Here is a 57,671-nt window from a genome sequence, read left to right as displayed (position 1 = left end):
AAAAGGCTCATGCCATGCAGTCTTCACCACAAAAACTTTCTCCCGAAGGAGGAGCACAGCAATGAGCCATAAGCATCTTAGCATTAGAGATCGAGAAATACTAGAGCGTCTACTTCGCCAGGGATACTCACAACGTAAAATATCCGCAATATTAGGCATTACACAATCTGCTGTAAGTCAGGAAATCAGTCGTAATAAGGATTGCTGTAACAGATATCGAGCTAAAGCATCCCACTCTCGAGCCTTACGTAGGCGCAAAAAGACTAAGGGCGGATTTCGTAAGGATAAGGGATTTTTGTTAAACTATGTCCGAGAGAAACTAGAACAACACTGGTCACCGGAGCAGATATCCGGTCGTTTAAAGAGAGATTATCCGTGTGAGTCAGATAAACATATATCATTTAAGAGCATATATTTATGGGTACGCAAGGGTATTGACCATGAGTACAGGGATGTTCCCTTACGTGGCTACCACAAGTATTTCAGGACACACCGAGGTCGTAAACGCACTATAGGTATAAAGGCAGGAAGTCGTTCAGCCAAGACAGACCTTCCTCGCATTGAGGACCGTCCAGAAGAGGGTTTTGGAGTATGGGAGAGCGATCTTATAAGTGGTTACAACAAAAGCGGTTATATAGCAACTTTTGTAGAGAGAAGTACTGGTTTTATATGGGCTGAGAAACTTGAGAACAAGTCTATAAAAGAATATAACCGCTCAGCAATAGAGTGTATAAGGCGCTTTGGCAGCTCTAAGTTTAAATCCATAACAGTAGATAGAGGTAAAGAGTTTTACGGTTATAAGTCAGTAGGAGTACAGTTCTATTTCTGCAATCCGATGAGTCCTAATGAAAGAGCACTTAACGAAAACATGAACGGGCTTCTTCGGCAGTATTTTCCGAAGAGAACAAGCTTTAAAGATGTAAAGAGTGAAGATGTATACAGGGCAGTAGAAGAGATCAACAATAGGCCTAAGAAAAGATTTGGGTATATGACAACTATGGAAGTACTTGATAGCATGGGCATAGAGATGTGATAAGATTCAATTTACAATTCGCATAGAAAAGTATGCAAAACTATTCCCTCAGGGTTTTTAATCCGTCGTTGTTATAAGTGTTTTAATAAAACACTTATAACTGATGTCGGTTCCCTCGCTTCGCACTCCCTTTTCCTGAATATTCCCTGATTCTGAAGAGTTCTCTAGCACATCACATTTAATTCTGTTCGAGATTCTTGGTTCTAGCAGTGATTATCGTGCGGGAAATATTCCGGGCGGAAAAGTGAGCACTCGCTCGGCTTAAAAACATTCGGGGAGGATTAAGAGCGTATGTGACAAAACTGGTTGTGGGCTACTAGTAGCCATCTAACTGGAACATCTCTTCACGTCTCACGTTGTTATCTCTTGAACGTAAACACTAGAGCCAACTTGATTCAATTCTGACAATGAAGGTTTATGAGTAAAGAGGCTTCCACGGATGGAAGCCCTGAAGGCGAGAGGAAGAACAGCTTTGCTGGTCTGACGTAGCCGGAAGTAAGCGGAGCGAAGGCTTTGCCGAGCATAGCGGCAGGGAAATTCTCTGGATGATGAATTTCCCAGATTATATGGATAGAAAATTCCATAAATATAATTTAGTAAAGCTAAGATCGCAGGGAACTTTTTAGGGAACAAAGTTCCCCGCACCTCTCAAAAACCCATTTGAAAGATAATTATAGTGGTTAATATATAACATGATCCCATCCATGAAAGCTTATTCTAATCCTACGTTTAAGGTTGAAATTAATAATGCCAACATGGATGTTGGCTCTGAAGGCGAAAGGAAGAACAGCTTTGCTGTTCTGACGTAGCCGGAAGAACGAGAGAGCGGGGTTCCCCCGCTCGAATAGCAATGGAATTTCCATGGATGGTAAATTCCATAAATATAATAAAGAATACAAAGTGTTGCCTAGCGAGCAGCTTCCTCAACTGAATCATAAATCTCAAATACCTGATCCAGCTTCATAAGCTTAAGAACCTTGTCGATCCGCTCGGGGATATTGACAAGACGAAGTACACCACCGTATTCTTTCATACTTTTTAGACCTTCAAGAAACGTGGCGAGACCGGATGAATCCATGTAAACAACCTTGGCAAGATCTACGATGAGAACTTCAACCTTCGCCTTGGCTGATTCGGAGAGCTTGGCACGGATCTCTGAAGAGGTGAGGATATCAACCTTACCAGCAACATGCATAACCTTAAATCCGTTGAACTCTTCCATAGATATTTTCATCAACAATCCTCCGCTTCCGTCCACATTCTTGAATGTAGGATTAAAGAAAACAACCTCGTAAGCATTTTCCATCAAACTACCTCATGATAGCCTAATCGGAAAACTTCGTCAAAGCATTAATGCCTAGGTGAAATAATCTTGGGTATTTTTAACATTAAGCATAGCGGTTTGCATAGATGCAGTTAACTTACTTCCTTATCACCATCCATACATAAAGCTCATCTGTCTTATCGTTATACCACTCATCCCTTAGTTCATAATCCTTCAAAACCTCTTCCGCTTTATGCCTGGAGAGGGATTCAACCTTTTTCCTGTAGTACTTAACAGTCTCTGTGTCTACATTCAGCTTCGTAATATTCAGTTCACTCTCCACAAGAACATTAACAGTTTTCGCAAGCTCGCTCATGGCGAGAGCTTTTGCCAGCCGCTTCTGAAGAACATAACCCCCTCTGGGCTGTTTCTTTGATATGCCGACAGCACCGATATAGCCATCATAGTTGGGATTATAGAACCATACAGGATAGCCGTTTTTCATGGGATATTTTGTCTCGGGGCGGAGGCTGTCCATTTTATCAACCCTGGGAGAGGGAACCACACTGTCCATCTTCTTCTCAGGCTTATTGTCCCTTGGGATCTCTGCCTCAAGTTCTTTTTCCACTTCAGTCTGCCCGCCCGTTTCACGATCCAGCTCTGCATAAGCTTTATCCGCCTCGGATTGTTGTGTCTCAATACTCCGCTTAGGTTCCGGCTGCTGTTCCTGAACGCTTTTTGCACCGCAACCATGGATAAATGCGATGGCTAAGAAGGTAATAATGATGTTTTTCATCTTTCTATCCTCAATCGAAGTAGCTGTATTTTGGCAGAAGTGAGGTAACCTTGGCTATATAGCTCCTCGCCTCTGCGTATGTGAGATTATTTCTGAGATATGAGTAAACCTGCTCTGGTGTCATACGGTTTACCTTTTTCGCTGCTTTTGCTGCGCTGTATCGGTATCTCCCCGCATCCCTGCCGTTAAAAGCAAGGGCAACATTGCCGGAGCCTGTATTATATGCGGCTATGGCGCAATATAGCCGGCTGAGGGAGTTGTCTATATACCTTAGATACCTTGTTGAGAGTATATGAAGATAGGTTGCACCTGCTTCGATGTTCTTCTCCCTGTCATAAAGATACGACGGTGCTAGAATGGTCTGTTTACCTGTCAGATATTTGGCAACATCAACACCGGCCGATTTAGGAACGATTTGCATAAGGCCGTAGGCGGGTATATGTGAGCGTGCCATGGGGTTGAATGCACTCTCGGTGTGTATCACAGCGAATATGAGCGATGGCTTCTGGCTGTACTTAGAGGCATACCTTCTAACAATGGGAGCAATCTCCCTGGCCTTGGCCGCATAGATCCCCTTGGGGAGTTTCCCTTTTAGGACATAGACCTTCTTTCCTGGAATTTTTGAAGGCTTTTCATTAACCTCTGCCCCTTTCAGAAGTTTTCCAGTTGCTTCCTCGATATCCCTGCTGTTTGGGTTATCTTTTCCTGTTATTGCAGAGCCGATCACAAGGGATTCATCAGGCGAGCCCTTTAGCAATCCTCCTATCTCCTCCTCTGCCCTTTTCTCAATCCTTTTGGCGGGCTTATCCCTTTCGTATGCTTCGGCATAGTTTTCGCTCAGCATGTCCTTAAGCATTCCCTCAAACTCTGCTTCAATGCCGTCTATGCTCTCTGCGATAATCTCTATGGTAAACTCACCCGCATCGAAGTCTACACTCCTGCGGGCTGTCATATCATCTTTATATTCGACCCATTTTTTGGGTCCTGTCATCTCCGGTGAACTCCATTTGAGGGCGATTTCCTTCTTATATGCCTCAAACTCCTCATCGACGATCCTTTTATATCTTTCGAATTCTTTCTTAATATCTTCATTGTAAGTCTCGAAATCATCCTGTTGGGACGTGTATCCCTTGTCCATTTCTTTCATAAAGTCGCCGAAATCATCGGCAAAAGAAAACTGTGAACAGAAAATGAGTAAAAGTACTAAAACACGTTTCATTCTACTACCATCCAGACATAAAGCTCTTTACTATAAGGGTCTTCCCAAAATTCTTTTATAACAGCCTTAACGTTCTTTCCCGTAACGGTCTGTAGTGTGTAACTCTGCATATTGGATGAGGCTGTTCCGTTCTCAAGGGTTGTTTCTGTTTTCACAAAACCGCTTACCTCAACACCCATCTGAGAGGCGATGGATTCCACAGCTCTGGATATTGCCAGCTTCCTCTGGGCATCAAGGCCGCGAACATGCCTTCCGGCAATGCCAACACCACCGTACTCATAACCATTACCCGGCTTATAGAACCATGCCGGTCTTTCAGAAGTATTTGTTACCCCCTGTTTCTGGGAGCAGGAAATGGCGGCAAAGACCGATAGAATAATAAATGAGAGAACAACAAACTTTCTCAAACGTTCCTCCATGAACAAAAAAGGGGCGGATTGCTCCGCCCCGTCTATATATTATCTGCCAAATTCCTTCTCGATTTCTGCATCAAGCTCATCCTGAGCCTTTTTTGCCTGGAACTGCTGCCAGAGAGCCTGCTCATTCTTGAAGCTTGTTCTTACGGATTCCTTTACGGCCTGCTGAACACTGCCAGGGTCGAGGGCTACAAGAACGTAGAGCTCGTTGCAGGGTGAGACCCATATATCCTTTTGTCTGGAGCCTGTAAGTGTCTGGTTTGCAACCTGCTTAGAGACCTGTGCGGAAACCTTGTCCACAACCTGATCGTCGCCTACACCGGTCTGCTGAGTGAAGTTCTTAACCATGTTCTTGACCTTAACGCTCATAATACGTGCTATTTCATCCCTTCCCGATGCCATTGCTTCGGTTTTTGCAAACTGTACGCCTGCGGCACCGATCTTTGCAGAGCCGGAAGCAGCTATGCTCCCTTCGAGCTCAGGGGTAAGCACCCATGAGGGCGCACCCTCAAAGCAGGGGTTTGCAAGCTTCTTTTCAGGCTTTTTACCTCCACAAGCGGCTGTAAGGAATGCAACAGCGAGCACTAATACAAGTAATTTTTTCATTGTAGGTTCCTCCTTGATATATTAATGACTTTTACATTCAGAGTATGTTCCACATCACATCTATTATATCAGACAACACTAAGTATATCCTTAAAGATGGAAAGCTTAAGGTAAGATTCACAATATCAACAATATGACAGCACTTTAAGGAACTTGTACTACAATGTATTAATGTCCGCAACTGGTAATTCTTACTACATAAAGGGGGATGATACTGTATAATTATAAGAAATACTCACTTGGAGCACCGATGATGATAAGAAAACTGATATTTATTATTGTCCTTGTATCATTTGCTTTTACTACCGCATATTCCGGTGATTCTCAGAGTGCAGATATTGAAGCTGCAACGGTGGATAAATGTGAGGGTAAGGTGCGTTTGCATGCCGGAGGCTCTGTCAGGGGTGAGGATTCTTATATAGGACACACGATTTTTATAGGCGACACTCTCCGGACAGGCAGGAAATCCACCGCCGCTGCCATAACAATAGACAACTCCAAAGTAGTTCTCATGGAACGCTCCTCAGTAGAGTTTCTGGAACTTAAGGAGGTGGCCCCTGGCGAAGGGAAGGTCATATTTGATATAGAGAAACAGGAAAGCGCAAAGGGGATGCAGGTCAAACTTATGACGACAGTTATAGGTGTTAAGGGGACTCAGTTTATGGTTGATTTGGGAAACGCTTCAGATACTGATACTGGGGAGATGCCACCTTGCAGGATCTATCTCCGTGAGGGTGAGCTTGAGTTCACAAGCCTTGAGGGTGAGTTCCGAAGGTATGTACAGGAAGAGATGGCCGCATTCAAGAAGTTTGTTGATGAAGAGATGAGCGAATTCGAAGCATTCAAAAAGGAGTTTCAGGGTGAGAAGGTGGAGCATGTAAAAAGCTTTGATTTAAAAGCTGGTGAGGCTGTATCCATCGACGGAAAGGATGTGCGTAATATTAAATTCAGCGAAGATGCCGAGGAGGCGTTCCGCATGCTGGATGAACTCTGAGTTTGACGAGGGTATACTTTACTACCAAAGAGCCCCAGGGGTTTAATGATCCTACAGGTCCCATTGCAATCCGAAAGCCACGAAACGGTATCATAAATTAGGACAGGTCACTAAAAGGTAGTATCAGACTAGAAGATTTATACCTATTTCAGTATATCCAGAATCGAGTGAAGTTCTTGAAGAATATAATCCTTCTCGGAGGTTTTTTTCTCTTCATCGGGGAGGCTGTAACCGCCTCCCAGTCGTCTGCGCACACCTTCAATGGTGTACTTTTCCTCATATAGAAGCACTTTTAGTGTTTCCAGAAGCTCGATATGCTTCCTTGTATAGAAACGCTGGCCCCCACCGGATTTAACCGGACGAAGCTGCTTGAACTCCTTCTCCCAGAAACGGAGAACGGAGGGCTTCAAGCCTGTAAGTTCGCAGACCTCACCGATTTTGTAGTAAAGCTTATCAGCCATTTACCTCATCTTTGAATATCTGGCTGGGGCGGAAAACTACTACGGTTCTAGGCTCGATAACAGTTTCTACGCCTGTCTTAGGGTTACGGCCAATCCTGCGGCCTCTCTTCTTAACCTCGAAGTTACCGAAACCGGAGATTTTTACGTTGTCCTTCTCAAGGATCTCTGTGCGGATAGAAGTAAATACTTCGTCCACTACCTTTGCGATATCCTTCTTAGTAAGACCGAGCGATTCGTGAACCTGTTCTACAATATCTGCCTTAGTCATAGTGAGACCTCCATTAAACTAAGCAATTATAATACATAGATCTTTGTAGCGTCAATTTTTTTTGCCCTGTGAGCGGATTATTTTGATCTTTTCCGTATTGATTCCGCTGTTCAACCCAAACTTTTTAGCTCGTTCAACGGTGGTACAGCATACATCTACAGTTCTGAAATTTGCTTTACTCTCAGATGTTTTTATCAATGCCGGGATGCTGTTGCTTTTAGCATAAAGTATCGCATCCTCCTTTGATGTAAAACTTTTTACAAATTCAACACCACGTCCCGCAATCACCGTTTTCGAACCTGGAGAAAGCCTGTAAAGACTCCATACCGTATCAGTTTTTGTGTAGCTGCTCACAACGTTATAACGCATTCCAGCGGAAGATATCTTTCCCTTCAGACCCTCGAAGTCACTCCCGCCTATATTCTCAAAGCGAATGCGATAGTTTCCGGAAACAGGAGCCGATTTGGCCTTCTCCGAACTGTTCTGAGCTGTTCTGCTCTGATCCGGCCTGCTTCGGGCTGGTTTTTCTTTTACTGCAGGTCTTTCTCTACCCGCCTTAACATAGTTGCCGCCGGGTATGCTCTTTTTCCTTGGGGGTTCTTTATCAACCTCTAGAGGTTTCAGCTTAACAAAGGGCTTCTCCGGTCTCTTTACTGCGTTTTCATCCTGAAAGCCGGACTCAAGGGCGGCACCTTCCGTACTCTTGTTATCCCCCACAAAGATAATGCTGCCTATCTTTGTGTAGCCTTCCCTTTCGAGCCGTGTCTGTTTAGCTGGTGTTTCTGCAGTTGTACGGTTGCCGGAAGCGTTCCCAGGATCTATGACACCTGCATCTGTGCTGTAGTATAGATAAGCCCCTGCGGCGGCGGCGAGAGCAAGGAGAATAGAGGCGGCATAGACAAGATATGAAAGGAGGCTCCCTTTCTTTTTCTTCTCGGACTTGGAGTTGAGGACGAGCAGTGAAAACAGCTCGTCCTCCATCTCTCCATGGAGCAACCTGTGGATTTCCGAGAAGCTCCTGTCATGATATTTTAATAGGTTAAGATCTGTCATCCTCTATTCTTCAGCCGCAAGTCCGGGAAGTATTACTCCCCAGCACTCTGCTCGACAATTTTATCCGCAAGGTGACCAGGAAGCTCTTCGTAATGGCTGAACTCCATGGTAAACATGCCGTGTCCGCCTGTCATGCTTCGAATATCGGGTGCATAACTTAGTACCTCGGACATGGGGACCTGTGCACGGATGTGCTGACCGTTTGCCTCGGGCTCAACATTTCCGATACGACCTCTCCTGGAGTTGAGATCGCCGATAACTGTACCTGTAGTGTCGTCGGGAACGAAGATATCCACGTTCATTATTGGCTCCAGCATTACAGGTCTGCAATCCATGGCTACCTTCTTGTATGCCATAGAGCCGGCGATGGTGAATGCCATCTCCGATGAGTCAACGGAGTGATAGGAACCGTCATAGAGGGTCACTTTGAAGTCAACCATGGGGTATCCAGCCATTGCGCCTTCCTTTGCGGCTTCGTATATACCCTTTTCAACTGCGGGTATGAACTGCTTTGGAACGGCTCCGCCGACGATCTTGTTTACAAACTCAAAACCACCACCCCTTGGGAGCGGCTCCATCTCGATCCAGACATCACCATACTGACCTCTTCCGCCGGACTGCTTCTTATATTTACCCTGCCCCTTGGCGGTTCCTTTGATCGTCTCCATGTAGGGTACTTTGGGTGTTTTAAGCTCCACCTGAACGCCGAACTTCTCACGAAGCCTTTCGACAACGATCTCGATGTGCATCTGTCCCATACCCTTGATGAGCTGTTCGCCTGTGCGTTCGTCACGATCAAGGCGAATCCCTGCATCCTCCTCCATCAGCTTATGAAGACCGGAGGAGACCTTGTCCTCATCCTCTTTGGATTTGGGAACGATGCTGTATGAAAGAACCGGCTCGTTGAGTTCTACGGAGTCAAACTTAACCTTCTGCTTGCCTGTGCAGAGTGTATCGAAGGTATCGGTGTTCTTGAGCTTGGCAACCATACCTATCTGGCCGGCCACAAGCCTGTCCACCTTAACGTGGTTCTTGCCCTGGAGAAGGAAAAGCTGTCCGAGACGCTCTTTCTTACCCTTGTTGGTGTTAAGAACCTCTGTATCACCTGTTATCTCACCGGAATAAACCCTGAAAACGGTAAGCTTTCCGGCGAAGGGGTCTATAAATGTCTTGAATACAAATGCGCTAAATTCGGCCTCATCAGGAACAGCGATAAAGTCTTCATCAGTATCGATATTCTTAGCAACTTTATACTCTCTTTCGAGGGGTGATGGTAGGTAGTCGATAATAGCTTCAAGGAGAAGCTTGCTTCCGATATTGTTAACCGCCGAACCGCAAATCACTGGGATAAACTGCTTGGAGATAGTTCCCTCGCGTAGCCCTTTCTTTATTTCATCGAAGGTAAGCTCTTCACCTTCAAGGTATTTCTCGATAAGCTCATCATCCGTCTCGCTTACAAACTCAACGAGCCTGGTGCGCCACTTCTCCACCTCTTCCATCATATCTGCGGGGATCTCTTCTTCTTTATATTCCGCAGTGGGCTCGGAGGGGTAAACATAGGCCTTCATCTTAACAAGGTCAACTATCCCCTTAAAGTTATCCTCTTTACCTATGGGAAGAAAGAGAGGAAGGGGCACAACGCCGAAGGACTGTTCAATATCACCTAGGGCACGGTAGAAGTCCGCCCTATCCTTGTCCATTTTGTTAACGAAGATTATTTTAGCGAGTTCATTCTCATCGGCAAACTGCCATACACGCTGTGTTTCTGCCTTAATACCGGTAATAGCCGAGGCGATAACAACAGCACCGCCAACAGCGGAAACAGCGGCCTTTGTTTCGTGCAGGAAGTTTGAGTACCCGGGGGTGTCGATGATGTTTATCTGGAACCTGTTCCAGTCAACAGAGGAAACCTTGGAGTGGATAGACAACTTTCTTGCGATCTCTACCGGATCATAATCCATCACGCTCGTACCGTTCTCCACACTGCCTATTCTGTTTGTTGAGCCTGCATTAAAAAGTATCGTTTCCACAAGGCTCGTTTTTCCCGCACCACCGTGGGAAATGAAGGCTACGTTCCTGATCTTGCCTATCTCCATAGTCTACCTCCGATTTGCATATTTTCTGCCAGAGAGAACGTTTTCACTATCAATAAATAAAAAATACCGAAAGTCCCTGCGGGCAGAGGCATTTTCCTGACATATAATGATATTATCAAATTTTGCCAGAATTTCAAACATTTAAAAAACGTTTTATTAAATCTTACCTTCTGTTATAGTCTGCAAACAAGAAGAAAAAAATGAGGGGTGCAATTAATGAGTGATAACGGCGGACCAGGAAACAACAGCCCTTGGGGTGATGAAAAGCTTGATCTGGGCAAGTTCAAGAAGGATATGAAGCTCCCGGACAAGGTTCCAGGCGGCTCTTTTATAGCGATTATTCTGGTGCTGATATATCTCGGAAGCGGCTTTTTCATTGTTAAGCCTAACGAAGAGGCTGTTGTTAAGCGCTTCGGTAAAATAAGCAGGGTTGTGGGCTCTGGACCTCACTACCATCTACCCTGGCCAGTGGAGACCATCGATAAAGCTGTAGTAACAAAGGTTCACAGGCTTGAGATAGGCTTCCGAACCAGCAGTAGAGGCAGCTACCAGGGAATCCCCAAAGAGGCACAGATGCTAACGGGGGACGAAAACATCGTTAACATCGATATGAGCCTTCAGTACAGGATTACCCAGATTGAGAACTTCCTGTACAATGTAACAAGGGTGGAAACAACCATTAAAGACGTTGCAGAATCAACGATCAGAGAGGTTGCCGGACGTGAAATGATCGATGATATCCTCACAACTGGCAAGAACAGAATCCAAAACGAAACCCTTATCCGCATGCAGGAAATCCTGGACTATTACAAGGCGGGTGTGGATATTGTGGCGGTTCAGCTTCAGGACGTTTCACCTCCCGACGAAGTTGTGGCATCCTTCAAAGATGTTGCAAGCGCCAGAGAAGATAAGAACCGTTTCATAAACGAAGCAGAAGCCTATCAGAACGAGGTCATCCCCCAGGCCAGGGGTAAGGCTGAAGCTATGATTCAGGAGGCCGAAGGCTATAGAAGGGAAAAGGTTGAAAAAGCAATTGGTGATACCTCTAGATTCAACAACAGGCTCGAAGCTTATGTAAAATCACCGGAGGTTACAAGAAAAAGAATGTACCTAGATACTATGGAACAGGTTCTCTCCAAAACAGATAAATTCATATTTGACGATCAGATCGACAACCTTAGCCCATTCCTTGGACTTGAAAAGCTGGGGGGTGCGAAATGAAAAAACTAATGATATTGCCGGCAATAATATTTGCTGCCATAGTTATATTCAAGGTTTTCTTCATTGTTATCGACATCAGCGAGCAGGTGGTTATAACACAGCTTGGAAGCCCGAAGAAGAGCCATACCAATCCCGGATTCTACTTCCGCATCCCTGTAATTCAAGAAGCGGTTTATATGTCTAAAAAGCTCCTTGAGTACGATGCAGATCCTTCTGAAATCCTCACCAAGGATAAGAAGACACTTGTTATCGACAATTTCTGCAAGTGGCAGATTGAAGAACCGCTTAAATTCTACCTTACAGTTCGTGACAGAAGAAGTGCCCTGAACAGGCTTGACGACATTATCTATTCAGAGATGAGAAACGAGCTTGGTCAGCATAACCTTATTGAGGTTATCAAAGACAACAGGGACGAGATCATGGAGAACGTGACCAAGCTATCACGGGAGAAGGCAAAGGAATACGGTATCTACGTCCACGACATACGCATCAAGCGTGCGGATCTCCCCACCCAGAACGAACGGGCTGTTTTCGAGAGGATGAAGGCTGAAAGAAACCGTATCGCCAAGCAGTACCGCTCCGAAGGGCGGGAAGAGGCTCAGAAGATTATGGCAAGAACCGACAAGGAAAAGGCCATTATCCTCGCAGAAGCTTATAGAGAGGTTCAGGAGATTAAGGGTGAAACCGATGCTGAGGTAATCAAAATCTATGCCGATGCCTATAACAAGGACCCTGAGTTCTTCGATTTCACTCGCTCACTTGAGGTCTACACAAATTCTCTAAACAAGGACAATACGAAGTTCTTTATGACAACAGAGAATGAGCTACTGAAAACCTTCCAGGAAGGAAAATAAACTAACCGATACGGCCCGGGGCTTTGTCCCGGGTCTGATTATATCTATGGAATTTTCCATCCATGGAAATTCCATTGTTGTTCGAGCGGGGGAACCCCGCTCTCTCGCACTTCCGGCTACGTCAGACCAGCAAAGCTGTTCTTCCTTTCGCCTTCAGAGCCAACATCCATGTTGGCTTTATTCACTTCAACCTTAAACGTATGATTAGAATAAGCTTTCATGAATGGGATCATGTTATATATTAACCACTATAATTATCTTTCAAATGGGTTTTTGAGGGGTTCCTATTTTATCTATGGAATTTACCATCCATGGAAATTCCATTGCTGTTCGAGCGGGGGAGCCCCGCTCTCTAGCACTTCCGGCTACGTCAGACCAGCAAAGCTGTTCTTCCTTTCGCCTTCAGAGCCAACATCCATGTTGGCTTTATTCACTTCAACCTTAAACGTATGATTAGCAGAAGCTTTCATGGATGGGATCATGTTATATATTAACCACTATAATTATCTTTCAAATGGGTTTTTAAGGGGATTCTATTTTATTTATGGAATTTACCATCCATGGAAATTCCATTGTTGTTCGAGCGGGGGAACCCCGCTCTCTCGCACTTCCGGCTACGTCAGACCAGCAAAGCTGTTCTTCCTTTCGCCTTCAGAGCCAACATCCATGTTGGCTTTATTCACTTCAACCTTAAACGTATGATTAGCAGAAGCTTTCATGGATGGGATCATGTTATATATTAACCACTATAATTATCTTTCAAATGGGTTTTTAAGGGGATTCTATTTTATTTATGGAATTTACCATCCATGGAAATTCCATTGTTGTTCGAGCGGGGGAACCCCGCTCTCTCGCACTTCCGGCTACGTCAGACCAGCAAAGCTGTTCTTCCTTTCGCCTTCAGAGCCAACATTCATGTTGGCTTTATTCACTTCAACCTTAAACGTATGATTAGAATAAGCTTTCATGGATGGGATCATGTTATATATTAACCACTATAATTATCTTTCAAATGGGTTTTTGAGGGGATTCTATTTTATCTATGGAATTTACCATCCATGTTGGCTGTTTACTCATAAAACTTCATTGTCAGAATTGAATCAAGTTGGCTCTAGTGTTTACGTTCAAGAGATAACAACGTGAGACGTGAAGAAGTGTTCCAGTTAGATGGCTACTAGTAGCCCACAACCAGTTTTGTCACATACGCTCTTAATCCTCCCCGAATGTTTTTAAGCCGAGCGAGTGCTCACTTTTCCGCCTGGAATATTTCCCGCACGATAATCACTGCTAGAACCAAGAATCTCGAACAGAATTAAATGTGATGTGCTAGAGAACTCTTCAGAATCAGGGAATATTCAGGAAAAGGGAGTGCGAGGCGAGGGAACCGACATCAGTTATAAGTGTTTTATTAAAACACTTATAACAATGACGGATTAAAAACCCTGAGGGAATAGTTTTGCATACTTTTCTAAAAAGTATGTGGCGCATATGCGCAAGACAAAGGGTTTAATGACTAATTTCGAATGTGATTATGTAAATAATAAGACTAAGGGGAAATTTTTAGGGAAAACTTTCCCCTTAGAATCCCCTTAAAAACCCATTTTAGGATTTTAAGAAAGTATTATACTAAAAGGATTCCATGAATGGAGGCCTATTGCATATCAACTATGATAGTATGATTAGAATAAGCTTTCATGGATGAAAGCTCGCTTGCGTAAGTGAGAAGGAAGCTTCTTTCTTCGAACGGCAGAATAATTTCCATGGAAGGAAAATTATTCAGATAGATAAAGAAGGGCTCCGTAATGGAGCCCTTAATAGTATGAGGAGGTTTTAATAACAAATAATACCGATTCTAACTTAGTGCTGATCTTAGGTGTCTGCCTTCCATCCGGAGAATATCGAGCTTACATCCCCTGAATGTGTTCTGAAGTCCACAAGTACAGCAGCGTAAAGATGGATTATGAGGAATGTAGCGATTATATACACAACGAAGTAGTGGAGCATGCGTATATACTGTACATTACCTATGGAGTTGAACCATGTTAGGCTTGCATAGAGGGTGCTGTGGGGATCATTAAGTGACCAGAGATAGAATCCGCTGAATATCTGGAAAATGAACACAAGGAATATTCCAATATAGGCGTATTGTGCCATAGGGTTGTGTGTGAGAGTGTGGGGCGGGTTCTTCTCAAGGAAGAAGTAGTATTTAAGATAGGAAATAATCAGTTTCCTGTCCTTTTTCTTGAAAGGGTTGTATACGGTTCTTATATGCGCATACTGGTTTCCCACAATTGCCCACCATAGCCTTAGAAGGACGCTGGTAGTGAATATAAAACCTGTGAGGTAGTGTATGTAGCGAACCTGACCCATAACGTATGGTGTACTGTTTACTGTGTCATATGTGAAGAAGGGGTAGTGTATGTAAAGACCTGTTACAGCGAGGATCATAATACAGACAACAGATACCCAATGGCTAATCCTAACAGGGGCTTCCCATACATAAACAAACCCCTTTGCGGGACAGAGCTTTCTAAGCTCGGGACTTAACGCTGCCATATCAACCTCCAGATAATGTTATATACCAAAGTATTGTTAGATAGTGCTAATTCAGTAATGCATCCTGCGATGCCAAAACCAAGTACCGTTCTGAATCAGCCCCTCTAAAGTAATGATACATCTTATTATAAAAGCTGTCCATAAAAATGAGTGAGAGGAAAAGAGAAATTGTTCATAAACTCAGGTGTAATACACTGTTAATAATGATTACACAAGATTTACTCTGTCCCTTTTTCCAGATCTGGCAGGATATTCTTTACAAAATACGCAACACTATGCAGTTCTGAGTTTTTTAGCTTTTCCAGGATTTCATGGTATTTATCTTCAAAGGGTATTTTATTTCCGAGTCTGCTTTCATTGAGGCACTCTAGAAGGGCATCTATATTGTCGGCATACCTCAGAATCTGCCCTTCGAGGGTTTTATCCTTCCCGTCGAACATGAAATCCTTGAGTCGGCTTCTATAGGGCTCCTCCATGCTGGAGAAGAGCATATCCTCTGCAATGAGTAGTTCTATATTGTTCACCATGCTTTTCATTGTTTCTGTCCGGTGTTTTACATGGCTGAGAATATCCCCAGTGAACGCCTCCACAACATCATGGTTGAGTGCCTTTCTGTATAGACTGGACCAGTCCACACGGTTGCCGTGATTCTCCTCAATGACGCCAAGCATCTGGGAGATGTGGGCAACGGAGAAGGAGTGCTCGGCAACGGAGGCTCTGCGGTGCATGAAATCGCTGGCCCAGCGGCCAATATTGTTCAGTTTGCGTACCGATACGAGGTATTCAGAAAAACTCATACTTTCTCCATCTGTCCATACTTATGAATATTATCGTCCTAAGCCGGATAAACTGTTGTAATAATCGCAGACTTTTCAAAACTGCGTAATGAATTGCACTATTGCTATAATTCCCTTTACACCCCATATCTGTTGAAATATTGTAATAACAGCACTTGAAAAAAATGGAGCGTTTCTTTTATTATGAACGGAAGTGATAAACTCTCAGCTTGTGCGAAATGTGCCCACGCAAGAAAGATCCACAGGGAGGAGCTTAAGGGTTCCTATAAGCTTCGCTGCGGCTATACCGGAAGGTTTATGAAGGATCCGAAGGGGAGCTGTAAGGATATGGAGCCGGATACGTGGGAACGGTTTACCGATGACAAATAAACCAGGGGAAATGATAGATGCGTTTTGAATACTCGAATAAGGTCATTAAAAAGGTAAGGCTTAAGATACTGGATAAACCGGGCTATCTCGGTTCGTTAACTACGAGAGTAGGCGATCTCGGAGGCATGTTCGGTGAGATCAAAACCATACACCTCGGCAAAGGATACAAAATACGGGAGATGGACATATACTCCGACACTCTGGATATCTTCGATGAGATCCTGGATGTTATCCGCACCGTTGAGGGCGTGGACCTTATTGGAGTTAAGGACGTAGTCGAGGAGTACCACAAGGGTGGAAAGATAAACGTTGTCTCCTCGGTGGATGTTGAGACTATCGATGACCTTAAGATTGTCTATACCCCCGGTGTTGCCTCTATATGTAAGCAGATAGCGGAGAAGCCCGAGCTGGCCGCAGAATATACGACCATCCCCAACAACGTTGCCATAGTTACCAACGGAACGGCTATCCTAGGTCTTGGGGATATTGGTCCCGTTGCAGGTATGCCCGTTATGGAGGGGAAGGCTCTTCTGTTCAACCAGCTGGCCGGCATAAACGGTTACCCCGTATTGATAGACAGCCATGATCCCGAAGTTATAATCGAGACAGTGAAGAATATTGCTCCCACTTTCGGTGCGATTAAGCTGGAGGATATCAAGGCGCCCGAATGCTTTGAGATTGAGAATAAACTAAGGAAGGAGCTGGATATACCTGTGCTCCACGATGACCAGCACGGTACAGCTGTTGTGGTGCTTTCAGCTCTTATAAATATCGCCAAATATACCTTTCTTAACCTGAACGAGGTAACTGTCGGCTATATAGGCCTTGGTGCGGCCGGAACCGGTATATACAAACTTCTCAAAGCCTTTGGTGTTTCCACCCAGTACGGTGCGGATCTTGATGATAATGCTAGGAACCATTTTCAGAGCCTCGGCGGCATACCGGAGGATCTTGAGGGTGTTATGCAGAAATCGAGGATCGTGATAGCAACCACAGGGTGTGCGGGGCTTATTAAGCCTGAGATGGTACAGCAGGGGCAGGTTATACTGGCACTTTCTAACCCTAACCCGGAGATCGATCCGGAGGATGCAGTTAAAGCTGGTGCTGTATTTGCAGCTGACGGAAAATCAGTTAACAATGCCCTTGCCTTTCCCGGTCTTTTCAAAGGTGCGCTCAGGGCCCATGCCAGTATGATAAACGAGGCTATGATGATCGCTGCCGCTAAAACGATTTCCGGCTTCTCCCTTGAGGGGGACCTTGTGCCGAATATCCTTGATAGGGAAGTCCATGATGCTGTCGCTGTAGCCGTTGAGCAGGAGGCCTATAAGAGCGGTGCGGCAACGGTTAAAAACAGTTACTGATCTTCACGCTTAACGGGGGCGGTTTCCTCTATCTTTGATATAACCGCCTCCACATTCCGGTAGTTTTTGCCGAAGTCCACCATGGTGGTTTTAACATTTGGACCGCTCAGTATATTAACTCTGGTTTCGTTTTCGTTATCTGTCTTCTTTGCAAGAACCACCATTTCCTCACCCCATGAGCGCCATGTGGTTCCGGTTTTGAGCTTTATCCCTCCCTGTTCCTCATCGCTGTGTTCTATTTTGTATTTGCCGAGTGCGTCGAGGGAGTCCATAACCAGCCTATAAGCCTCGTTGAAGGGGAGAGGGATGGTTATGAAAACGTTTTGGCGAACCTTTGAGGCTGCTTTAGGGTTCCCCGCCTTCCTTGTGGTGAAGTGAGAAATTGCCGTTAATGATGCGGCCATAATGAAACCGAACATTATTCCAGCCGATGCTCCGGCGGCAAGCCCACGCTCCTTGCCGTAATCCTCTATATAGAAATACGACATAACAGCCGCAAATACCGAGGCTGAGATAAGGAATATTTTAATAAATCTGCTCATAACTACCTGCACACTCCGATTATTATGTTATTTATCACTCGCAAAAAAACATACTGGTGCTAAAATCTGTGTCTGAGAACAATAGACTACTAACACAGGCGGATGAATATGAAAACTAAAATGATTGCTGTTATGCTGACAGTTTTGATCCTTTCTGCGGCTGGGTGTGCAACCCTTAAGGAAGAGTACGGAAAATCAAAGGCGGATGCGAAGCAGAAGGCGGCGGCCACTAAGGTTGAGGTTAAGGAAGACTTCAAAAATCTGAAGAAGGGTATAAAGCAGGAGTATAAGGCGTCAAAGGATAACGTTACCGAATCCATTGATGATATTAAAAAAAGATAGGTTCTACTCCCCTGCAATACCGATGCGCAGGCGGCGTGTCTCCATAAGTTGGAGCATATCCGCACTGCGTCCGCTCTTCTTATCCATAATGAGGAAGTATCTGCCTGTTTCAGGTTTCACGGTGCTGTACTCATCAAGGAAATAAGCCACTCCTGACTTATCCTCATGATCCTTGAATTTATCAACCTCCGCAACAATGGGGATTCCAGCCATGCTGCTCATCTGTGCAAGTTCTTCCAGCTCGCTGTATGTACGCCAGTTCATATCCACGGGGCTGATTATAAGCACAGAAGCGTATAAAACCGAGAAGAACACCAGAAACTTACGGTAGTTTATCCGCAGAACAGCCCCTAGCCCCCCTGCTGTGAAGACCGCGGCGATGACATAGAATTGATACATATATCTGCTTTGCCGGGTGCTTATGAAGTGAATCGCCACAAAGGTAACGATGAGAGCCGTCAGCAGGAATATAGCCTGCCTGGATTTATCCGCTGTTCTCATTTTTACTGTTCTATACATGCCGTAGATGAGAAATGGGAGGTATATGATGTGGTGCTCAAGAAGGTAGAGAATGTAGTTGTATATCGGTCTCTGGGCGTAGTTTATGCCTGTATCCCCATTCTGGAAGAGGCCGTTCATCATCCTGTCGAGTATCTGGTTCTTGAAGAAATGGGTGAAGAAATCCGTCTTCAGGCTCACATAGGTGTACCACCAAATGAATGTGAGTAGGAACAGGAGAAGGGCGGGAAGGATCTTCTTCATTTCCTCCTTTGAGAATATTTTCCTGTCGAAGATGAGTGCATAGATGAATACCGCCGCCATGGGGAGAACGCCCACGAAGCCTTTGACCATAAAGCCCAAACCACATGCTATACCAGCGGTGTATAGCCATCCTTTCGCTCTATCCTCCTGGTAATGCATGAAAGACCAGAGGGCAACGACCATAAACAGTGTAACCATGCTCTCAAGGCGAAGACTGTAAGTATTTTTATAGACAACATAGGTCGAGTTCATAATAAATACGGCCAGATGGGCTATGTTTGCATCTTCGTAAAGTTTTCTGGTTATATGGTAAACGAAGCCGCTGAGGAGAACGGCTGTTATTAGGGGTATAAGCTTTGCGCTGAAGACGGAGTATCCGAAAAGCTTCATGGGCAGAGCGTTCAGCCAGAAGAGGAGAGGGGGTTTATTCATGTAAACGGAGCCGTTGTAGTGCATTATAAGAGGAGAATCCAGGGTGAGGATATTCTTTGATATCATGGCGTACATGATGCTGTCCCCTCGGAGATCCGCACTGGCAATGTTTGCAGCATAAACCACGAAGGCGAACCATAGCGCCCACCTTGCCTCGTAAACAAATTCTCTGAACTCAGCGGCTTTGAGCCTTGATTCAGATGAGAATAAACCCATAGATTCTTCCTGCCTGCTCTGTTGTGACGTATGGTTTTTAGACTATATATCAGCGGATATGTCAAGAAGTTAAAGGTGTAGAATGGATAGTGTCGTGCAATGTACCCACATGGTGGGTATGTCTGACAAATATGTAATAATTTACTGACAAGTATTGAGTAAATTAATGTTTATTGTTTATGTTTTGTTTATATCTTATGAGTATTTTCTGACGAGGTAAACTATTAAAACCACACTGATTTTATCTGTTATTCTTATGCTGGTCTTCACCATTATGCTTGCCGCTTTTCCGGTGGATGAGGCTGTTCTAGGAACCGATAGCCTGGCATCCGTTGCAAAGAATACCACAGGAGTACTTCCTTTGGCCGGAGGAGAGTTTAATCAGGAGTGTGTCATCAAAGCTGGAGCAGCACTCTCCCTTGCGCTGTTTATGGCGTCTGTAATAGCCTTTATGGCTGTTTATATAAGACGGCTCAAAAGAACAAGCGAGGAGCTGGATACCAGCAGGGGCCGCCTTCAGGTTATCTCAGAGGCCCTTAACGATGGTATATGGGAGTGGAATATCTCCACCGGCGAGGTGAGCTTCTCCGAGCGTTATCTGGATATTCTGGGCTACCGTAAGGGGGATATTGAGGAGAGTCAGCAAAGCTTTGAGGAGAGGGTACACCCCTATGATCTGAGCAGGGTTCTTGCGCATATAGATGATTACCTCAACGGAAGGATAAGCAAGTATTCTGTGGAGTTTCGCATGCGCCACAGGGACGGCGGATACCGGTGGATCCTTGCAAAGGGAGCCTCGATGAACTCCGGCCAGGGCAAACCGGGAACTATGGTCGGTTCTCATACTGATATAACGGATCTCAAGGAATACGAGAAAGAACTTTCACATAGAGCACTCCATGACCCGCTCACAGAGCTTCCCAACAGAGTTATGTTCCTTGAGCGGCTGAGCCTCGGCATACGCAGGATGAAGCGGAGGGATGACTACGGCTTTGCAGTCCTTCTTCTCGGTGTTGACGGGTTCAAGAAACTAAACGACAGCTATGGCCACGAAGAGGGGGATAAGCTCCTTCGCAGGATCGCAGGGTATCTGCAGTCCTTCGTTCGTTCTGAGGATATCGTTGCTAGAACTGGCGGTGATGAGTTTGCAATGATGATAGAGGGGATGGCATCATCCCAGGATATTGCCGGTATGTGGAAGCGGATTCGGGAGGCCTTTGATGAGCCTTATTCCGTTGGTGAGAACACGCTGAGGATGAACGCCTGTGTGGGCGTGGTTGTGGATACGGGCGGCTATGGCAAGCCCGATGAGATCATGCGTGATGTTGCCATAGCACTGAGCAATGCAAAGAAGCGCGGAAGCGGCTCTTTTATGGTTTTCGACAAGGGGATGCACTATCAGGTTATCGATGCTGTAAAGCTTGAATCGAAGCTTACAGCCGCCCTTGCAAACAAAGAGTTTGAGCTTTATTACCAGCCGGTCTATTCAGCCAGTGATGAAAGAATCTGCGGTTTTGAGGCGTTGATAAGATGGAACAGCTCCGAAGGCCTTATAAACCCGGGAAGGTTCATCCCCATTGCGGAGAAGAGCGGCTTTATAATACCCCTGGGCAAATGGATCATCGATGATGCGTGCAGGAGGATTTCAGAGTGGGAAAAAATATTTGATCTTCCAGATTATTTCAGTGTTAACATAAATATAAGCGGAAAGCAGTTTGCCGAGGACGATCTTGTGGGCTACATAAATGGAGCCCTCGCATTCAATAATATCACTCCCTCAAGGCTTAAGCTGGAGATAACAGAAAGCGAGCTTATGCTTGATGTACACAGTGCCGAGGAGAAGCTTAGAAGGCTAAACGACTGCGGGCTGAGGATATGTATTGATGACTTCGGAACGGGTTATTCATCCCTCAGCTACCTGCGCCGCTTTCCGGTAAGCTGTCTTAAGATAGACCGCTCATTCATAAGCGGAGACTCCGATGCAGAGGAGGGTAGGGAGCTTGTGGGAACGATAGTCTCCCTGGCGAAATCCCTTAATATGAAGGTGGTTGCAGAGGGTGTGGAAAAGCAGGAACAGGTAGACTTCCTGAAGAATGAGAAATGCGATTATCTCCAAGGGTTCTTTTTTAGCCGCCCTGTTCCGGCATCAGAGGCTGTTAAGCTTCTTAAAAAGTATTAATCCCTTTTGGCAGCTTCGGGATCAAACCCCACTATTACAGCACCCCAGTGTTTTCCATCGATGTATATCGGAATTGAAAGATCGTTCAGTACCTCACCCGTATCCCTAAGGTATGTCTGCAGAAGAAGGGGATCGGTGTTTCTGGAACGTCTTCTCTCTGTTTCATTGTTCGTATAGATGCGCATGTGGCGGCTGTACTTAAGATCCTGCTCGGGATCCCCTGTCATCTCTCTGGACACCTCGGAGTGGTGAATGGGGAGATAGCCTGTTCTGGCCACGGGGAGGGTGTAGATCGCTCCCGGGATCTCTTTTTTCATCCTGTCCACGTATTCCTGAAGCTCTCGTCTTATGGTATCAGTGTATGAAGCGTCGTATTTCTGGGGGTCTGTACCGGGGACCTCTCTGTAGTTTTCATCAAAGATATTAATACCTTTCCCTTTTATCTCTCCAAGGGATTTCTGGATCGAATCCCTCATAGCTTCGGCACTGGTTACTATCTTCTCAAAGGCTCCGTGTCCGGTTCTAAACATCGCCACAAGCCTCTGCATCGTTTCGGCAGTGCCCACCATGCTCTTAGAAGAATCGGCGGTGGTGTGTATGTTTTCTGTAACAGTGGAGCTGAGATCTCTAATGTTTACAATATTCTCGTGTACCTCGCTGTTGGTGACAGAGAGCTCCTCAATGGCGGAGGCGATGGAGGTAAGCTGGGAGTTGGTTTTCTCGAAATCCTCCACCATGTTCTCAAAGAGGGATGCGGATTCTGTTACAACTCCGCGTGTGTTATCGGTATACTCAACGATTGTTTCTGTTTCCTTCTCTGTTTCGTTAACAAGGCCTATCATATCCTTAACGTTTATGGATATTTCATCGGTGGCCTGACGAACACGCTCGGCGAGCTTGCGCACCTCATCGGCAACAACGGCGAATCCTCTGCCGTGTTCGCCGGCTCTGGCCGCTTCTATGGCTGCATTAAGAGCAAGGAGGTTTGTTTGTTCTGATATATCATTGATAAGTGAGATAATCTGCTGGATGTTCTCCGATTTGTCGCTGAGGTTTGTTACGGTGCTTCCGAAGTTGCCGAGCATCTCACCAACCCTGCTGATCTCTTCACTGGCGCCGGAAAGCTTTGTGAAGAGCTGTTTCGCCTCTTCAAGGTTTTCCGCAGTGGAGGAGGATATCTCCTGTGTATTCTGGGAGATTTCGTTTATCGCCGTTGTGGACTGCTGGCTGGCGGAGTAGATCATATCCGCCATCTGATCCTGTTCGGTTATGTTGCTCTCGGCCTTTTCCACCGCTTTGCCCACCTTCGCAGAGGAGAGGGCTATATCGATACCAATCTCCCGGAGCTTTTCCACGTTACCCCGAAGCTGTTCGATAAAAATATTGTAGCTGTCGGACATGGTTTTGAACTCATCATGGCTTATTACGGGGAGATCCTTGGTAAGGTCGCTGTGGTCCTTGTCTGTACCCTGGAAAACATCGGTTACGGCATTAACCGGTTTTATGAAAAGGTGGCGCATAAAGAAAATTATGAAGCTGACAGCAAGGATATTAAGAACAAATAGCACACCAAGGGTTACCATAGAGCCGCTTAGAAATTCGGCCAGTTTTTCCTCTGATGCACCGTTGTTAAGAACGCTTACACACATCGTTTTCTCTCTGTAGAACAGAAAGAAAGCCGTTGACATATTCAGTAGAAGAAGAAAACCTATGTTGCCAACTATCTTTTTTGTGATTGTATTGAAGAAACGTACCTCAAGAAACTCGTAAAAAGCCCAGAACATAACCTACCTCTTATTGGGAGTTAACACGCACAGACGATGAATATACATAAAAACAATGAAATTAACGCAAAATCCATAAAAAACTCGTTATCATGCCAATTTTATAATGGTCATACCATCTTAATACCTATCTGACATTACTTCAAGCCCTTTGCTGTTTTATATAGGTTAATAAAATGTACTTCAATCTGAATATCAGGAGTGTTCACGCTCTTTCAAGTTCAATAACGAACTCTGCCCCTGTTCCATGATTACAAGCGTATATCTTTCCGTTCATTCGGTTTTCGATTATATTTCTAGACATGTAGAGGCCTATCCCCGTTCCTTTCTCCCCTTTTGTTGTGAAATAGGGCTCGAAAATGTTTGGCATAACCTCATCATCAATACCACCGGCATTGTCACGAACGATAAGCCTTAGGATGTTCTTGTCTCCGGTGATTTCAACGGTTATAACCCTCAGTTCAGGCGCAATATCATTTTCCGTTATAGAATCTTTGGCGTTTGATATAAGATTAAGCATAACCTGCTTGAACTCGTTGGGATACCCCATAACCATCAGTTCTTTGTTATCCCCATCGGTTCTGGTGTCCACCGTTATCATTTTCTTGTCCAGCTGTGGCTTTAGCAGGTTATAAACCTCGGAAACGGTGGGGGGAATGCTGAATCTTTCCAGTCTGGATGATGGCTTGAAGAACTGTCGGAAATCATCAACTGTTTGGCTCATGTAGCTTATCTGGTTCATTATTATGCCGACGTAGTTGGATATATCGCCATCCTCACCGCCGAACTCCTCTTTGATTATTTGGGAGTAGAGGCTTATGGTGTTGAGGGGTTGAACCCATTGGTGGGCAATGGCTGCAATCATTTCCCCCATGGCAGCCATCTTGGACTGCTGTATGAGGAGCTGTTCTTTGTGGATTCTTAGCGAGGTCTCCTTCTGCACCTTTTCCTCAAGGGCCTCATTCATCTGCATCAGCTCCTCTTCGAGGTTCTTCTTCTCTGTTACGTCGGTGGCGATGGTTAGTGAGACAGGTTTTCCGTCATACCAGTTTATCTCCCTTGTGTAGAAACTGAACCATTTGTCTCCCACCTGAAGTTCTGTGCGTGTCCCGGACTCCTTGCTGTCAATCCTCAGGGAGTTGTAGTCTATCCCCATCTTTTCATAGGTGACATTTATCTTATCGGAGATTATGTTGCCGAAGACCTCCCTTGCGAGCTTGTTTATATAAACAACTATATCGTTGTTAAGGTTAACAACGTAAACAATGGCGTCCAGACTGTCCAAAACCTTCAGCATACGACGGTTGGATTGATATATCATATCCCTGGAGTGCTTAAGGCTTGTTATATCCCTTGTGACCACCAGAACAGATTCAGCGACACCTTTGTCATTCTTTTCCGGAACGGCGAAGGACTGCATGTGAACCTCTCCGGAAGGCGCATAATAGGTGAACTCGGTGGTCTGCTGTTCACCCGACTGGAAAGCATCCAAAAGGAAGCGGTCCCATTTCTGCACAAGCGCATCGGGCATGCCCAGCTCTTTGTTGGTCCGGTTGAGCATCTGATTCCGGCTCTTACCTGTGTATCTTTCTATGACAGGGCTTACGTATGTGTGTCTCAGTTTCCTATCGAACCGGGCGACCACATCGGGCATATTCTCTGTGAGGCTTTGAAACTTGGCGTTGCTCCGGCGGAGCTCATCCTCAGCGTTTTTACGCTCTTCGATCTCATTGCGCAGGTTTTCGTTGGCAAGTTTAAGCTCTCTTGTCCGCTCAACAACCTTCTCTTCCAGGGATATATTCGCCTGTTCAAGCTGCTTCTTTGTTTTAATCTCTTCGGTACTGTCCTTCATATATTCAACGACACCGGTAACGTTTCCATCACTGTTGAATACGGGGTATGCGAAGACCTCCATCCACCCCTTTCTGTTTGGGGCTGTTAATGGTTTCACCTCGGAGAATGGCCGCTTTTCCGATATTGCTTTCAGGCTTGGACAGCTCATACAGTCCGATTCCGGCATGTGGAAGCATTCGAAGCACTTTTGCCCAATAAAATCAATATCCTTGCCGTACCAGTCCCTTATTACATCATTAACCCTAACCACACGAAGGTTAGTATCCAGAACAACTATTCCGTTCTGGATCGCATCAAACACAGATGAGAGGAAGTTTTTGTTCTCTTCAATCTCTCTCTTATAATTCACTGTTTCTGTGATGTCGTTGCCGATAGAAACGATCTCTGTGAGTGTACCGTTTTCATCGAAAATCCCTTTATTTGACCATGAAAACCAGACACGGGTACCGTCTTTCTTAATATTCTCGTTTTCAATAATGTGATATTTTGAGGGCTCACTTAGAATCATCTTGACAAGCTCATGTAGATTCCTTCCGGTGGATTCCATCTCCGGAACGATAAGATCCGTTATGTAGTTTCCGACAAACTCTTCTTCGGTATAGCCAAAATATTCATAACAGTACGGGTTTACGTATAAAACTGTACCATCCGTGGCAAGACGGAATATGCAGCTGGATGAGTTATCAACGATGAGCCTGTACGGATCTATGGAGCTTGTTTTTCCCATATAGAGCTTCCAGGTGTGTATTTTTACTATAATCTATTACCATTAGGATAATAACACAATACAAAGTAGTGGATGGAATAATTATTATTTGATAGATTCTATGGGTTAAAAAGCATATCTGTGTTTCAAATTATATCTATCGAGTGTTATAATTGATCATTCTCAAAGGGATGGAATTATGAAGAAAGTAGCTGCCTTAATTTTATTTATACTCTATACATCAATGTGTTATGCAGACGTGTATACTGTGAACACTACCTACTCAAGCCCCTATAGCACTGAGGGCTACAGTGGAATACTGGATCTTACCCTTAAGGAGATGTTCAAGAGAGCCGGCCACACTGCTGTTATACAGAAGGTTCCTGCGGAAAGAAGTCTCAATGATGTTAACAGCGGGTTTGCAGATGCTGATGTAGGGAGGGTTCGAGGACTAGAAAAGATATATAAGAACTTTATCATTGTTGATGAGCCTATTATTGAATCGAGGGATTTTGTAGCCTTCACGCTGGAGGGCAGCGTTGATATTGACGGATACGGCGATCTCAAGGGAATGAACGTGGGTAGCGTTCGGGGATGGAAGATCTTTGAGATGCAGAAGGATAAATATAAAAGCTTTACCAGGACTATAGACACAGCTGATCTTTTTAACCTGCTCAAAAAGAAGAGGATAGATGTTGCCCTCAACGCCCGTCTGGACGGTCTTGTTGCGGCCTACGGTATGGGAATTGAAAAGATAGTTGTGCATGAGCCACCTCTGGCGAGCATGGAGATGTTTGTTTATCTGAATAATAAGCACTCTGAGCTGGCCCCCGTTCTGGCGGAAAAGCTTCGGGAGATGAAGAAGGACGGAACACTTCTTATGCTTTATCAGAAAGTTTTAAGAAGGGAGGCTCCCGCATTCGCTCCACGCATTGAGGGTGGAGTAATTAAAGGTGAGGACTATCAGGACTGAGAGTCTTAATTATCAACTTTTTTGGCGTTATATTTTTTTCAGTATCGTCGCTGTTCTTATTATTTCTGCTGTTAAGGTCTTCCTGCTTTACGGCACCGAACTGAATGAGGTTGAAAAGCGTTTTGCCATTGTTGAAGACTCCCTTGTGCCACCCTTGGAGCGAGCTCTCTGGGTACGCAATGACGAGATGCTTAGTGCCCAGCTCCTTGGGATAACAAGCATGCCGGATCTGGAGTATGCCGAGATCTCCGAGATGGGCTATGTGATAAGTTCGGGCTCGGTACAGTCGGACGAGGTTATTATTCGTGACTATGAGCTTAGGTACAACTACGAGGGGAGCGAGCGCATAGTCGGCAGGCTCAGCGTAACAGCTGGTTTAAGTGGTGTTTATTCAAGGCTTTGGGACAGTTTTTATAAGAGCCTTATCTTTGATAGTGCAGTAATCCTGTCCGTTGGGCTTTTTATGCTCCTCATGTTTTCACGTATGGTAACAAGCAGGCTCCATGCGGTTAGCTCATCCCTTTCTCAACTCGACTTCACCAGTGAAATTGAAGGGCGTCTACGGGTATGCGAAGAGTATGAGAAGTTGGATAACGAGCTTGGTGAGCTTGTGGGAAGTATAAACGATCTGGGTCGAAGGCTCGAGCGTGAGCTTGGATTAAGGCACTCCACTGAGAAACAGCTGAAGCTTGCCAACGAGCAGATGGAGGAGAAGGTTCTTGAGCGCACAGACGAGATATTCAAGGCTCAGCAGAAGCTGGTTCAGCTAAACGAGGAGCTGAATACACTGAACTCCGAACTTGAGGACAGGGTAGCCGATGAGGTTAAGACAAGGCGGGAGAAGGAACAGCTCCTTATCCAGCAGTCCCGAATGGCTTCCATGGGAGAGATGATAGGGGTTATTGGTCACCAGTGGAAGCAGCCGCTGAACTCCATAAGCCTCCTTGCGGAGATGATCGAAGAAGAGATAAGCGATTGCGGTGCAGAGATCTCCGAAGAGGTTACCCGCTCGGCGGAGATCATTACCAACCAGGTTCAGTTTATGGCAAAAACCCTGGACCATTTCAGAAATTTCTTCAAACCCTCGTCTCAAAAGACCGTATTCTCACTCATCAAGGCTACGGAGGATGTTCTGTATATAATGGCACCCATCATTGAAAAGGAGGATGTTGAACTTGTAAGGGAATTTCCTGAGGATGATATCTTCGTTTACGGATATTCCAACGAGCTCAAGCAGGTGATACTGAACTTACTTTCCAATGCCCGGGACGCTGTTGTTTCCAGCAGAAAATTCAAATCCTCCAGTGAGCGGGGGCGATTGGTTCTTGTTATCAAACCGGAAAACGGAAGTGTCGAGCTCTTCGTTCAGGATAACGGAGGGGGGATACCGGATGATATTATGCCTAGAATCTTCGAACCTTACTTTACCACAAAGGGTGAAGCGGGTAGTGGTATCGGCCTTTTTATGTCCCAGGTTATCATAACAGAGAATATGAACGGCGAGATAAAGGCCGAGAATATGGATAAAGGTTCCAGATTCAGTATACGCCTTAGAATGGAAAAACGGGACACCACCGCTTAAGGCGTGCCCCGTTTTTCTTGTCAAGAGGGGTTATGCTGCTCTTTTATTATCCTATCAGTACCTTTGCCAGCAAGTATCCCACAACACATGCCGTTGGAACTCCTATAAGTCCCGGAATCATGAAGCTGTGGTTGAAGTAGAACTTCCCTATCTTTGTTGTGCCGGTGTTGTCGAAGTTGCATGTGGCAATATCAGAGGGATAGTTGGGGATGAAGAAGTATCCGTAGCATGAGGGCATGATACCGATGAGCAGGGCAGGGCTGAGGCCGAGGCCGAGACCCACGGGTAGCATCATACGGCAGGTTGCCGCCTGGGAGTTGATAACAACGGATACTATGAACATAGCAAGTGCGAAGGTCCATGGGTAGTTCTGTACCATTCCGGTGATACCTTCCTTGAAGCTGGGCATTGCGTGCTGGAAGTAGGTGTCGCTCATCCATGCGATACCGAAGATAGCGATTGCCGCCACCATACCGGACTTGAATACAACCCCTTCGGGAACCTTTGCGGACTTGGTCTTGGTTACTATCATGATTATACCGCCGAAGGCGAGCATCATCATCTGGATTATTATGGACATCTTAACGGGCTTCTCTGCGCCGCCGATGGTCCTTATTTCAGGGAACATGGCTATCACAACGATGGTTAAGAGTGCGAGAATGAAGAGCATTACTGCATGCTTGGAAGAGGCGGGGAGCTCTTCGTCAAGTGTGGTTGCTGTGGTGTTTTCGATCTTCTCCTTCCAGAGGGGATCCTGAAGCCTTCTCTGGTATTCGGGATCGTCCTTAAGCTCCTTACCCCGGCGGAGGCTGTATAGTGACATGGCTATGGTTCCTATGATAGTTGCGGGAACTGTGACACCGAGTATGGAGAGTAGAGTTATATTGCTGCTTATTCCGCTCAGCTGGCTGAGGTAGTATACAACAGCTGCGGAGATGGGGCTTCCTGTGATGGCGAGCTGTGATGCGACGGAAGCCGCCGCCATGGGACGTTCGGGTCTTATACCGTTCTTAAGGGCAACGTCGCCGATAATGGGCATGATGGAGTACACCGCATGCCCTGTTCCGAGCATGAAGGTAATGGTGTATGTAACAAGGGGGCCGAAGATTGTGATACGCTTCGGATTCGATCTCAACAGCCGTTCGGCAACCTGTAGCATATACTTTAAACCGCCCGCCGCTTCGAGGATAGATGCACAGGTTACAACCGCAAGGATGATGAGCATAACGGTTATGGGGGGTGATGTGGGGGTCATCTGGAATATGAAGACCTCAACAGCCAGACCTATACCGGAGACGACTCCGAGGCCTATACCGCCGTAACGGCTTCCGATGTAGAGCATTACAAGAAGGAATAAAAACTGAACGTATAACATGGTGGAACCTCCTATGTTTCAAAACGGTCTTGGATAACACCGTTTCATTGTTTCCATAGCAGGTAATATAACACTGGTAAGACCATTGTAAATCATTAGGAAATAAGGGTATTAAAGGAAATAAAAGAGGTTTTGCTCATTATGCTCACAGATGAGCGATGGGTCTATTAAGGTAGATTTCTAGTTATAAATAACTAATTATGACGGTAGAACTTTTTCTCCGGTCTCCCCACCGCCCCGTAGTCAATATCTGCATAGAGGAAGCCCGTTTCGGAGAGGTATTCGAGGTATCGCCTTGCGGTATTTCTGCTTGCGCCGATGAGTTCCCCCGCCTCCTCTGCGGAGAGACCGTCCTTTCCGTTGTCGAAAACCGCCGTGATTTTTTTCAGGGTAATGGGGTATATCCCCTTCGGCAGGTCCTGGATACTGTTTTCGCTGTGCCTGTCCAGTATATGGTCGATATCCCCCTGCTCGAGTGTTGCGCTCTTCTCGAGCTCTGCTGTGTAGTCCCTGTAGCGGTTGAGAGACTGCTTGAACCGTTCGAATATCACAGGCTTGACTATATAATCAAACGCTCCGCCGCGCATGGCGCTTTGCAGGCTTTTAACATCCTTTGCCGCTGTAATCAGTATTACATCCGCCTCGATCCCTTTGCTTCTAATCCCACGCAGAAACTCCATACCGCTACCGTCGGGGAGGAAGAGATCCAGCAGAACAAGATCGGGTTCAAGTATCTCCGCCATCTCCTCTGCCTCCTCCAGACTGTTTGCTATCCCCGCCGGAGTGAACCCTTCCACTTTTTCAGTGAACTTGCTGTGGAGGCTGGCGATATTTCTGTCGTCTTCGATTATCATGACCCGTATCATGCCTCTTGCTCCTCTATGATTTCTTCAGCAGCCGGAAGGAAGATACGGAAGTATGCACCACCCTCATCACGGTTCCCAGCTTCTATCCTTCCCTCTGCGTTCTCAAGGGCCATCACAACGTTGTACAGCCCTATGCCGTGGCCGTCACCCTTCGTTGTGTAGCCCTTAGCGAAGATGTTGTTCTCGGGGTTGAGCCCTGGCCCGTTATCCTCTACCAGTGCGGCGAGCATGTCATCATCGGTGTAGAGGCTGAGTTTAATCCACGGCTTTTCGCTGTTGCGTGCAGCCTCCATGGCGTTGTCCAGAAGGTTTCCGAGGATAGTTACAGCATCATCCGGTGAGGCGGGGGGAGCGGGCCATCCTCCATCTCTGTACAGCTCGAACTCGCACTTGAGCTCGCAGGCACGGTTATACTTTCCTATCACCGTTCCGCTTATGAGAGTGCAGTTCACACTGTTGTCGAGGTATTCCACAAGGGAGTGATACCCTTCGGACTCCTTCAGGATAATATCCTTCGCCTCTTCGTATTCCTCTATCTGCAGAAGACCGCTTATGGTGTGGAGTTTGTTTGAATACTCATGGCTCTGAACCCTCAGCATCTCCGAGCACTCCTTGACAGTGTTAAGCTCCCTTTTTATATAGTCTATCTCATCTCTGCGGCGGAAGCTTGCCACAACACCCTCAACCCTGCTTCTGCTGTATACGGGGGTGATATTGAATATTAGCGTGTCTTCACCGGTGCGGATCTCTTCGTCGTGCCCCTCTTCACAGTTCAAGAGACGCTTGGTTATGATGCTATCCGGCATTATTTCGTTTATATCTTTACGGTTAATGTCATTTTCAAGATGAAGTATGCGGCCTGCCTCATTGTTTGCAAAGCGAATTCTACCTGTGCAGTCAACGGCAATGATCCCCTCCCGTACAGAGTTCAGGATGATCTCCCGCTCCTTATGCATAGAGGCTATCTCGGAGGGTTCAAGATCGAGGGTTATCCTTTTAACATAGCCAGCAATGATAACGGCGCTCACAAGCCCTATGAATACCATCATGAAGACGTAAGTGGCGGGTTTTCTCTGGGCAAGAAATATCTCCCTGTCCACATCTGTTTTAAGGTATCCCACGGAGACAAAACCGATTATTCTACCATCGGCGTTTTTAACGGGAGAAAAGCCTCTCAGCGAGGGACCAAGGGTGCCCACAGACTCTGAAACGTAGCTTATCCCGTCCTCGATAGCTCTGCGGAAATCACCGCCTACGAAGGTCTTGCCAATGTTTTCGGGGTTAGGGTGGGAGAGCCTCGTGCCGTCCGGCCTCCCCACAACCACAAACTCCGCCCCGGTATCCTCGCGCACCGATTCCGCCAGTTTCTGCACATCCCTGACAGGGATATCCTCCGCCAGAGCCTCCCTTACGGTGTGCATCCTTGCCACGGTTTTGGCGATTCCCATGACACGGCTTCCTATATAATCCTCGTAGTAGTCTGCTATATGGCTCTGGAATATGGCTACGGTTACTAGTATCTGCAGGACGACAACGATGGAGATCATTATTACCATCTGGGACTTTATGGTCCTGGGAATGAAAAGATTCAGGAATTTGCGCATTACTCCTTCCTCAAAGGTTTGACCTTTTGTGTTCGATTATAATAAATCCGCTTCACAAATACTTCAAGAGATGGATTAAAAAAGCCCCCTCACATGGAGGGGGCAAAATATAGGAAAGTAACGCACTTTTATTGGTTGGTACTACTCAGTAGCTTCTGTGTAGGAAACCTCATATATGGTTGTCGTACCACTTACCTCGTTGCCGACAACAAGAAGGTTCTTGCCACTCTTGCTCTTTGAGGCGGGTATGAAATAGAGGCCTTCAGGTCCCAGGTCGCCTGCTTCTGCAAGCTCGGTTTCGGGATCCTTGGTGAAGTCTCTGTTGTTGATATACTGAACAAACTTGGGCTCAGCGGGGTTGGAAACGTTGTAAACCATTATTCCACCCATACGCTCAAGGCCTATGAAGGCAAAGGTTGCGTCGTTAATAACGCCGACAGTAACACCCTCGGGCTCGGGGCCTTTGTTGTCGCTTCTGTCATCTATATCGTTGCTGTCGTTTGAAGCGTTGAAATAGTTGGGGTACATCTCAGCGGTTATCCTCTCGAAATCATTGCCGCTGTCGTAAACAAGCTCACCAGCGGTGCTCCATATGGAGAAGGAGCGTGTTCCGAAGCTGTAGAGCTCTTCGTAGGCGCCGTCTTTGTCGGTATCACCTTCGGTGGTTATTATTCTAAGGTTGCTGTCACCGTCTGCGGCGAGTGTTATGAATTCAGCGGAGAAGCTTTCGTTATCAAGGGGCATGTCCTCAAGCTTCTCTTCGTCGATATAGTGGATTATGTCGTCTCCATTCTCGTCCTCTGTGGCGTATTCCCTGCCGTCACCCTCGTTTGCTGTTATGATGTAGTTTGAATCGTCGGCTGTGAAAGCTGCGATGGCATCGGGCATGTAAAGGCCTCTGATTGGGTGTGTTTCAAGCTTTGCCACCTCATCCTTGTTGAACATATCGAAGCTGTTCTTTTCAAGGCTGTGGTCTTTGTACCCATAGGGGAGTATGGCGGCTATGGTCTTTGCTTCGAGGTCTGCAACTGCCATAGCATTGTTTTCCTGGAGGGATACGTAGGCTTTCTTGGAGTCTGCTGATACAGCTATGTATTCAGGCTCAACATCCTGGGCAACTGTAGTGCCTTCGGGACCTGTGATCCTTACACCGGAAGCCTTGAGGGAATCCTTGTGGTCGTTGAAGGATGTGAAGTCCATCTCTGTTACAGATGCGCTTTCAACTCCACCGCTTATGTCGATATATGAAACGGAACCTTCGGGGTCGATGGAGTAGTCGTCGTTGGGCTCACCTTCGTTCGCTACCACAACTCCGTTTCCGTCGGGTGTAAATGTTACCATATCAGGAAGGGCGCCCACACTTACCGTGTTTACGATTGTGAAGTTGTCCGCTGTGAAGAAAACTACCTTACCGTCCAGCTGTGTTCCAAGATCATCCTCAGCCTCAACCTCAACAGCTGCGGCAACATAGCCGTTATGGTACGCAACGCTGTTTATGCCGTCACCGTATGCGGAAAGATCGATGGAATCAAGCTTGACGGGAGCAGACAGGTTATCTATGCCTATAACATCGATGGCCTTCGTGTCGCCGTTTACTACGAAAAGCTGGTTGTTTACATCATCGTAAACTACTATTTCAGCAGCACTCTCATCGAATATGCCAGTACTGTATGTTCCAAGTACGGAAAGAGTTACAGTATCATTAACAGGATTCACTTCGGTTATATTGTCCTCTGTGCCGTTATCCTCTGTTTTGTTGTCTTCGTCATCACTGCTGGAGCCGTCGCAGGCTGCTATGCTGAATGCAAGAAGCCCGGCAAGAAAAAGATAAGTCAGTTTTTTCACAGTTGTCCTCCATAATAGAATTGTTCGGATATTAAAGAACTCTTGTTAGAAACATCTCTGATATTTGTAATCCATGTGTCAGATTATTAATTGAAAAAGCTCTTGAATAAGGCTCTAAATCATGATTATGCGATGATACGAATATTCGAAATATATAATAGCGTTGCAAAATCTGAACTTATGGGTATATTCCCAGTCAATGACTATGAATCAAGCGAAACCCCTGTTTAAGAGCGGGGTTTTTATTAAACTCTGTAATACTAGCCAACGACTAGGATAAAACACAGTCCGGAGGATAAGATGACAAGGTTCTTTAAATTCATTCTGCTAGGTTCGCTTTTTGTAATGCTCACTGCATGGGGTTGGGGGAGCAAATACGAGACTATGAAGCCGGAAAACGGCGTTGTTAAGATTCCTGTTAAAGAGGTTAATGATGGGAAGGCTCACTATTATGAAACCAAGCTCGGCGGCAAGGAGATACGCTACTTTCTGCTTAGAAGCACCGATGGTGTGGTTAGAGCCGCCTTTGATGCATGCGATGTCTGCTACCGTGAGAAGAAGGGTTACTCCCAGCAGGGTGTGTATATGGTATGCAACAACTGCGGAATGCGCTTCCACTCCCTTAAGATCAACGTTGTGAAGGGTGGATGCAACCCGTCACCGCTTAAAAGGGAAGAGAAGAACGGCTACGTATACCTTGATATCAAAGATATAGCCATGGGCTCCAGATACTTCTGAGGCTGATTAGATGAATATAATCACTATACCTTTCAGGAACCTGCGCCGTAAGGCGCTTCGCACGTTCCTGCTTACTGCGGTTTTCACAGCGGGGATACTCTCCGTTGTGGGGCTTTACTACGTTTCTGCCAGTATAGGCGAGAGCCTTGAATCAAAACTCACAGCCTACGGCGCAAATATCCTTATCCGCCCCGGCTCGGACTCCCTTGATGTAAGCTACGGCGGGTTCTCCATGGGAAACCTTTCATATAACGTCCAGAAGCTTCAACAGCAGACCGTGGAAGATGGTGTTTTGGGTATTGAGCTCAAAGAGCGAATAAGCGCAGTCGCACCAAAGCTTCTCGAAACATTCTCCCTTAACGGTCGTGAATTTGCTGCCGCAGGGGTGAATTGGACAGAGGAGCTTAAGATCAAGAGCTACTGGTTTATCCACGGCGAACAGCAGCCCGGTAAGGATGATATCATAGCCGGAAGTCAGGCTGCCTCTGTGCTCGGACTTAAACAGGGGGAGACCGTTGAACTGGACGGCAGAAGCTTCAATGTTGCAGGTGTTCTGGCGGAATCCGGAACCGATGACGACAGGCTTGTTTTTATGGATATCGGCGCACTCCAGAGCGTTAAAAACAGACCCGGCGAGGTCACCTTTGTTGAGGTATCCGCCCTTTGTGCAGGCTGCCCCATAGGGGATATTGTTGTCCAGATTGAAAAGAACCTCCCTGGTGCAGATATTACTGCGATGCAGAATGTGGTTAAACAGAGGATGTTCACCATTGGCTTCGTACAGAAGCTTGTCCTTGCCGTAAGCGGCGTAATCCTTGTTACCGCATGCTTTATGTTGGCAGTTTTTATGATGGCAAGTGTTGCGGAGAGACGGAGTGAGATAGGAATACTTCGCTCCATGGGCTACTCCCGCTTTAAGGTATTCTTCATTTTCACCTTTGAGGCTGTGTTCATCGGCATAATATCCGCACTGGCCGGCTTCTACTCCGGTCTTTTCACAGCCGATGAGCTGTTGAAGCGTATGGATCTGGTGGAAGCCGCCGGTTCCAGTTTCGTTCCCTCGCATCTGCTCATCAGCATAGGTGTGGTTACCTTAATATCCGTTGCGGCTTCCATAGTCCCTGCTGTTAAGGCGGCAAGGACAGAGCCTGCAAGCGCAATTGTGAGGTTATAAATGCTTGAAGTTATAAATGTATATAAAAGCTACACTGGTAAAGGCATTGTGACCCCTGTGCTCAAGGGGGTATCTCTCCATGTGGGCAAGGGTGAGTTTGTAAGCCTTACCGGACGTTCCGGATCAGGTAAGAGTACGCTTCTTAATGTTGTTTCCTCACTCCTCGAGCCGGATAAGGGTAAGGTTATCTTCTGCGGTGAGGAACTGGGAGAGATGAAAGAGAGCAGGCTCAATCGTTTCCGCAGGAAAGAGGCATCGATGATATTCCAGTTTCATCATCTCATGCCCTATATGAACGCCTACGAGAATGTTATGCTCCCCTTTCTCAACAGCATGCTCCCTGCGGGGAAGAGTGAAAGGAATAGGGCATCTGAGGCGCTAGAAAAGGTCGGCCTTTCCGGAAAAGAGGGGAGGCTCCCCTCACAGCTCTCCGGAGGTGAACAGCAGAGGGTTGCAATCGCAAGGAGCATTGCCGCAGGTCCTTCCATACTCTTTGCCGATGAACCCACAGGAAGTCTTGATAAGAAGAACGGCGACGCCGTAATGGATATACTTAAAAATCTGAACTCCGAAGGGCTGACCGTTGTGATGGTTACTCACCAGCGTGAGTATGCAGAGCGGGCGGAACGCACCATAGAGATGGAGGACGGAGTAATAATAGGCGGGGAGGAGGTTGCAACAGCCTCTTAAAGATAAACGCTGCAAAAAAAAGGGGAACCTGCTCAGGTTCCCCTTTTTTTTGTATCATATTTCAGACTTGCAGGAGTTTGTTATGTAGTCTGTACCGCTTCTGTCTCCGTTGATTCCCAGTTCCTGAACTTGTAAAGGAAGGCCGCCAAGGATCCAGCCGCAGAGATTATGCCTATGGCAGTAGCCGTTGTGAGATCCAGCCCGAAACCTATTTCAGCATAGGATAGATACGTCATTACCACAGCGGTCATGAATGTTGCGGGTATGCTCGCTATCCAGTGGAACTTAGCCTGCTTTATGAGATACGCCGCAGATGCCCAGAGTACGATTGTAGCAAGGGTCTGGTTTGCCCAGCCGAAGTATCTCCAGATGAGGCCGAACTCCGTCCTTGATACGAGAAAGCCCACGAGGAAAAGGGGAACGGCTATCATAAGCCTTTTTGCACCCTCTTTCTGGGGGAGTTTGAGGAAATCTGCAATGATCAGCCTCGCACTTCTGAATGCTGTGTCGCCGGAGCTGATGGGGAGGATAACAACACCGACGATGGCCAGCAGTCCACCAACTCCGCCAAGGAGTGTGGTTGAGATCTCATTTACCACGAAGGCGGGTCCGCCCTGGGCCAGTGCCGCATTGAGATCTGCACTTCCGCTGTAGAAGGACATGCCGAGGGTTGCCCATATGAGGGCGATGATACCTTCTCCTATCATGGAGCCGAAGAAAATCTTCCTGCCGTATTTTTCGTTAGGTACACATCTTGCCATTAGGGGTGACTGGGTGGCGTGGAAGCCGCTGATGGCACCGCAGGCGATGGTGATGAACATAAGGGGCCATATGGGGAGCTCCTTGGGGTGGATATTGCTTAGGGTAAGCTCGGGGTAGAAGCTGTAGCCCCTTGCAATGAGAGCTGCAGTGAGCCCCACCGCCATGAAGATAAGCACTGCGCCGAAAAGGGGATAGACACGGCCGATTATCTTATCCACGGGGAGGATCGTAGCGATGAAGTAGTAGCAGAAGATGATACCCACAAGCACCATAACAGGGAGGGATGTCATATTCGCCAGAAGCTTTGCGGGACCGAGTACGAAAACAACGCCCACAAGCAGAAGGAGAAGAACAGAGAAGCCTCTCATAAACTGCTTGAAAAAATTGCCGAGGTTATGCCCTACACAGTCGGGGATGGACTGTCCCTTGTAGCGTATGGAGAGCATGCCGGAGAAGTAATCGTGTACCGCACCGCCGAAGATACAGCCGATTACGATCCATATGAGTGCGCTGGGGCCGTAGAGTGCACCAAGGATAGGACCGAATATCGGTCCGAGACCGGCGATATTGAGAAGCTGGATAAGGTAGATCTTCTTAGGGGACATCTTAACGTAGTCCACACCGTCGTTCATGGTTACTGCGGGGGTTTCTCTGGTGGGATCGGAACCGAAGATCCTGTCCACCAGAAGTCCGTATGTGAAGTAGCCTGCGATAAGCAGGGCTGTGCAAATGAAAAAGAGCAGCATTAAAACACCTCCGTTTATGTATGTCACTAATAATAACGATATGACGGGGTGTTTTATACGTGCGGAGTGCTGAGCGGTTGTATAGATATGTTAAGCGGCAGGGGGAGGGGGCTAAGCGGTTTTTATATGCCGAGTGCATCCTTCAGCGGCTTCAGGAAGCGTCTGCTTACTGGAACGGTTTTGCCTGATTTTGTATGAAGATCCGCAGACTGGTTCTCATTGATAACTATATTGTCTATGTGCTCCTTATTAACGAGGAACTGCCTGTGGGTTCGAAGCATATCAGTTTTTGACTCGATACCCTTAAGGGTCAGATCTGTGAGGTAGCTCCGTTCGGGGGTAATTGCATGAACCCCTGTCATATCAGAGGAGACGTACTCTATATCCTTTATATCTATGATCTTGATGATATTTTTCAGAGTGCAGGGTATTTTTTCCAGCTTCTTTTCAGGATAGTTGGGCGTAGCACCGCCGGAGAGAACCTTTTCGACCTTAACGGCTGTTCTCTCCAGCCTTTCCGCCTCTACTGGCTTAAGCAGATAGTCGAGTGCGCTCTCCTCAAAGGCCTTGAGGGCGTATTCATCGTACGCTGTCACAAAGACGATGTAGGGCATACGCTCGGGATCGAGCATGCTTACCATCTCGAACCCGTCCATTCCGGGCATCTGTATATCGAGGAAAATAATATCCGGTTTAAGACGGTTAACCTGCTTTACACCCTCAACGGCGTTTCCAGCCTCTCCGGCATACTCGAACAGCTCGGACTCGTTCAGGAGGTACTTGAGTTCCTCCCTTGCGTATGGTTCGTCATCGATCACAAGTGCTCTATACTTCATCGCCGCACCCCTCTTCGGGTATTACTATCATAACCCTTGTGTATTCACCCTCCGAGCATTCCGTATCTATACCGTACTGATTGCCGCAGAGGTTTTTTATACGTCTGTCCACGCTTTTCATTCCGATACCTGTTTTGCTCTTCTTGTCCATGCAGTATGCACCGGCATTATCCTCTATGGTTATTGTGCACTTTCCATCCCCGACTTTTGCAGATATGGAGATTACACCTTCGCCCATGAGGCTTGATATACCGTGCTTGACAGCATTCTCCACAACGGGCTGGAGGGAGAAGGCGGGTATACGTATATTCATAAATTCCTCGGGTATCTGTATATCCACACGGAGACGGTCGTTGAAGCGAGCCTCTTCTATAATGAGGTATGACTTAATATGCTCAACCTCCTCCCGAAGGGTTGATATGTCGCTGGTGCGCTTGAGGTTGCTCCTGAAAAAGCTGGAGAGGTGTATTATAAGCTCCCTTGCCTTCTCTGGATTTGTACGTATAACCGAGCCTATTGTGTTTAGGGTATTGAACAGGAAATGGGGATTCACCTGCGCCTGTACCAGCTTAAGCTCCGATTTAACAAGGAGGTTTTTCTGCTCTTCGTACTTCGATAGCAGGAGCTGGGTGGAGAGGAGCTCCGCGATACCTTTACCAAAGGACTTGTTTATGCCGAGAAAACGCCTGTTCTTCGGCTCCATCATCTTGATTGTCCCGATGATCTCACCGTCCACGTTAAGCGGAACCACAAGAACGGAGCCGAGGGGGCAGTGTTCATCAATGGAGCATTCGTACTTCTCGCTTATGCCGTCTATGAAGACAACCTCGTTGTTCCTTATGGAGCGCAGGGTGCACTGGGAGGATATGACAGTACCCGGCTTGTGGTGATCCGCACCCATTCCTATGAAGGCGATAACCTTTTCGGTATCGGTGATTGCGACGGAACCGACACCGGTTTCCTCATGGATAACCTTGGCGAGCTTTTCTGCTGTATCGCTTTTTACTCCCTTGGAGAGCAGTCCGAGGGTCTTGTTTGCGATATTTAACGCCTTTTTGGAGAAGGTTACGCCGTAAACATCTATCATATTCTTCTGATCCTTCAGGATGCTTATGAAGAGCGCCGCTCCGAGGGAGTTTGCGAAGATCATCGGCAGGGCGATAACACGCACGAGATCCCATGCTTCAGTAACGGGTCTTGATATAAGCATGATAAGGCTCATCTGGGTTATCTCACTGATAAATGTTGTAAAGAAAGCCACCTTGAAGGAGAAAACCTTATGGGATTCATTTCGGCGTATCAGATACATATGTACAAAGCCGCCAATCAGGCCCTCAACAGTGGTAGAGACTCCGCAGGAGGCGGCGGTGAACCCGCCGAGCATATATCTGTGCAGTCCGCCTGTAAGCCCTACTGCACCCCCGAGGAGCGGTCCGCCAAGAAGCCCGGCCATAACTGCGCCGATGGCCCTTGTGTTTGCGATGGCGTCCTTTATAGGTATGCCTAGATACGTCCCCATTATGGTCAGGGCAGAGAAGAATATGTATAGGAAAACGTAGTCCTTGGTACGGAATGAGCCGGTAATGAGGGGGCGGAAAGTAGGTGTTTTGCTGTAAAGATAGGCGATAACAGCAAATACAGACATTTCCTGAATAAGATTGAGGAGTATGGGCATAATACACCGGTGCGGAATTTTTCAATACAATAATCCCCGCTGTTTTAAAACACAACGGACAATTTTGTTGATTAATATTAACGCCAGCGTTTGATGCGGTACTTTGGGTTCATCATTAATGTTTTCCGCTTTGTCAGACAGAGGGAATTATATGCTCAAAGTTAATCATATGTATTAAATTTAACTTAAATGGAACGATATTACAGTCATAGGTTAAATTATAAAAAATAATGAAATCATATATGTAAACTTTGTGTAAAATGAACGGAGTTATGTGCTAATATATAGTTAGCTTTTGAATTGACATGTACAGGCGTGTTTTGTAGTATGCAAATATAGTAATATATCACATTGGTTCATAAATACCGATGATGATTTAAGAAGCGGTTTCCGGAGACCGTGGTTATTTTTTAATATTTGTTTAAAGGAGATGTCTATGAAGTTAACAAGAACAATCCTTGCAGCGATGCTCGTTGTTATGATGCTGAGCGTTTCCGCTTTTGCTGCTGATCAAAAGGTACGCTGGAAGCTCGCCATGACCTGGGGTCCGACACTCGCACCCTTCACCGATGCCGTTGAGAATATGGCTTCTATGGTCGAGAAAATGAGCGGCGGCGACTTCACTATCCGCATCGATGCCGCAAACAAGCACAAGGCCCCCTTCGGCGTATTTGACATGGTTAAGCTCGGCCAGTATCAGATGGCGCACTCCGCTTCCTACTACTGGAAGGGTAAGGATATCTCATTCCTCGCCTTCACAACCATGCCCTTTGGTATGACTGCACCCGAGCAGTACGCATGGTTCTATTACGGCGGCGGTATGGAACTTATGCAGGAAGTGTACAGCAAGCACAACATGCTCTCCTATCCCGGCGGTAACACAGGAAACCAGATGGGCGGATGGTTCAGAAAGGAGATTAACTCCCTCGATGACCTCAAAGGCCTTAAGATGAGGATCCCCGGTTTTGCCGGAGAGGTTCTTGCAAAGCTTGGGCTCGCTGTAACAAACATCCCCCCCGGCGAACTTTATACATCACTTGAAAGAGGAACCATCGACGCCCTTGAGTGGGTTGGTCCCGGAATGGACATCAAGATGGGCTTCCATAAGATCGCCCCTTACTACTACACAGGATGGCATGAGCCCGCAACGGAACTTCAGTTCCTCGTGAATCAGAAGGCCTTCGACAAGCTTTCCGAAGAGAACAAGGCTATCCTCGAAACAGCAATGAGGCTCTCCGCTTACGATATGTATGCTGAGAACTACCACATGAGCTCCGAGGCGTGGTCCAAGATCGCTTCCGAGTATCCTAACATCAAGATCAGAACCTTCCCCAAAGAGGTTATGGATGCTATGAAGCAGGCAAACAACGAGCTTCTTGCTGAAAAAGCAAAGGACAACCCCATGTTCAAGAAGATCCTCGATTCCCAAGAGGCGTACCTCAACAAGGTAAGGGTTTGGACTCAGATGTCAGACTACTACTATCTTGAGGACAACCTCAAAGAGTAACAGGCTTTTATAGCTGGTTAAAAATATCGAAATCAGGGGTTAACACTCAGCTGAAGGGCAGGGGGTTAACCCCTTTCTCCGTTTGGAGAGAAAAACTAACTAAGGATAGGACTAATATGCTGGATAAAATAGAACGAATCTATGACAAGGCTTCCGACTGGCTCGGTTATTTTACAGCTGCTCTTATGATTCTGATGACGCTGAACGTTTTTTACGACGTTATAATGCGCTACTTCTTTAAAACGGGAAATATCGCCTTTCAGGAGATGGAGTGGCACCTTTTCTCTATTGTGTTTCTCCTCGGCATAGTTTATGCGCTTAAGGAGGACGGCCACGTTCGAGTGGACGTTATATACGACAATATCAGCCCCCAGAAGCAGGCTGTTATCAATATAGTTGGAACCTTTGTGTTCCTTATCCCCTTCTCCCTGCTCATCGCCTCCGGTTCCATCGGCTTTGTTAAAGAGGCATATGTTACAGGTGAGATAAGCGGAGACCCCGGCGGACTGACCCACCGGTGGCTGATTAAGGCGGTTGTGCCGCTGGCATTCTCAATGCTTGCACTGGCTAGTGTCGGCTATATCGTAAAGAACATCAATATAATCCGCAGAGGCGGAGAGAAGCCCAAAGAGATGCAGGGAGGCGCATCATGATAGGAATCATAATGTTCTTCTGTGCCCTGTTTATGCTTCTTTTCGGATATCCCGTTGCGTTCACCTTCGGGGCGGTATCCGTCATATTCGGAATGATAGCGGGCATCATGTCCGTAGGTCTCGATGCCGGTCTTATGGAGGGTCTGCAGGCGGGGAGGCTTATGTTTGCCTTCATGCCCCACCGTATCTTCGCCATCATGAACAACACGATCCTTATGGCTATCCCCCTTTTCATCTTCATGGGTATCGTTCTCCAGAAGACGAAGCTTGCCGAGAAGCTCCTTGAATCCATGGGCTTTCTTTTCGGCGAGGTGAGGGGAGGTCTTGCCATCAGTACGGTACTTGTGGGCGCACTCCTTGCGGCATCCACGGGCGTTGTGGGAGCCAGCGTTGTGGCGATGGGGGTTATCTCCCTCCCGGTTATGATAAAGTATAACTACAACAACAAGCTATCCACAGGAACCATCTGTGCTGCGGGAACGTTGGGGCAGATTATCCCCCCATCTATCGTTCTCATAATCCTCGGGGATGTTTTTCAGGTTCCCGTGGGTGATCTTTTCAAGGCGGCTGTGTGGCCCGGTGTGTACCTTGTGGGCGCATATGTTATCTATATCGTAATCATCTCATTCCTTAATCCGAAATCGGCTCCCCCCGTTCGTATAGAGGATTCCCACGGAACGAAGAAACAGCAGGTATTCAAGGCTATTAAGGCGATTGTGCCCCCCCTTGTGCTTATCATTCTCGTACTCGGCTCGATCTTCGGCGGGGTTGCAACGCCTACGGAATCCGCCGCAGTGGGTGGTGTCGGAGCTGTGATACTCTCCATTCTGTACAGGGAATTCTCCTTTAAGCTCATATTCGACAGCTCACTGGAGACGGTTAAGATTACTGCGATGGTGTTCGGTATCCTTGTTGGCGCCACGGCGTTCTCCATGGTGTTCACCTACACCGGCGGTGATATGATTGTTGAGGAGTTCATGCTAGGGCTCCCCGGCGAGAAATGGGGTTTTCTGATTCTCTCCATGATATCGATCATGGTCCTCGGATTCTTCATCGATTTCATTGAGATATCCTACATTATCGTGCCTATTCTGGTGCCCATTTCAGAGGCGATAGGTATAAACCCCATATGGTTTGCGATACTAATCGCCATGAACCTTCAGACATCATTCCTGACGCCTCCCTTCGGCTTCAGTTTGTTTTATCTGAAAGGGGTTGCACCGCCGCAGGTTAAAACAACTGAGATATACAGAGGTGTTCTGCCGTTCATTGCGATACAGGCGGTTATCCTCATTATCCTTGCGGTTTATCCGGAGATATTCGGTATTTCCCAGGGATTCTAATAGGAATTCAATAGATAGCTACTACAAGCGGCCTCGACTGGGGCCGCTTTTTTATTGAGTACTATAAGTATATATGCTAATAATCAGCATAACGTGTAGGAGTATAGCGATTTGAATATTGATATTGATCATAACGAACTAAGTATAGATGAAATAATTGACGAGTGTATTAGTCTCTCTAGTTATTTTCCAAAAATATTTCATGATAGAGGTTTTATTGATGTTAACCTTATTCATAAGGTTAAATATTTCAGTAAAAATCTCGAAGAAACCGATAAAGATATACTACGTGAGTTAATTACTATATTTTATCATTTTTTAGATAATATGATATACAATTATGACTTTAAAGATAGCAGTTGGTTGACAAGAGCAAAGAAAGAGTTAAGTCCAATACTTTATAAGAGCAAATCTTTAAGGTCTTATGAAATTCAAAAGATATTAGAAGAATTTACTTCTTCAACTTTTAGTACTTTAAGAAAAGTTGAAAATGACATTTATAACATTGTAGCTAGAGATCCAAATAAAAAAATTTCCATTGGTGACTTGCATAGAGTTAGTAAATCTAAAAATAAAGATAATGGTGAACGCCAAAACCTTGAATTACAAGAATATATTGACACTACTAAGAAAAGAGCCTCTCAACTTCTTGCTTCTTTAGAACAAAATATCAAACAAGTTGAGAAAGTTGAAGAGCAGGAGGTAACAGATAAACTCAAAAAATCTTTCAGTGATAGAGCAGAAACTGTTTGTAAAAATAAGAATAATTGGTTCAAGATAACTCTTAGTTTTTCTGTCATTGCAATTATTTCAGTTTTGTTTGTTTTAGGTTTGTTTGATAACTATTGGCATACAAGTGATATACCAAGTGTACTCATAATAAAGCGCTCCTTTGTCGCAGTATTCTCATTAATCATCCTTAGCTTTTCTTTCTCACAGTATAACAAGGAGCGTGAGATTGAAGAGGCATACAGATTTAAAGAGGCTGTTGCATCCAGTACACCGACTTTCAGAGACCTCGCTGTTGATCAGGTTGTTAAAGATAAGATACTTGAAGAATCCACTTCTGTTATGTACCGCTCACCCTACGATTCCACAAAGAAGCTGAAGGTAGACGGCAGGAAAACCAATGTAGATGATTTAGTTACACTGATGGATAAACTTAAGCTCAATGACAGGACAGATATAAAAGCTCTGTTTGAGATACTTGAGAAAATGAAAAACGTTACCAAGGATTAACTAAACGGGCGATAAGGGATTCGAACCCCTGACACCAGGCTCCGGAGGCCTGTGCTCTATCCAACTGAGCTAATCGCCCTTTTTCAAAAGAATGGTACTATATTCATCGAGTATGTTCAAGTCAAGGATTTTGAAGCCTCCCTGCTCGTAACATCTTCTTACATCATAGTTTTCCTCAATCGGAATGCCCGAAAGTATAACCATGCCGCCCTCAGCAAGATGTACCGATACGTAATCCCGCAAAGCCATTGCTATGTCATAATAAATGTTCGCTACGATGATATCGTAAACGCCGCTGACAGACTCGGCGTACCCGCATATTATATGGTTGTTCGAAACATCGTTCATCCGGTTGCAGTCAAGGGCGGTTATACATGATGAAAAGTCCGGATCGAACCCCACAGCCATTCTAGCACCCAGTTTTGATGCCGCTATACCGAGGATTCCAGTTCCACAGCCTATGTCCAGCAGGGTCTTCCCCTCTATTTCCATCGAGGAGAGCTTCCGCAGGCATGACTGCGTTGTTTCATGCTCGCCGCTACCGAAGGCTCCCTGACGTATTATCATACTGCATGAATCATTTATGTCGATTGTATAGACCTTTTTCTGCTGCATCCCAAACCGCCTGTTTTAGTCACGAAAATACCTGATACCACACACGCCTGAATTGGGCAAGCCTCCCCTATGTTCATAACTATGTTATCGGAGTCCAAAACCCTTAATACAGGTTGACAAGCCGGTCAATGAGTAATATCCATATATATCCTATATACAGAGGTGTAAAATGGCCGAACTTAAGAAAAAAGATGCCTACAATGTGGCGATAGCCGGTGCTACCGGAGCCGTAGGCGAGACATTCCTTGAAATTCTCGAAGAAAGAAACTTCCCCATTGCAAAGCTTAAGCTCCTTGCTTCCAAACGCTCTGCGGGTAAAAAGATAAAATTTAAAGGTACGGAATACACGGTTGAGGAACTTACCCACGACTGCTTCGACGATGTTGATATAGCTCTCTTCTCCGCAGGTGGCGGAAGAAGTAAGGAGTTCGCACCCTCAGCAGTTAAGGCGGGCGCCGTGGTTGTGGATAACAGCTCCGCTTTCCGTATGGATGACGACGTTCCACTTGTAGTCCCCGAGGTGAACCCCCATGCCGTTAAAGAACACAAGGGGATCATAGCAAACCCCAACTGCACAACTATCATAATGGTTGTGGCACTCCAGCCCCTCCATGCATTCAGCAAGGTCAAAAAGGCTGTGGTTTCTTCATACCAGTCCTCATCCGGTGCGGGTGCGCAGGCTATGGAAGAGCTTATGGAGCAGGCTCGCCAGTGGACCAAGGGTGAGAAACTCACTGTGGATAAGTTCGCTCACCAGCTACTTTTCAACGTTATACCCCATATCGATTCCTTCCAGGAAAACGGCTACACTAAGGAAGAGATGAAGATGTTCAACGAAACACGCAAGATCATGGGTGATAAAGACGTTAAAGTAAGCTCCACATGCGTTCGTGTTCCCGTTCTCTCAGCACACTCCGAAGCGGTCACAGTGACCACAGAGGATGAAATAACCGTAGAGAAGGCGAAGGAGCTTTTTGCCGCCGCTCCCGGTATAGAGGTTATGGACAACCCCGATAACCTTGAGTATCCCATGCCCCTCTTCTGCGCAGGGGACGATACCTGCTACGTGGGCAGAATCCGCAAGGATCTCACCGATGACAACACGCTCACTTTCTGGGTTGTCGGCGACCAGCTTCGTAAGGGTGCGGCGACTAACGCCGTGCAGATTGCAGAGCTTCTCATTAAGTAAATATCAGAAAATCAGCATAATATGTATAAAAGGCGGTCCTGCGGGGCCGCCTTTTTTTGTATTTGATAATTTCTGCGTAATTCCAGGATGATAATAGAATAAATAAGGTAAATATGAAAAACTTTCAAAAAATGATACAAGAAAGAAAAAATATATGACATTAATAGCGTAATTATCTCATAGTAATGAGTAAAAAATATGCAAAATATTGATTGACATTGCATAAAACAGGTAATATATTCGGCGCAGTCACCCATAGGCGGCTCCTGTGTGGTGCGTTTAAATAAAAATAACAGTAATTATGATATTTCGGGGTAAAGATGAACTCACTCGGTAGACACATTCTCGTAGAGCTTTACGGATGCGAAGAGGATATCCTCAGCAACACAAAACTTATCCAGCAGGAAATGGAAAATGCGGCTGATATAGCCGGAGCAACAAGGGTAGGGAGCAATTTCCACACCTTCAGCCCCTACGGCGTTAGTGGCGTTGTGGTTATCGCTGAATCACACCTTACGATCCACACATGGCCCGAACTCGGCTATGCCGCACTTGATCTTTTCACCTGCGGTGATAGTGTTAACCCATGGACAGCCTTTGAGCACCTCGAAAAGGTTTTTAAGGCATACAAGGTACAAACACAGGAGATTAAAAGGGGTAGCGTTAAGGATGCAGAAGAGAACCCCGCCCCTGTGCAGCTCTGCGCAGTCAGGAGTGCATAGTAATGATCTTTAAAACACCTACCACCCATTTCTACGTAACAGGAAGCAGTGAGGGATACACATCTTTGAACGCCTTCGACGGTGCTTTGCTCGATGCAGGCATAGGCAATACGAACCTCGTTAAGATGAGCAGTATCGTCCCCCCGAAGTGTAAACTCATAGAGCCCGTTAAGCTCCCCCAGGGGAACCTTATACCCGTTGCCTATGCGTCCATAGTTGTTGCGGAGCCGGGTATCACCATATCCGCCGCGGTGGCCGCCGCCTATCCAGAAGACGAGGAGATGGCAGGGCTTATCATGGAATACTCCGCACCCGCCAGAAAAGGCAAGGTTGAGGAGCATGTAAGGCTCATGGCCGAGAAGGGTATGGAGATGAGAGGGCAGAAGATAAAGGAGATCCGCAGTGTTTCTATCGAGCATGAAGTGCAAAGCATAGGCGCAGCTTTCGCCGCAGTTGTTCTCTGGGATTAATGATAGATGTCTGAATACAGCGAAAAGTATACCGAACACTACGAAGACGGCTCCTCCCTGAGTTTCGAGGTTAAAAAACTCTATTCAGGGGAGAGCGAGTACCAGAAGCTTGATATATATGAGACCGAACACCTCGGCAACCTTATGACCCTCGACGGGCTTGTTATGCTCAATTCCGCCGAGGAGTTCGCCTACCACGAGATGATCGCCCATGTCCCCATGTTTGCACACCCGAACCCCCAAAGGGTGCTTGTTATCGGCGGCGGGGATGGAGGAACTGCTAAAGAGGTCCTCCGCCACGAGTGCGTTAAGGAATGCGTTATGGTGGAGATCGATAACCTTGTTGTGGAGAAATCAAAGGAATACTTCCCCGATCTGCACGATTTCGATAACGAACGCCTGACTCTCCTCATTCAGGATGGCGTTCAATATATAAAAGATAACCCAGGCTCCTTCGATGTGGTTCTTATCGATTCCACAGACCCCATTGGCCCCGCAGTGGGTCTGTTTCAGGAGGAGTTTTATAAGGCAGTTTCTGCTGCTATGAAGGAGGATGGAATATTCTCCGCCCAGTCCGAAAGCCCTTGGATGTATAAGGATATACAGAAAGCGATGTTTGCCGATCTGAAGAAGGTTTTCCCCGTGGTGGATATGTATCTCTCCTTCATACCCTTTTATCCCTCCGGCATGTGGAGCTTCGCTTTCGCATCCAAGGTATATAAGCCCTTCGAGAAGCTGAGAGAGAACGACATAAAAGCGATGGAGCCCGAATTGAAGTATTTCAACTCAGATATAATGAGGGGCTGTTTTGCACTCCCCACCTTCGCCAAAGAGGTGCTCTGATTTATCCCGTATCAAACTGCTTCATCGCCTGCGATACGCCATATAATGAGGCGGAATGGGTCATCTTCGGAGCACCCTATGACGGTACAAGCAGTTACCGGCCCGGTTCCCGTTTCGCCCCCGACAGCATAAGAGCTGCATCCTATGGGCTTGAAACATATTCCCCTGCCCAGGATAAGGATCTTGAGGATGTCAGGATCTGCGATTGCGGCGATGTGGAGCTCTCGTTCGGCGATAAGAAGCGTATCCTTGCTGCCATAGAAGAAAAGGCTGCTGGCTTTGTTCAGGATGGCAAGAAGGTTATCGGGGTAGGGGGTGAGCATCTTGTTACGCTCCCCCTCTTTATGGCCTCAGCGGGCAAGCTTGAGAATCCCGCTCTCATACATCTGGATGCCCATGCGGACCTGCGGGATGACTATATGGGAGAGAAGCTTTCCCACGCAACGGTTGTGCGCCGGATTGCAGATGTTATTGGTGCAGAGAACGTATTCCAATACGGCATACGTTCCGGTACGGCTGAAGAGTTCGCCTACATCCGCTCTAATTCGACCATGAAAACTCCGCCGGAGAAGCTCAAAAGCATTCTAAAGGACAGGCCGGTCTATTTTACCCTTGATCTTGATGTACTTGACCCCGCTTTTTTCCCCGGTACAGGTACCCCGGAACCCGGGGGCTGGAGCTTTAGTGAACTTGTGGGATTTTTCCAATTCATCAGCGGTTTGAATGTTGTTGGATGTGATGTTGTGGAGCTCTCTCCGCACTATGATCACAGTGGTGTTTCGAGCATCACAGCGTCAAAGGTTCTCAGAGAGCTTATTTTAAAGGTATTTTGATCTTGGCATTTTTAATTTAGCAGGTTATTATAGCTTGATTTTAGAGGTTCCTCTGTGTATAAACAGAGAAACTTCTTGAGTGAGGAGGTTGTAGTGAATAAGAAGGAACTGATTGAAATGATCGCAGACAAGTCCGGCCTTAAAAAGGCGGACGCTGAGAAGGCTCTCAAGGCATTTGAAGAGTCAGTAGTTGAAGCTCTTAAAGCTGACGACAAGGTTACCCTTGTTGGATTCGGTACATTCTCTGTTTCTGAGAGAAAAGAGCGCAAGGGAAGAAACCCTCAGACTGGTGCTGAGATGGTTATTCCTTCCAAAAAAGTGCCTAAGTTCGTTGCTGGTAAACTTTTCAAGGACAGCATTGACTAAGCACGTTATCAACGTTTTGATAATCAGCTAATCAGGGAATAAAAAGCTCCCTTCCGAAAGAGGGGAGTTTTTTAATTTCCCTTGATTCTGATTAAATGGGGAAATTCATCATCCTGAGAATTTTCCTGCCGCTCCTCTCGGCAAACCCATCTCTCCATATTTTATTATAGAATTTACCATCCATGGAAATTCCATTGCCGCTACGCTTGGCAAAGCCTTCGCTCCGCTTACTTCCGTGGAAGCCAGTTGCTAATCATACGTCTAAGGTTGAAACCAATAAAGCCAACATCCATGTTAGCTGTTTACTCATAAATCTCTATCGTTAGAATTGAATTATGTTGGCTATAGCGTTTACACTTAAGAGAAAACAACGTGAGACGTAAAAAGGTATTTCGTTAAACAGGTAACTAGTAGCCAATATTCTGTTTAGCTAATAACCCTCTTAATCTTCCCCGAATGTTTTACAGCCGAATGAGCTCTATTGGAACCGCCCGGAAGTTTTGGCCGCACGTGACTGATGAGTTAATCTTAAATGTTGAGCATCTTAAATGTATGAAGTGCGGTTACACTCCTCAGCATCAGCAAAACTTCAGGTGGAAAAAGAGTGAAATGAGGGCACCGCCATCTCTTACGAATTTATGTTAATAAATGAGTAACAATGGGGGCTGGAAAACCCTGAGGGAAAAGTTTTGCATACTTTTGCGCCAAAAGTATGGCGTGCTTTAGCACGAAACACATAAATTAGTGACTTATTTCTAATTATAGTATGAAAGGAAAAGATCGCAGGGAACTTTTTAGGGAACAAAGTTCCCCGCACCCCTCAAAAACTCACCTTGTAGATAACTATTAAGGTTGCGACTCAACAGGCTTCCAAGGATGGAAGCCCTGAAGGCTTAGCTGAATAGGGCTCTGCTCAATTCACGTAGCCGGAAGTACGAGAGGACAAAGTTTCTTTGCCCGAACAACAATGGAATTTCCATGGAAGGAAAATTCCATAAATAGGTTTAGAACAAAGTTCCCCGCACCCCTCAAAAACTCACGTTGGGAATAACTGCTAAGGTTGCTACATAATAAGCCAACTATATCCCGACTATGCTTTACAAAAATTTGCAGATTTTATATCATTAAGATACTGAAAACATACGTTTATTATTCAGGAGTGTAAATCATGGAAGTAGGAGTAACGAATTTAGGGCGCTATCTGCTTGAAGAGCAGAGGAAACACCCCCAGGCCACCGGAGACTTCACTCTTATCATTGAGCAGATTGCATTCGCATGCAAGGTTATAAGCCGTGAGGTAAACAAGGCAGGAATCGTGAACATCCTTGGAAAGGCCAAGAATGTGAATGTCCACGGCGAGGAACAGCAGAAGCTTGATGTATACTCAAACAGGAAGATGATACAAGCTCTCGACCACATCGGCAAGCTCTGCGCCATGGGTTCCGAAGAGGATGAGGAGATCATCAGGATTCCTGATCACTACCCAAAAGGTAAGTACGTTGTTGTTTTCGACCCCCTTGACGGATCCAGTAATATCGATGTAAATATCAGTATCGGAACAATATTTGCCGTTTATAGAAGCATATCTTCATGCAAAGAGGGTGTGGAAGAGGATTTTAAACAGTCTGGCAGAAACCTTGTTGCTGCAGGATATGTGCTCTACGGCTCCAGTACTATGCTTGTTTATACAGCCGGAAACGGTGTTAACGGCTTTACTCTTGACCCCAACATCGGCGAATTCCTTCTTTCCCATGAGAATATAAAGATGCCTGAATCAGGCAAGATATACAGCTTCAACGAGGCTAACTATAACCGCTGGACACCAGAGATACAGAATTACGTTAACTGCCTGCGGAATATGACCGAAAGGCAGTACACCGGAAGATACATCGGCTCACTGGTGGCCGATTTCCATAGAAACCTCCTGAAGGGTGGAGTATTCGGTTATCCCGGTGATTCCAAGAACCCCAAGGGTAAACTCAGGCTCCTTTATGAAGCTATACCTCTCGCCTTCATTATCGAGCAGGCGGGGGGGCAGGCCACCGATGGTGAGCAGAATATCCTCGATATAGTCCCCGAGGAGCTCCACCAGAGAACGCCTCTTATCATAGGTTCGAACTATGAAGTTGATCTTTATAAGCAGTATATGAAGGGTGAAGTAAAATGCTGATAGGCGCCCACGAATCTGCATCCGGAGGGGTTTACAAAGCTGTGGATCGTGCTCTGGCTGATGAGTGCGAGTCCATGCAGGTGTTCGTCAAGAACAACAACCGCTGGAAGGCAAAACCCCTCACAGACAAAGAGATAGAAAAATACCATACAGAGATAGAAAAGCTGGGTGCGGGCAATGTCTGCACCCATGCCTCCTACCTTATCAACCTTGCCACCGATAAGGAGGAAACCTACGAGAAGTCTGTCAACGGAATGAAGGACGAGCTCGACAGATGCGATAAACTCGGCATACCCTACTATATAATCCACCCCGGCAGTCACGTTGGCCAGGGTGAGGAGTTCGGCATCAAGAAGATCGCCGATTCTATCTCTGATATATATAATGACGGAGACTACAAAACCATGCTCCTGCTTGAGATTACAGCGGGGCAGGGGACAAACCTCGGCTACACCTTCGACCAGCTCGGGGAGATCATGGATAAATGCGGACTGGACGAGCGGATAGGCATCTGCCTCGATTCCTGCCATATGTACTCCGCTGGCTACGATATTGTTAATGAATACGATAAGGTTTTCGACAAACTCTTCGACCAGTTCCCGGGCAAGATCAAGGTGTTCCACCTTAACGACACAAAATTCCCCCACGCAAGTAAGCGTGACCGCCACGAGTTCATCGCTCAGGGTGAGATCGGGGAGGATTTCTTCAAGCGTGTGGTGAATGATGAACGTTTTAAGGATGTGCTCGGTGTCCTGGAAACCCCCGTTAAAGGTGATGACACCTATCTGGAAGAGGTTCGTCTCCTCAAATCCTACAGAAAATAACCATACTTATTCCATAGAGGTCTGATTGATATGAGTGATTCCCCCGCAGTGATGATTCTTAAAGAGCTTCTCGATGTTGAAAAAGAGGTAGAAACCCATATATCCCACGTGCTTCTTACTAAAGACCACGTCTATAAGATAAAGAAAAAGGTGGATTTCGGATTCCTCGACTTCTCCAGACTAAAACAGCGCAAGCAGTACTGCCTCATGGAAAAGGAGCTCAACGAGCGTTTCTGTGACGGGGTTTATGAGGATGTCCTCAAAATAGCCCGCAAGGAGAAGAGCTTCGAGCTTGCACCCTTCGACAATACCCAGAACACGGTGGAATACGTTGTTAAGATGAGGCGTATCCCCGAGGGTGATTTCTTCTCCACCCGTGTACAGAATAATGAAATAAGCTATGAAGAAGCTGTGCGTGTCGGCAAGCATATCGGCTCACTCTTCAAGGGGATCAACACCCCGGAGATGCAGGCGAAGGAGGAGGGGGACTACTCCGTAGTCCGCTTCAACTGTGAGGAAAATTTCCAACAGACCGAAGGGTATAAGGATAAATTCATAGATCCCGAAGCCTTCGATTTCATAAAGAAGAAGACAATGGCCTTTCTGGATGAAAACGCTGACCTTTTCCGTGAAAGGGCGGAGAAGGGTTTTGTAAAGAACGGGCACGGTGATCTCCGCATCGAACATGTCTTTTACAACGGCGATCAGATAGGGCTCATTGACTGTATCGAGTTCAACAGACGTTTCCGCTTTAACGATGTAATGTCCGAGATCGGTTTTCTCAGCACGGAGCTTGACCAGGCCGGCAGAACGGACCTTTCCGACGGCGTTCTTGAGGGATTCTTCACAGAGTACGACGATGAGGGGAGCCGGAAGCTCCTGAACTTCTACCGTTGCTATCGTGCCTACGTAAGGGCGAAGGTGACCTGCTTCCTTCTCGCCGAGAAGGGTGAGGAATGGGAGAATTTCAATGATGTCCTTGCTCAGGTCCATGAGCTTATAAGGCTTGCCGTTGTTTATGCTGTGAATATGGATTCTCCTAAAACACTCGTATTCCATGGCCTTATGGCCAGTGGTAAGAGCAAGAACGCCCGATTATTCAAGGAGATTTACCCTGTACACGCCGTAAATTCCGATCACCTCCGCAAAACCTTGGCGGGTATGGACCCCGAAGAGCGGGTATATGTGGACTACGGGACAGAGATATACACGAAAGAACACACCCAAAGGATGTATGAGGAGATGGGTCGGATAGCGCAGAAATGTAGGGAACTTGGCAGGATGTGCATACTGGACGGCAGCTTCTCTAAGAAGGCGTATCTTGAGTATGTCCTCTCCGCTGGTGAGCTTGATTACAGCCTTATACGCTTCTCCGCTCCAGAGGATGTTGTTCAGGAACGCTTGAGGAAGCGTCTTGAGAAGAAGACCGTCTCCGACGGACGTGAGGAGATATATCAAGCACAGAAGGATTCCGCCGAGGATATCGGCTCAGACCTTGATATAGTTACGACGGGTGATCCCAGAGACAACGCCACGGCTGTTATTAAGTTTCTGGTGAGCGATGAAGCTTAATTTCTCCGTTACACAGGTCAACTCACCCTTTGAGGACACGGCCTTTTTTGTGCGTAACACCTATAAGAAACGTTCCCTCCTGTTCGACTGCGGCAAGATAGGCGGTCTTACAAATCAGGAGGTTCTCAGTATATATGACATCTTCATAAGCCACACCCACATAGACCACTTCTACGGTTTCGACCGCATCTTGCGAGGCTCCATAATGGCGGATAAAACCATCCGCATCTTCGGTCCCCCCGGTATAATAAGAAACGTACGGGGGAAGGTGGAGTCATATACATGGAACCTTATCAAGAGTTATCCTATTCGGCTCGAGGTTGTGGAGCTCGATAAAAGCATGGTCCATAAACACGCATTCTTTAAGGCTGAGAATGGATTCGAGCCGGAATACTCCGAGATAGCCCACGATGATATCGACCTTGGGGATGGTTTCATCTTTGACTTCGAGTTCTTCGATCATCGTGTGACATCTGCCGGCTATAAGCTCACCGAGTCTAGGCATATTGCCGCCGATAAGGATGCCATGGCGGAAAACGGACTAAAACCCGATAAATGGTTGGGAGAGCTGAAGGAGCATCTGGCCGCTTCGGGTGATCCGGAGCGCAGATTCACTGTCGATACGGTGGAAGGTGCGAAGGAGTTCAGCTCAGCCGAGCTTGAGGGTATGATAATCCGCTACACCGATCCCCAGAGTATAACGTTTATAACGGATATTGCTCCCAGCTATGATAATTACCGCAAGGCGGTTGAGTTTGCAGAAAACAGTACCATATTGCTCATAGAGGGCGTGTTCATGAAGGAGGATATCCTCCATGCCATGGAGAAGAAGCACCTCACCCTCGACCTAGCAAAGCAGATATACCGGAGGAGCGGTTCAAAATTCGTCCGCTTCTTCCACTTCGCTCCACGCTATGACAGGATGCGCCCCGCTTTTATGAAGCGGCTTTATGAAGGGTTCGAAGGGAATATTCTCTAAGGAATCCTCGGGAGATAACTTGTTCAGCACAAAGCCTAAACACCCTCTGGAACCATTTATCGACCTTGAGGGGATAGATGATGACGAACTGGCCGTTATGGATATCAAAAGGGCGGAAACCGAGGAGGTTTCAAGGCCTGAAAACTATCCGGAGTTCCGTAAAAACGGCAGGGACGGCGTACTTCTTATCCACGGTTTCACAGGTGCTCCCTATGAGATGCGCCCCCTTGCGGATCATCTATACAACGATGGCTACACCGTTTATCTTGCAAGGGTAGCAGGACACGGCTCCAGACCGGAGTATCTTGAGACCATGTCATATCTGGACTGGTACGAATCACTTAAATACGGATACTACCTTCTGAGAAATAACTGCGAACGTATATTCGTGGCCGGGCAGTCCATGGGTGGGCTTTTGGCGGTTAATCTTGCAGTGAACCATGAAGTGGAGGGTCTTATACTTTCTGCCCCATGTTTCAGGGTAAAAAACCGCCTGATCGGGATAGTTCCCTTTGCAAAGCATATTAAAAGGTTCGAGACAAAGGAGATTAAGGAGGAGGACAGAGAGTTCTTCTACGACAGATACTCCCTCGAAGGGCTCCATCAGCTTATGATGCTCATGCGACTTACGGAGGGATGCGCACCCCGGGTTCATGTCCCCACGCTGACATTCCAGTGCAGTCTGGATAAAACCGTTGAGCCGTGTGCATCAGAGCAGTTTCATAAGGATTTGGGAACCTATGATAAGCGTCTTATTATATATGATGACGGCGAAACATCCGTCCATGCGTTAACAACTGAGAGCAATCCCTGGCGACCGGAGATGTTCGCAGAGATCAGCGGCTGGCTTAAACGTTTCTGAAATAAAGAACTGTCTGTTATTTCATTATATTCCTTTATTTTTTATTTAACTTAAGTTCTTATTTAAGGGTGGATATACTATATTAATATCCGAATATCTCTATCTCTACCGGCACTGTAACATGCTGGTATAATTAGTACAATATTAATGATAAGCAGCACTGTTATGCCTCTATATTTCATATACTGAACAAGTTAAATCTATAATAAAGACATCTGTGTTCAGGATAATGCTCAAAATAAATGCAAATTTAATTATAACTATGTTCTGATATTGTCTCGATGCCTTCGGAATGTATTGTAAATAACTGACCGTAGTGTGTAATATGAGGTGAAGAAATATTGTGCAGTGTTTTGCTGTACTTTTAGGCAGTGCATTGTTCCGTTATAAATCCTGATCAAATTTGTTCAGTATCGTAAAAAACAGACTAAACATGG

51 protein-coding genes and 1 tRNA gene are annotated in these 57,671 nt (G+C 46.3%); 28 read left to right on the top strand and 24 right to left on the bottom strand.

The annotated features are described in order from the left end of the window. Positions 1-61: 61 nt before the first annotated feature. Positions 62-1,033: an IS30 family transposase gene (locus K300_RS0102735; RefSeq protein ID WP_022850132.1), complete on the top strand. Its 972-nt coding sequence runs from the start codon at positions 62-64 to the stop codon at positions 1,031-1,033. 907 nt (positions 1,034-1,940) lie between these two features. Here the strand turns inward: K300_RS0102735 and K300_RS0102730 are convergent. The 5 genes from K300_RS0102730 to K300_RS0102710 all read right to left on the bottom strand — a co-directional run bounded on the left by K300_RS0102730 (position 1,941) and on the right by K300_RS0102710 (position 5,334). Next, the gene (locus tag K300_RS0102730; RefSeq protein WP_022850131.1) at positions 1,941-2,339 is read right to left on the bottom strand and encodes an STAS domain-containing protein; all 399 of its coding nucleotides are present in this window, start codon (positions 2,337-2,339) and stop codon (positions 1,941-1,943) included. Positions 2,340-2,454: 115 nt separating this feature from the next. Beyond that, entirely contained in the window at positions 2,455-3,093 is a 639-nt protein-coding gene (locus K300_RS14330; RefSeq protein WP_022850130.1) for an LPP20 family lipoprotein, read from the bottom strand. Positions 3,094-3,103: 10 nt separating this feature from the next. Next, positions 3,104-4,312, bottom strand: a complete 1,209-nt coding sequence (locus K300_RS0102720; protein WP_022850129.1) for a transglycosylase SLT domain-containing protein — start codon at positions 4,310-4,312, stop codon at positions 3,104-3,106. Continuing rightward, positions 4,309-4,719: a hypothetical protein gene (locus tag K300_RS0102715; RefSeq protein WP_022850128.1), complete on the bottom strand. Its 411-nt coding sequence runs from the start codon at positions 4,717-4,719 to the stop codon at positions 4,309-4,311. Before K300_RS0102715 ends, K300_RS0102720 begins: the two co-directional genes overlap by 4 nt. Before the next feature lie 51 nt (positions 4,720-4,770). Beyond that, the gene (locus tag K300_RS0102710; protein ID WP_022850127.1) at positions 4,771-5,334 is read right to left on the bottom strand and encodes an LPP20 family lipoprotein; all 564 of its coding nucleotides are present in this window, start codon (positions 5,332-5,334) and stop codon (positions 4,771-4,773) included. A 250-nt stretch (positions 5,335-5,584) separates the two neighbouring features. On the opposite strand from K300_RS0102710, the gene K300_RS0102705 reads away from it, so the two are divergent. Continuing rightward, a complete protein-coding gene (locus K300_RS0102705; RefSeq protein ID WP_022850126.1) occupies positions 5,585-6,328 on the top strand; it encodes a FecR domain-containing protein in 744 nt (247 codons plus the stop codon). A gap of 143 nt (positions 6,329-6,471) precedes the next feature. Here the strand turns inward: K300_RS0102705 and K300_RS0102700 are convergent, their stop codons facing one another. Genes K300_RS0102700 through fusA form a run of 4 tightly spaced genes read right to left on the bottom strand, consistent with a single transcriptional unit; the run spans position 6,472 to position 10,206 of the window. Beyond that, positions 6,472-6,789 (bottom strand): MerR family transcriptional regulator, encoded by a 318-nt coding sequence (locus tag K300_RS0102700; protein ID WP_022850125.1) that lies wholly within the window; start codon positions 6,787-6,789, stop codon positions 6,472-6,474. After that, on the bottom strand, positions 6,782-7,057 hold the full coding sequence (locus tag K300_RS0102695; protein WP_022850124.1) for an integration host factor subunit alpha: 276 nt from the start codon (positions 7,055-7,057) through the stop codon (positions 6,782-6,784). The genes K300_RS0102700 and K300_RS0102695 overlap by 8 nt, the downstream gene beginning before the upstream one ends. A gap of 51 nt (positions 7,058-7,108) precedes the next feature. Beyond that, positions 7,109-8,110: a hypothetical protein gene (locus tag K300_RS0102690; protein ID WP_022850123.1), complete on the bottom strand. Its 1,002-nt coding sequence runs from the start codon at positions 8,108-8,110 to the stop codon at positions 7,109-7,111. A gap of 32 nt (positions 8,111-8,142) precedes the next feature. Further along, positions 8,143-10,206: an elongation factor G gene (gene fusA / locus K300_RS0102685; protein ID WP_022850122.1), complete on the bottom strand. Its 2,064-nt coding sequence runs from the start codon at positions 10,204-10,206 to the stop codon at positions 8,143-8,145. A gap of 216 nt (positions 10,207-10,422) precedes the next feature. On the opposite strand from fusA, the gene hflK reads away from it, so the two are divergent. Together hflK and hflC are read left to right on the top strand one after the other, a co-directional pair. Beyond that, entirely contained in the window at positions 10,423-11,427 is a 1,005-nt protein-coding gene (hflK, locus tag K300_RS0102680) for an FtsH protease activity modulator HflK (protein WP_022850121.1), read from the top strand. Next, the gene (hflC, locus tag K300_RS0102675; protein WP_022850120.1) at positions 11,424-12,281 is read left to right on the top strand and encodes a protease modulator HflC; all 858 of its coding nucleotides are present in this window, start codon (positions 11,424-11,426) and stop codon (positions 12,279-12,281) included. The genes hflK and hflC overlap by 4 nt, the downstream gene beginning before the upstream one ends. A 1,869-nt stretch (positions 12,282-14,150) precedes the next feature. Here the strand turns inward: hflC and cybH are convergent. Both cybH and K300_RS14325 read right to left on the bottom strand, forming a co-directional pair. Then, a complete protein-coding gene (gene cybH / locus K300_RS0102670) occupies positions 14,151-14,837 on the bottom strand; it encodes a Ni/Fe-hydrogenase, b-type cytochrome subunit (RefSeq protein WP_022850119.1) in 687 nt (228 codons plus the stop codon). A 218-nt stretch (positions 14,838-15,055) separates the two neighbouring features. After that, positions 15,056-15,634, bottom strand: a complete 579-nt coding sequence (locus K300_RS14325; RefSeq protein ID WP_022850118.1) for an HD domain-containing protein — start codon at positions 15,632-15,634, stop codon at positions 15,056-15,058. Positions 15,635-15,817: 183 nt separating this feature from the next. Between K300_RS14325 and K300_RS0102660 the strand changes: the two genes are divergently transcribed. Continuing rightward, complete coding sequence (locus K300_RS0102660; RefSeq protein ID WP_022850117.1) at positions 15,818-16,003, top strand: hypothetical protein; 186 nt, start codon at positions 15,818-15,820, stop codon at positions 16,001-16,003. A gap of 17 nt (positions 16,004-16,020) precedes the next feature. Beyond that, on the top strand, positions 16,021-17,364 hold the full coding sequence (locus tag K300_RS0102655; protein ID WP_022850116.1) for an NAD-dependent malic enzyme: 1,344 nt from the start codon (positions 16,021-16,023) through the stop codon (positions 17,362-17,364). Here K300_RS0102655 and K300_RS0102650 read toward each other — a convergent pair. Further along, positions 17,358-17,906 carry a hypothetical protein gene (locus K300_RS0102650; RefSeq protein ID WP_022850115.1) on the bottom strand — a complete coding sequence of 183 codons (549 nt, stop codon included), beginning with the start codon at positions 17,904-17,906 and terminating at the stop codon, positions 17,358-17,360. The two genes, K300_RS0102655 and K300_RS0102650, sit on opposite strands and share 7 nt — an antisense overlap. Positions 17,907-18,014: 108 nt before the next feature. On the opposite strand from K300_RS0102650, the gene K300_RS0102645 reads away from it, so the two are divergent. Further along, the gene (locus K300_RS0102645) at positions 18,015-18,248 is read left to right on the top strand and encodes a hypothetical protein (protein WP_022850114.1); all 234 of its coding nucleotides are present in this window, start codon (positions 18,015-18,017) and stop codon (positions 18,246-18,248) included. Positions 18,249-18,251: 3 nt separating this feature from the next. Here K300_RS0102645 and K300_RS0102640 read toward each other — a convergent pair whose 3' ends face one another. Beyond that, positions 18,252-19,658 (bottom strand): glycosyltransferase family 39 protein, encoded by a 1,407-nt coding sequence (locus tag K300_RS0102640; RefSeq protein WP_022850113.1) that lies wholly within the window; start codon positions 19,656-19,658, stop codon positions 18,252-18,254. Positions 19,659-19,932: 274 nt separating this feature from the next. On the opposite strand from K300_RS0102640, the gene K300_RS14320 reads away from it, so the two are divergent. Next, positions 19,933-21,837, top strand: a complete 1,905-nt coding sequence (locus K300_RS14320) for a putative bifunctional diguanylate cyclase/phosphodiesterase (protein WP_162139840.1) — start codon at positions 19,933-19,935, stop codon at positions 21,835-21,837. Here the strand turns inward: K300_RS14320 and K300_RS0102630 are convergent. Then, on the bottom strand, positions 21,834-23,621 hold the full coding sequence (locus K300_RS0102630) for a methyl-accepting chemotaxis protein (protein WP_022850111.1): 1,788 nt from the start codon (positions 23,619-23,621) through the stop codon (positions 21,834-21,836). The two genes, K300_RS14320 and K300_RS0102630, sit on opposite strands and share 4 nt — an antisense overlap. A 205-nt stretch (positions 23,622-23,826) precedes the next feature. Next, the gene (locus K300_RS15915) at positions 23,827-26,202 is read right to left on the bottom strand and encodes a PAS domain S-box protein (protein ID WP_022850110.1); all 2,376 of its coding nucleotides are present in this window, start codon (positions 26,200-26,202) and stop codon (positions 23,827-23,829) included. Positions 26,203-26,380: 178 nt separating this feature from the next. Between K300_RS15915 and K300_RS14310 the strand changes: the two genes are divergently transcribed. After that, on the top strand, positions 26,381-27,154 hold the full coding sequence (locus K300_RS14310) for a substrate-binding periplasmic protein (RefSeq protein WP_022850109.1): 774 nt from the start codon (positions 26,381-26,383) through the stop codon (positions 27,152-27,154). Then, a complete protein-coding gene (locus tag K300_RS15910; RefSeq protein WP_022850108.1) occupies positions 27,135-28,736 on the top strand; it encodes a sensor histidine kinase in 1,602 nt (533 codons plus the stop codon). Before K300_RS14310 ends, K300_RS15910 begins: the two co-directional genes overlap by 20 nt. A 46-nt stretch (positions 28,737-28,782) precedes the next feature. Here the strand turns inward: K300_RS15910 and K300_RS0102610 are convergent, their stop codons facing one another. From K300_RS0102610 to K300_RS14295, 4 genes are all read right to left on the bottom strand, one after another. Further along, complete coding sequence (locus K300_RS0102610; RefSeq protein WP_022850107.1) at positions 28,783-30,111, bottom strand: anaerobic C4-dicarboxylate transporter; 1,329 nt, start codon at positions 30,109-30,111, stop codon at positions 28,783-28,785. Between the two features lie 194 nt (positions 30,112-30,305). Then, the gene (locus K300_RS0102605; protein WP_022850106.1) at positions 30,306-30,977 is read right to left on the bottom strand and encodes a response regulator; all 672 of its coding nucleotides are present in this window, start codon (positions 30,975-30,977) and stop codon (positions 30,306-30,308) included. Continuing rightward, positions 30,974-32,581, bottom strand: coding sequence for an ATP-binding protein (locus K300_RS14300; protein ID WP_022850105.1), 1,608 nt, complete (start codon positions 32,579-32,581; stop codon positions 30,974-30,976). Before K300_RS14300 ends, K300_RS0102605 begins: the two co-directional genes overlap by 4 nt. A gap of 141 nt (positions 32,582-32,722) precedes the next feature. Beyond that, positions 32,723-34,426, bottom strand: a complete 1,704-nt coding sequence (locus tag K300_RS14295) for a choice-of-anchor I family protein (RefSeq protein ID WP_022850104.1) — start codon at positions 34,424-34,426, stop codon at positions 32,723-32,725. A gap of 300 nt (positions 34,427-34,726) precedes the next feature. On the opposite strand from K300_RS14295, the gene K300_RS0102590 reads away from it, so the two are divergent. The 3 genes from K300_RS0102590 to K300_RS0102580 are packed head-to-tail and all read left to right on the top strand — an operon-like array spanning position 34,727 to position 37,028. After that, positions 34,727-35,164 carry a DUF2318 domain-containing protein gene (locus tag K300_RS0102590; protein WP_022850103.1) on the top strand — a complete coding sequence of 146 codons (438 nt, stop codon included), beginning with the start codon at positions 34,727-34,729 and terminating at the stop codon, positions 35,162-35,164. A 10-nt stretch (positions 35,165-35,174) separates the two neighbouring features. Continuing rightward, entirely contained in the window at positions 35,175-36,338 is a 1,164-nt protein-coding gene (locus tag K300_RS0102585) for an ABC transporter permease (RefSeq protein ID WP_022850102.1), read from the top strand. Next, complete coding sequence (locus K300_RS0102580; RefSeq protein WP_022850101.1) at positions 36,339-37,028, top strand: ABC transporter ATP-binding protein; 690 nt, start codon at positions 36,339-36,341, stop codon at positions 37,026-37,028. 80 nt (positions 37,029-37,108) lie between these two features. Here K300_RS0102580 and K300_RS0102575 read toward each other — a convergent pair whose 3' ends face one another. The 3 genes from K300_RS0102575 to K300_RS0102565 form a co-directional block, all read right to left on the bottom strand. Next, a complete protein-coding gene (locus K300_RS0102575; RefSeq protein ID WP_022850100.1) occupies positions 37,109-38,536 on the bottom strand; it encodes a carbon starvation CstA family protein in 1,428 nt (475 codons plus the stop codon). A 122-nt stretch (positions 38,537-38,658) separates the two neighbouring features. After that, positions 38,659-39,372, bottom strand: coding sequence for a two-component system response regulator BtsR (btsR, locus tag K300_RS0102570; RefSeq protein ID WP_022850099.1), 714 nt, complete (start codon positions 39,370-39,372; stop codon positions 38,659-38,661). Then, positions 39,362-41,047 (bottom strand): LytS/YhcK type 5TM receptor domain-containing protein, encoded by a 1,686-nt coding sequence (locus tag K300_RS0102565; RefSeq protein ID WP_022850098.1) that lies wholly within the window; start codon positions 41,045-41,047, stop codon positions 39,362-39,364. Before K300_RS0102565 ends, btsR begins: the two co-directional genes overlap by 11 nt. 436 nt (positions 41,048-41,483) lie before the next feature. Between K300_RS0102565 and K300_RS0102560 the strand changes: the two genes are divergently transcribed. The 4 genes from K300_RS0102560 (at position 41,484) to K300_RS0102545 (ending at position 45,789) form a co-directional block, all read left to right on the top strand. Then, positions 41,484-42,554 carry a TRAP transporter substrate-binding protein gene (locus tag K300_RS0102560; RefSeq protein WP_022850097.1) on the top strand — a complete coding sequence of 357 codons (1,071 nt, stop codon included), beginning with the start codon at positions 41,484-41,486 and terminating at the stop codon, positions 42,552-42,554. A 116-nt stretch (positions 42,555-42,670) separates the two neighbouring features. After that, positions 42,671-43,207 carry a TRAP transporter small permease subunit gene (locus tag K300_RS14290; protein ID WP_022850096.1) on the top strand — a complete coding sequence of 179 codons (537 nt, stop codon included), beginning with the start codon at positions 42,671-42,673 and terminating at the stop codon, positions 43,205-43,207. Beyond that, positions 43,204-44,550, top strand: coding sequence for a TRAP transporter large permease (locus K300_RS0102550; protein WP_022850095.1), 1,347 nt, complete (start codon positions 43,204-43,206; stop codon positions 44,548-44,550). Before K300_RS14290 ends, K300_RS0102550 begins: the two co-directional genes overlap by 4 nt. A gap of 111 nt (positions 44,551-44,661) precedes the next feature. Then, the gene (locus K300_RS0102545; protein WP_022850094.1) at positions 44,662-45,789 is read left to right on the top strand and encodes a hypothetical protein; all 1,128 of its coding nucleotides are present in this window, start codon (positions 44,662-44,664) and stop codon (positions 45,787-45,789) included. 5 nt (positions 45,790-45,794) lie between these two features. Here the strand turns inward: K300_RS0102545 and K300_RS0102540 are convergent. Then, a tRNA-Arg gene (locus tag K300_RS0102540) sits at positions 45,795-45,868 on the bottom strand. Next, positions 45,859-46,404 carry a 50S ribosomal protein L11 methyltransferase gene (locus K300_RS16475; RefSeq protein ID WP_081646862.1) on the bottom strand — a complete coding sequence of 182 codons (546 nt, stop codon included), beginning with the start codon at positions 46,402-46,404 and terminating at the stop codon, positions 45,859-45,861. Before K300_RS16475 ends, K300_RS0102540 begins: the two co-directional genes overlap by 10 nt. A gap of 169 nt (positions 46,405-46,573) precedes the next feature. Between K300_RS16475 and K300_RS0102530 the strand changes: the two genes are divergently transcribed. The 11 genes from K300_RS0102530 to K300_RS15905 all read left to right on the top strand — a co-directional run bounded on the left by K300_RS0102530 (position 46,574) and on the right by K300_RS15905 (position 57,234). Further along, a complete protein-coding gene (locus tag K300_RS0102530) occupies positions 46,574-47,593 on the top strand; it encodes an aspartate-semialdehyde dehydrogenase (protein WP_022850093.1) in 1,020 nt (339 codons plus the stop codon). Positions 47,594-47,913: 320 nt separating this feature from the next. Continuing rightward, positions 47,914-48,315: an adenosylmethionine decarboxylase gene (gene speD, locus K300_RS0102520; RefSeq protein ID WP_022850092.1), complete on the top strand. Its 402-nt coding sequence runs from the start codon at positions 47,914-47,916 to the stop codon at positions 48,313-48,315. Positions 48,316-48,317: 2 nt separating this feature from the next. Then, positions 48,318-48,785, top strand: a complete 468-nt coding sequence (locus K300_RS0102515; protein ID WP_022850091.1) for a pyruvoyl-dependent arginine decarboxylase — start codon at positions 48,318-48,320, stop codon at positions 48,783-48,785. 6 nt (positions 48,786-48,791) lie between these two features. Further along, positions 48,792-49,628, top strand: coding sequence for a polyamine aminopropyltransferase (gene speE, locus K300_RS0102510; RefSeq protein WP_022850090.1), 837 nt, complete (start codon positions 48,792-48,794; stop codon positions 49,626-49,628). After that, positions 49,556-50,461: an agmatinase gene (gene speB, locus K300_RS0102505; RefSeq protein WP_347336502.1), complete on the top strand. Its 906-nt coding sequence runs from the start codon at positions 49,556-49,558 to the stop codon at positions 50,459-50,461. The genes speE and speB overlap by 73 nt, the downstream gene beginning before the upstream one ends. Positions 50,462-50,554: 93 nt before the next feature. Continuing rightward, entirely contained in the window at positions 50,555-50,827 is a 273-nt protein-coding gene (locus K300_RS0102500) for an HU family DNA-binding protein (protein WP_026836251.1), read from the top strand. Positions 50,828-51,995: 1,168 nt separating this feature from the next. Further along, positions 51,996-52,997 (top strand): class 1 fructose-bisphosphatase, encoded by a 1,002-nt coding sequence (gene fbp / locus K300_RS0102495; protein ID WP_022850087.1) that lies wholly within the window; start codon positions 51,996-51,998, stop codon positions 52,995-52,997. Then, positions 52,991-53,821, top strand: a complete 831-nt coding sequence (locus K300_RS0102490; protein ID WP_022850086.1) for a deoxyribonuclease IV — start codon at positions 52,991-52,993, stop codon at positions 53,819-53,821. Before fbp ends, K300_RS0102490 begins: the two co-directional genes overlap by 7 nt. 30 nt (positions 53,822-53,851) lie before the next feature. Continuing rightward, complete coding sequence (locus K300_RS0102485) at positions 53,852-55,393, top strand: bifunctional aminoglycoside phosphotransferase/ATP-binding protein (RefSeq protein WP_022850085.1); 1,542 nt, start codon at positions 53,852-53,854, stop codon at positions 55,391-55,393. Beyond that, positions 55,383-56,372 (top strand): MBL fold metallo-hydrolase, encoded by a 990-nt coding sequence (locus K300_RS0102480; protein ID WP_022850084.1) that lies wholly within the window; start codon positions 55,383-55,385, stop codon positions 56,370-56,372. Before K300_RS0102485 ends, K300_RS0102480 begins: the two co-directional genes overlap by 11 nt. A gap of 19 nt (positions 56,373-56,391) precedes the next feature. After that, positions 56,392-57,234 (top strand): alpha/beta hydrolase, encoded by an 843-nt coding sequence (locus K300_RS15905; RefSeq protein WP_162139839.1) that lies wholly within the window; start codon positions 56,392-56,394, stop codon positions 57,232-57,234. Positions 57,235-57,671 lie beyond the last annotated feature (437 nt).

The organism is Limisalsivibrio acetivorans (assembly GCF_000421105.1).
Taxonomy (GTDB): Bacteria; Chrysiogenota; Deferribacteres; order Deferribacterales; family Geovibrionaceae; genus Limisalsivibrio; species Limisalsivibrio acetivorans.
Note: the sequence above shows the minus strand (reverse complement) of the source record. Positions and strands in the feature narration are given on the sequence as shown.

Coding starts and splice junctions, on each gene's coding strand:
- K300_RS14325 (WP_022850118.1), bottom strand. CDS start 15,634: ATGAGTTTTTCTGAATACCTCGTATCGGTACGCAAACTGAACAATATT.
- hflC (WP_022850120.1), top strand. CDS start 11,424: ATGAAAAAACTAATGATATTGCCGGCAATAATATTTGCTGCCATAGTT.
- K300_RS0102610 (WP_022850107.1), bottom strand. CDS start 30,111: ATGTTATACGTTCAGTTTTTATTCCTTCTTGTAATGCTCTACATCGGA.
- K300_RS0102630 (WP_022850111.1), bottom strand. CDS start 23,621: ATGTTCTGGGCTTTTTACGAGTTTCTTGAGGTACGTTTCTTCAATACA.
- btsR (WP_022850099.1), bottom strand. CDS start 39,372: ATGAAGTATAGAGCACTTGTGATCGATGACGAACCATACGCAAGGGAG.
- cybH (WP_022850119.1), bottom strand. CDS start 14,837: ATGGCAGCGTTAAGTCCCGAGCTTAGAAAGCTCTGTCCCGCAAAGGGG.
- speD (WP_022850092.1), top strand. CDS start 47,914: ATGAACTCACTCGGTAGACACATTCTCGTAGAGCTTTACGGATGCGAA.
- K300_RS0102550 (WP_022850095.1), top strand. CDS start 43,204: ATGATAGGAATCATAATGTTCTTCTGTGCCCTGTTTATGCTTCTTTTC.
- K300_RS0102485 (WP_022850085.1), top strand. CDS start 53,852: ATGAGTGATTCCCCCGCAGTGATGATTCTTAAAGAGCTTCTCGATGTT.
- K300_RS0102730 (WP_022850131.1), bottom strand. CDS start 2,339: ATGGAAAATGCTTACGAGGTTGTTTTCTTTAATCCTACATTCAAGAAT.
- K300_RS0102695 (WP_022850124.1), bottom strand. CDS start 7,057: ATGACTAAGGCAGATATTGTAGAACAGGTTCACGAATCGCTCGGTCTT.
- K300_RS0102605 (WP_022850106.1), bottom strand. CDS start 30,977: ATGATACGGGTCATGATAATCGAAGACGACAGAAATATCGCCAGCCTC.
- K300_RS14320 (WP_162139840.1), top strand. CDS start 19,933: ATGCTTGCCGCTTTTCCGGTGGATGAGGCTGTTCTAGGAACCGATAGC.
- K300_RS0102650 (WP_022850115.1), bottom strand. CDS start 17,906: ATGAGCAGATTTATTAAAATATTCCTTATCTCAGCCTCGGTATTTGCG.
- K300_RS0102515 (WP_022850091.1), top strand. CDS start 48,318: ATGATCTTTAAAACACCTACCACCCATTTCTACGTAACAGGAAGCAGT.
- K300_RS0102480 (WP_022850084.1), top strand. CDS start 55,383: ATGAAGCTTAATTTCTCCGTTACACAGGTCAACTCACCCTTTGAGGAC.
- K300_RS0102490 (WP_022850086.1), top strand. CDS start 52,991: ATGCTGATAGGCGCCCACGAATCTGCATCCGGAGGGGTTTACAAAGCT.
- fbp (WP_022850087.1), top strand. CDS start 51,996: ATGGAAGTAGGAGTAACGAATTTAGGGCGCTATCTGCTTGAAGAGCAG.
- K300_RS0102700 (WP_022850125.1), bottom strand. CDS start 6,789: ATGGCTGATAAGCTTTACTACAAAATCGGTGAGGTCTGCGAACTTACA.
- K300_RS0102575 (WP_022850100.1), bottom strand. CDS start 38,536: ATGCTGCTCTTTTTCATTTGCACAGCCCTGCTTATCGCAGGCTACTTC.
- K300_RS0102720 (WP_022850129.1), bottom strand. CDS start 4,312: ATGAAACGTGTTTTAGTACTTTTACTCATTTTCTGTTCACAGTTTTCT.
- K300_RS0102655 (WP_022850116.1), top strand. CDS start 16,021: ATGCGTTTTGAATACTCGAATAAGGTCATTAAAAAGGTAAGGCTTAAG.
- K300_RS0102530 (WP_022850093.1), top strand. CDS start 46,574: ATGGCCGAACTTAAGAAAAAAGATGCCTACAATGTGGCGATAGCCGGT.
- K300_RS0102705 (WP_022850126.1), top strand. CDS start 5,585: ATGATGATAAGAAAACTGATATTTATTATTGTCCTTGTATCATTTGCT.
- K300_RS14310 (WP_022850109.1), top strand. CDS start 26,381: ATGAAGAAAGTAGCTGCCTTAATTTTATTTATACTCTATACATCAATG.
- K300_RS0102580 (WP_022850101.1), top strand. CDS start 36,339: ATGCTTGAAGTTATAAATGTATATAAAAGCTACACTGGTAAAGGCATT.
- fusA (WP_022850122.1), bottom strand. CDS start 10,206: ATGGAGATAGGCAAGATCAGGAACGTAGCCTTCATTTCCCACGGTGGT.
- speE (WP_022850090.1), top strand. CDS start 48,792: ATGTCTGAATACAGCGAAAAGTATACCGAACACTACGAAGACGGCTCC.
- K300_RS14330 (WP_022850130.1), bottom strand. CDS start 3,093: ATGAAAAACATCATTATTACCTTCTTAGCCATCGCATTTATCCATGGT.
- hflK (WP_022850121.1), top strand. CDS start 10,423: ATGAGTGATAACGGCGGACCAGGAAACAACAGCCCTTGGGGTGATGAA.
- K300_RS0102590 (WP_022850103.1), top strand. CDS start 34,727: ATGACAAGGTTCTTTAAATTCATTCTGCTAGGTTCGCTTTTTGTAATG.
- K300_RS0102560 (WP_022850097.1), top strand. CDS start 41,484: ATGAAGTTAACAAGAACAATCCTTGCAGCGATGCTCGTTGTTATGATG.
- K300_RS0102585 (WP_022850102.1), top strand. CDS start 35,175: ATGAATATAATCACTATACCTTTCAGGAACCTGCGCCGTAAGGCGCTT.
- K300_RS15915 (WP_022850110.1), bottom strand. CDS start 26,202: ATGGGAAAAACAAGCTCCATAGATCCGTACAGGCTCATCGTTGATAAC.
- K300_RS0102710 (WP_022850127.1), bottom strand. CDS start 5,334: ATGAAAAAATTACTTGTATTAGTGCTCGCTGTTGCATTCCTTACAGCC.
- K300_RS14290 (WP_022850096.1), top strand. CDS start 42,671: ATGCTGGATAAAATAGAACGAATCTATGACAAGGCTTCCGACTGGCTC.
- K300_RS16475 (WP_081646862.1), bottom strand. CDS start 46,404: ATGCAGCAGAAAAAGGTCTATACAATCGACATAAATGATTCATGCAGT.
- K300_RS0102690 (WP_022850123.1), bottom strand. CDS start 8,110: ATGACAGATCTTAACCTATTAAAATATCATGACAGGAGCTTCTCGGAA.
- K300_RS0102735 (WP_022850132.1), top strand. CDS start 62: ATGAGCCATAAGCATCTTAGCATTAGAGATCGAGAAATACTAGAGCGT.
- K300_RS0102565 (WP_022850098.1), bottom strand. CDS start 41,047: ATGCCCATACTCCTCAATCTTATTCAGGAAATGTCTGTATTTGCTGTT.
- K300_RS14300 (WP_022850105.1), bottom strand. CDS start 32,581: ATGCGCAAATTCCTGAATCTTTTCATTCCCAGGACCATAAAGTCCCAG.
- K300_RS0102640 (WP_022850113.1), bottom strand. CDS start 19,658: ATGGGTTTATTCTCATCTGAATCAAGGCTCAAAGCCGCTGAGTTCAGA.
- K300_RS0102645 (WP_022850114.1), top strand. CDS start 18,015: ATGAAAACTAAAATGATTGCTGTTATGCTGACAGTTTTGATCCTTTCT.
- K300_RS0102660 (WP_022850117.1), top strand. CDS start 15,818: ATGAACGGAAGTGATAAACTCTCAGCTTGTGCGAAATGTGCCCACGCA.